This window comes from Pseudomonas sp. MF7453 (assembly GCF_016405455.1).
Lineage (GTDB): Bacteria > Pseudomonadota > Gammaproteobacteria > Pseudomonadales > Pseudomonadaceae > Aquipseudomonas > Aquipseudomonas paralactis.
Genome location: NZ_JAEKCN010000012.1, coordinates 56712 through 114216, shown reverse-complemented (window position 1 = coordinate 114216; position 57505 = coordinate 56712). Strand labels below are relative to the sequence as shown.

54 protein-coding genes and 1 pseudogene (2 of these 55 only partly in view) are annotated in these 57505 nt (G+C 60.6%); 32 read left to right on the top strand and 23 right to left on the bottom strand.

What is annotated here, in order from left to right; all coding sequences use genetic code 11:
- Positions 1–687, top strand: the end of a protein-coding gene (locus tag JFT63_RS19415; RefSeq protein WP_442963718.1) for a penicillin-binding protein 1A. 1785 nt of this gene lie to the left of the window's left edge; 687 of the gene's 2472 nt are visible here — the last part of the coding sequence; its start codon lies off the left edge, out of view; its stop codon occupies positions 685–687.
- Between the two features lie 251 nt (positions 688–938).
- Here the strand turns inward: JFT63_RS19415 and JFT63_RS19410 are convergent, their stop codons facing one another.
- From JFT63_RS19410 to rpmE, 3 genes are all read right to left on the bottom strand, one after another.
- Complete coding sequence (locus JFT63_RS19410; RefSeq protein ID WP_032893956.1) at positions 939–2207, bottom strand: malic enzyme-like NAD(P)-binding protein; 1269 nt, start codon at positions 2205–2207, stop codon at positions 939–941.
- A 182-nt stretch (positions 2208–2389) separates the two neighbouring features.
- On the bottom strand, positions 2390–3196 hold the full coding sequence (locus JFT63_RS19405; protein WP_198844543.1) for a thermonuclease family protein: 807 nt from the start codon (positions 3194–3196) through the stop codon (positions 2390–2392).
- A 14-nt stretch (positions 3197–3210) separates the two neighbouring features.
- A complete protein-coding gene (gene rpmE, locus JFT63_RS19400; RefSeq protein WP_049710411.1) occupies positions 3211–3441 on the bottom strand; it encodes a 50S ribosomal protein L31 in 231 nt (76 codons plus the stop codon).
- Positions 3442–3656: 215 nt separating this feature from the next.
- Here rpmE and JFT63_RS19395 point away from each other — a divergent pair, with 215 nt between their 5' ends.
- From JFT63_RS19395 to JFT63_RS19350, 10 genes are all read left to right on the top strand, one after another.
- Positions 3657–5876, top strand: coding sequence for a primosomal protein N' (locus JFT63_RS19395; RefSeq protein ID WP_198844542.1), 2220 nt, complete (start codon positions 3657–3659; stop codon positions 5874–5876).
- Positions 5877–6080: 204 nt separating this feature from the next.
- Entirely contained in the window at positions 6081–7817 is a 1737-nt protein-coding gene (gene argS / locus JFT63_RS19390) for an arginine--tRNA ligase (RefSeq protein ID WP_198844541.1), read from the top strand.
- Position 7818: 1 nt separating this feature from the next.
- Entirely contained in the window at positions 7819–8520 is a 702-nt protein-coding gene (locus tag JFT63_RS19385) for an SPOR domain-containing protein (RefSeq protein WP_005784023.1), read from the top strand.
- Positions 8521–8775: 255 nt separating this feature from the next.
- On the top strand, positions 8776–9306 hold the full coding sequence (gene hslV / locus JFT63_RS19380; protein ID WP_003171209.1) for an ATP-dependent protease subunit HslV: 531 nt from the start codon (positions 8776–8778) through the stop codon (positions 9304–9306).
- 37 nt (positions 9307–9343) lie between these two features.
- Complete coding sequence (gene hslU, locus JFT63_RS19375; RefSeq protein ID WP_198844540.1) at positions 9344–10681, top strand: ATP-dependent protease ATPase subunit HslU; 1338 nt, start codon at positions 9344–9346, stop codon at positions 10679–10681.
- A 160-nt stretch (positions 10682–10841) separates the two neighbouring features.
- On the top strand, positions 10842–11219 hold the full coding sequence (locus JFT63_RS19370; protein ID WP_019820036.1) for a gamma-butyrobetaine hydroxylase-like domain-containing protein: 378 nt from the start codon (positions 10842–10844) through the stop codon (positions 11217–11219).
- A gap of 249 nt (positions 11220–11468) precedes the next feature.
- The gene (phaC, locus tag JFT63_RS19365) at positions 11469–13148 is read left to right on the top strand and encodes a class II poly(R)-hydroxyalkanoic acid synthase (protein ID WP_057702493.1); all 1680 of its coding nucleotides are present in this window, start codon (positions 11469–11471) and stop codon (positions 13146–13148) included.
- A 104-nt stretch (positions 13149–13252) separates the two neighbouring features.
- Positions 13253–14098: a poly(3-hydroxyalkanoate) depolymerase gene (phaZ, locus tag JFT63_RS19360; RefSeq protein ID WP_019820034.1), complete on the top strand. Its 846-nt coding sequence runs from the start codon at positions 13253–13255 to the stop codon at positions 14096–14098.
- 90 nt (positions 14099–14188) lie between these two features.
- A complete protein-coding gene (gene phaC / locus JFT63_RS19355) occupies positions 14189–15871 on the top strand; it encodes a class II poly(R)-hydroxyalkanoic acid synthase (RefSeq protein ID WP_057702492.1) in 1683 nt (560 codons plus the stop codon).
- Between the two features lie 27 nt (positions 15872–15898).
- Positions 15899–16519: a TetR/AcrR family transcriptional regulator gene (locus JFT63_RS19350; RefSeq protein ID WP_057702491.1), complete on the top strand. Its 621-nt coding sequence runs from the start codon at positions 15899–15901 to the stop codon at positions 16517–16519.
- Positions 16520–16525: 6 nt separating this feature from the next.
- On the opposite strand, the gene JFT63_RS19345 is transcribed toward JFT63_RS19350, so the two are convergent.
- Entirely contained in the window at positions 16526–17221 is a 696-nt protein-coding gene (locus JFT63_RS19345; protein ID WP_232910344.1) for a response regulator transcription factor, read from the bottom strand.
- Between the two features lie 338 nt (positions 17222–17559).
- On the opposite strand from JFT63_RS19345, the gene JFT63_RS19340 reads away from it, so the two are divergent.
- From JFT63_RS19340 to JFT63_RS19315, 6 genes are all read left to right on the top strand, one after another.
- Positions 17560–18138, top strand: coding sequence for a fimbrial protein (locus JFT63_RS19340; protein WP_198844539.1), 579 nt, complete (start codon positions 17560–17562; stop codon positions 18136–18138).
- Positions 18139–18191: 53 nt separating this feature from the next.
- On the top strand, positions 18192–18974 hold the full coding sequence (locus JFT63_RS19335; protein WP_198844538.1) for a fimbria/pilus periplasmic chaperone: 783 nt from the start codon (positions 18192–18194) through the stop codon (positions 18972–18974).
- Positions 18971–19735 (top strand): fimbrial biogenesis chaperone, encoded by a 765-nt coding sequence (locus JFT63_RS19330; protein WP_198844537.1) that lies wholly within the window; start codon positions 18971–18973, stop codon positions 19733–19735. Before JFT63_RS19335 ends, JFT63_RS19330 begins: the two co-directional genes overlap by 4 nt.
- 145 nt (positions 19736–19880) lie before the next feature.
- Positions 19881–22469 carry a fimbria/pilus outer membrane usher protein gene (locus JFT63_RS19325; protein ID WP_233102349.1) on the top strand — a complete coding sequence of 863 codons (2589 nt, stop codon included), beginning with the start codon at positions 19881–19883 and terminating at the stop codon, positions 22467–22469.
- A complete protein-coding gene (locus tag JFT63_RS19320) occupies positions 22469–23425 on the top strand; it encodes a fimbrial protein (protein ID WP_057702486.1) in 957 nt (318 codons plus the stop codon). The genes JFT63_RS19325 and JFT63_RS19320 overlap by 1 nt, the downstream gene beginning before the upstream one ends.
- A gap of 18 nt (positions 23426–23443) precedes the next feature.
- Positions 23444–23959, top strand: a complete 516-nt coding sequence (locus JFT63_RS19315) for a fimbrial protein (protein WP_057702707.1) — start codon at positions 23444–23446, stop codon at positions 23957–23959.
- Between the two features lie 94 nt (positions 23960–24053).
- On the opposite strand, the gene JFT63_RS19310 is transcribed toward JFT63_RS19315, so the two are convergent.
- The 3 genes from JFT63_RS19310 to JFT63_RS19300 all read right to left on the bottom strand — a co-directional run bounded on the left by JFT63_RS19310 (position 24054) and on the right by JFT63_RS19300 (position 25801).
- The gene (locus JFT63_RS19310; protein ID WP_198707428.1) at positions 24054–24989 is read right to left on the bottom strand and encodes a phasin family protein; all 936 of its coding nucleotides are present in this window, start codon (positions 24987–24989) and stop codon (positions 24054–24056) included.
- A gap of 12 nt (positions 24990–25001) precedes the next feature.
- Positions 25002–25424, bottom strand: coding sequence for a phasin family protein (locus JFT63_RS19305; RefSeq protein ID WP_057702484.1), 423 nt, complete (start codon positions 25422–25424; stop codon positions 25002–25004).
- A 101-nt stretch (positions 25425–25525) separates the two neighbouring features.
- Positions 25526–25801 carry a polyhydroxyalkanoic acid system family protein gene (locus JFT63_RS19300; RefSeq protein WP_057702483.1) on the bottom strand — a complete coding sequence of 92 codons (276 nt, stop codon included), beginning with the start codon at positions 25799–25801 and terminating at the stop codon, positions 25526–25528.
- 145 nt (positions 25802–25946) lie between these two features.
- On the opposite strand from JFT63_RS19300, the gene ubiE reads away from it, so the two are divergent.
- From ubiE to JFT63_RS19245, 12 genes and pseudogenes are all read left to right on the top strand, one after another.
- Positions 25947–26717, top strand: a complete 771-nt coding sequence (gene ubiE, locus JFT63_RS19295; RefSeq protein ID WP_003171186.1) for a bifunctional demethylmenaquinone methyltransferase/2-methoxy-6-polyprenyl-1,4-benzoquinol methylase UbiE — start codon at positions 25947–25949, stop codon at positions 26715–26717.
- Positions 26717–27340 carry a ubiquinone biosynthesis accessory factor UbiJ gene (locus tag JFT63_RS19290; RefSeq protein ID WP_005784000.1) on the top strand — a complete coding sequence of 208 codons (624 nt, stop codon included), beginning with the start codon at positions 26717–26719 and terminating at the stop codon, positions 27338–27340. The genes ubiE and JFT63_RS19290 overlap by 1 nt, the downstream gene beginning before the upstream one ends.
- A complete protein-coding gene (ubiB, locus tag JFT63_RS19285) occupies positions 27337–28941 on the top strand; it encodes a ubiquinone biosynthesis regulatory protein kinase UbiB (protein WP_198844536.1) in 1605 nt (534 codons plus the stop codon). The genes JFT63_RS19290 and ubiB overlap by 4 nt, the downstream gene beginning before the upstream one ends.
- Positions 28942–28982: 41 nt before the next feature.
- Positions 28983–29375 carry a phosphoribosyl-AMP cyclohydrolase gene (gene hisI, locus JFT63_RS19280; RefSeq protein ID WP_198707431.1) on the top strand — a complete coding sequence of 131 codons (393 nt, stop codon included), beginning with the start codon at positions 28983–28985 and terminating at the stop codon, positions 29373–29375.
- 2 nt (positions 29376–29377) lie between these two features.
- Positions 29378–29710, top strand: coding sequence for a phosphoribosyl-ATP diphosphatase (locus JFT63_RS19275; protein ID WP_005783994.1), 333 nt, complete (start codon positions 29378–29380; stop codon positions 29708–29710).
- A 26-nt stretch (positions 29711–29736) separates the two neighbouring features.
- Positions 29737–30015 (top strand): twin-arginine translocase TatA/TatE family subunit, encoded by a 279-nt coding sequence (locus JFT63_RS19270; RefSeq protein WP_005783993.1) that lies wholly within the window; start codon positions 29737–29739, stop codon positions 30013–30015.
- 10 nt (positions 30016–30025) lie between these two features.
- A complete protein-coding gene (gene tatB / locus JFT63_RS19265) occupies positions 30026–30424 on the top strand; it encodes a Sec-independent protein translocase protein TatB (RefSeq protein WP_057702480.1) in 399 nt (132 codons plus the stop codon).
- On the top strand, positions 30421–31212 hold the full coding sequence (gene tatC, locus JFT63_RS19260) for a twin-arginine translocase subunit TatC (protein WP_005783990.1): 792 nt from the start codon (positions 30421–30423) through the stop codon (positions 31210–31212). The genes tatB and tatC overlap by 4 nt, the downstream gene beginning before the upstream one ends.
- Positions 31209–31916, top strand: a complete 708-nt coding sequence (locus tag JFT63_RS19255; protein ID WP_057702479.1) for a 16S rRNA (uracil(1498)-N(3))-methyltransferase — start codon at positions 31209–31211, stop codon at positions 31914–31916. Before tatC ends, JFT63_RS19255 begins: the two co-directional genes overlap by 4 nt.
- Positions 31917–32484: 568 nt before the next feature.
- Positions 32485–33543 (top strand): annotated as a pseudogene (locus tag JFT63_RS30125) (methyl-accepting chemotaxis protein); the annotation flags it as partial.
- Positions 33529–34401 (top strand): methyl-accepting chemotaxis protein, encoded by an 873-nt coding sequence (locus JFT63_RS30120; protein ID WP_407071380.1) that lies wholly within the window; start codon positions 33529–33531, stop codon positions 34399–34401. The pseudogene JFT63_RS30125 and the gene JFT63_RS30120, both read left to right, overlap by 15 nt.
- A 136-nt stretch (positions 34402–34537) precedes the next feature.
- On the top strand, positions 34538–36445 hold the full coding sequence (locus JFT63_RS19245; RefSeq protein WP_198844534.1) for a HAMP domain-containing methyl-accepting chemotaxis protein: 1908 nt from the start codon (positions 34538–34540) through the stop codon (positions 36443–36445).
- Positions 36446–36558: 113 nt separating this feature from the next.
- Here the strand turns inward: JFT63_RS19245 and JFT63_RS19240 are convergent, their stop codons facing one another.
- The 8 genes from JFT63_RS19240 to pip all read right to left on the bottom strand — a co-directional run bounded on the left by JFT63_RS19240 (position 36559) and on the right by pip (position 46351).
- A complete protein-coding gene (locus JFT63_RS19240) occupies positions 36559–37293 on the bottom strand; it encodes an amino acid ABC transporter ATP-binding protein (RefSeq protein ID WP_005783982.1) in 735 nt (244 codons plus the stop codon).
- On the bottom strand, positions 37286–38245 hold the full coding sequence (locus JFT63_RS19235) for an amino acid ABC transporter permease (RefSeq protein WP_057702476.1): 960 nt from the start codon (positions 38243–38245) through the stop codon (positions 37286–37288). The genes JFT63_RS19240 and JFT63_RS19235 overlap by 8 nt, the downstream gene beginning before the upstream one ends.
- Positions 38246–38374: 129 nt before the next feature.
- Positions 38375–39172: a transporter substrate-binding domain-containing protein gene (locus JFT63_RS19230; RefSeq protein ID WP_057702475.1), complete on the bottom strand. Its 798-nt coding sequence runs from the start codon at positions 39170–39172 to the stop codon at positions 38375–38377.
- A 219-nt stretch (positions 39173–39391) separates the two neighbouring features.
- The gene (locus tag JFT63_RS19225; RefSeq protein ID WP_057702474.1) at positions 39392–40192 is read right to left on the bottom strand and encodes a transporter substrate-binding domain-containing protein; all 801 of its coding nucleotides are present in this window, start codon (positions 40190–40192) and stop codon (positions 39392–39394) included.
- Positions 40193–40379: 187 nt separating this feature from the next.
- Positions 40380–42950 (bottom strand): glucans biosynthesis glucosyltransferase MdoH, encoded by a 2571-nt coding sequence (mdoH, locus tag JFT63_RS19220; RefSeq protein WP_057702473.1) that lies wholly within the window; start codon positions 42948–42950, stop codon positions 40380–40382.
- On the bottom strand, positions 42943–44679 hold the full coding sequence (locus JFT63_RS19215) for a glucan biosynthesis protein G (RefSeq protein WP_057702706.1): 1737 nt from the start codon (positions 44677–44679) through the stop codon (positions 42943–42945). The genes mdoH and JFT63_RS19215 overlap by 8 nt, the downstream gene beginning before the upstream one ends.
- A 266-nt stretch (positions 44680–44945) precedes the next feature.
- Complete coding sequence (gene dtd / locus JFT63_RS19210; protein ID WP_198844533.1) at positions 44946–45383, bottom strand: D-aminoacyl-tRNA deacylase; 438 nt, start codon at positions 45381–45383, stop codon at positions 44946–44948.
- Positions 45380–46351: a prolyl aminopeptidase gene (pip, locus tag JFT63_RS19205; RefSeq protein ID WP_005783969.1), complete on the bottom strand. Its 972-nt coding sequence runs from the start codon at positions 46349–46351 to the stop codon at positions 45380–45382. The genes dtd and pip overlap by 4 nt, the downstream gene beginning before the upstream one ends.
- Positions 46352–46685: 334 nt before the next feature.
- On the opposite strand from pip, the gene JFT63_RS19200 reads away from it, so the two are divergent.
- The 3 genes from JFT63_RS19200 (at position 46686) to JFT63_RS19190 (ending at position 48391) form a co-directional block, all read left to right on the top strand.
- Positions 46686–47192, top strand: coding sequence for a hypothetical protein (locus JFT63_RS19200; protein WP_186559660.1), 507 nt, complete (start codon positions 46686–46688; stop codon positions 47190–47192).
- Positions 47193–47334: 142 nt separating this feature from the next.
- Positions 47335–47835, top strand: coding sequence for a hypothetical protein (locus tag JFT63_RS19195; RefSeq protein ID WP_198844532.1), 501 nt, complete (start codon positions 47335–47337; stop codon positions 47833–47835).
- A gap of 55 nt (positions 47836–47890) precedes the next feature.
- Positions 47891–48391: a hypothetical protein gene (locus tag JFT63_RS19190; RefSeq protein WP_057702469.1), complete on the top strand. Its 501-nt coding sequence runs from the start codon at positions 47891–47893 to the stop codon at positions 48389–48391.
- Positions 48392–48449: 58 nt separating this feature from the next.
- On the opposite strand, the gene hutG is transcribed toward JFT63_RS19190, so the two are convergent.
- The 8 genes from hutG to JFT63_RS19150 all read right to left on the bottom strand — a co-directional run.
- On the bottom strand, positions 48450–49253 hold the full coding sequence (hutG, locus tag JFT63_RS19185) for an N-formylglutamate deformylase (RefSeq protein ID WP_057702468.1): 804 nt from the start codon (positions 49251–49253) through the stop codon (positions 48450–48452).
- Positions 49254–49264: 11 nt separating this feature from the next.
- Positions 49265–50470 (bottom strand): imidazolonepropionase, encoded by a 1206-nt coding sequence (hutI, locus tag JFT63_RS19180; protein ID WP_186559668.1) that lies wholly within the window; start codon positions 50468–50470, stop codon positions 49265–49267.
- A 15-nt stretch (positions 50471–50485) separates the two neighbouring features.
- Entirely contained in the window at positions 50486–51895 is a 1410-nt protein-coding gene (locus JFT63_RS19175; protein ID WP_005783962.1) for an amino acid permease, read from the bottom strand.
- A gap of 158 nt (positions 51896–52053) precedes the next feature.
- The gene (gene hutH, locus JFT63_RS19170; protein ID WP_057702466.1) at positions 52054–53586 is read right to left on the bottom strand and encodes a histidine ammonia-lyase; all 1533 of its coding nucleotides are present in this window, start codon (positions 53584–53586) and stop codon (positions 52054–52056) included.
- A gap of 32 nt (positions 53587–53618) precedes the next feature.
- Entirely contained in the window at positions 53619–55127 is a 1509-nt protein-coding gene (locus JFT63_RS19165; RefSeq protein ID WP_057702465.1) for an HAL/PAL/TAL family ammonia-lyase, read from the bottom strand.
- A gap of 121 nt (positions 55128–55248) precedes the next feature.
- On the bottom strand, positions 55249–56073 hold the full coding sequence (locus JFT63_RS19160) for a quaternary amine ABC transporter ATP-binding protein (protein WP_186559670.1): 825 nt from the start codon (positions 56071–56073) through the stop codon (positions 55249–55251).
- The gene (locus JFT63_RS19155; RefSeq protein WP_198707873.1) at positions 56070–56921 is read right to left on the bottom strand and encodes an ABC transporter permease; all 852 of its coding nucleotides are present in this window, start codon (positions 56919–56921) and stop codon (positions 56070–56072) included. The genes JFT63_RS19160 and JFT63_RS19155 overlap by 4 nt, the downstream gene beginning before the upstream one ends.
- 71 nt (positions 56922–56992) lie before the next feature.
- A protein-coding gene (locus tag JFT63_RS19150) for an ABC transporter substrate-binding protein (RefSeq protein WP_198844531.1) crosses the window boundary here: on the bottom strand, positions 56993–57505 show its 3' portion. The gene runs 453 nt beyond the window's last position; the window shows 513 of its 966 coding nt (coding positions 454–966); its start codon lies off the right edge, out of view; its stop codon occupies positions 56993–56995.

Here is a 57505-nt window from a genome sequence, read left to right as displayed (position 1 = left end):
GACACCCTGTTCACCGCCAACCCGCCACGGGTGCCCGGTGATGTGGTCAATGGCGTGGCCGCAACCGACGGGCTGGCGGCACCGAGCAACGGCGGTATCACCATCGAGCCGACGCCAGGTGCGCCAGGTACGCCAGCGGCCGCAAACGCCGGCGCACCCGCCGAACCGCAAGCGCCAGCAGTTGCCGAGCGCATCGTGGATGGCCGTACCACCTATATCCTCAACAGCATCCTGCAAGACGTAATCAAGAAGGGTACCGGCCGCCGCGCACTGGCCCTGGGCCGTGCGGACATCGCCGGCAAGACCGGTACCACCAACGAATCCAAGGATGCCTGGTTCTCCGGTTATAACGGCGACTATGTGACCACGGTATGGACGGGCTACGACCAGCCGGAAAGCCTGGGCCGCCGTGAGTTTGGCGGCACCGTCGCGCTGCCGATCTGGATGAGCTACATGGGCGCCGCGCTCAAGGACAAGCCGCTGCACACCCAGCCGGAGCCGGAAGGCATCCTGAGCCTGCGCATTGACCCGATCAGCGGCCGTGCGGCTTCGCCGAGCACGCCGAATGCCTACTTCGAACTGTTCAAGAGCGAAGACACGCCGCCGTCAGTCAACGAACTGGGCAATGGCGTTGCACCGGGCAGCCCGCTACCGGCGGATGAAGGTGCGCCGATCGATTTGTTCTAACCCGATCCAAGACGCGACATAGCTGTAAATGTAAGAGAGGGCTTGCCCTAACGCCTGTAGGAGCGAGCTTGCTCGCGAAAAACTGACAGGCGCCGCGTTCATTCAGACAGCACGCGTTATCGTTGACGTTTTTCGCGAGCAAGCTCGCTCCTACAGAGGGCGAATGTACGTTTAACTCTTGAGATAATTGCCAGCCAACAAAAAGCCCCGACTCGCGAGAGCCGGGGCTTTTTGTTGGTGCGCTAAACGGCTTAGCCGTTGAACACATCATCCACGCTTTGCAGCGGGTAGTTCTTCGGATACGGCAGGGTTGCCACACCGGTCTCGATCGCAGCCTTGGCCACGGCATCGGAGATCAGGGTGATCAGGCGCTTGTCCATTGGTTTTGGAATGATGTACTCACGACCGAACTCCAGCTTGGCACCGCCGTAGGCGTCGCAGACATCCTGAGGCACCGGCAGCTTGGCCAGTTCACGCAGGGCGTTGGCGGCCGCTACTTTCATTTCTTCGTTGATGCGCTTGGCGCGAACGTCCAGAGCACCACGGAAGATGAACGGGAAGCCCAGTACGTTGTTGACCTGGTTCGGGTAGTCCGAACGGCCGGTGGCCATGATCACGTCGCTGCGGGTGGCGTGGGCCAGCTCAGGAGCGATTTCCGGATCCGGGTTGGAGCAGGCGAACACGATAGGGTTCGGCGCCATGGATTTGAGGCCTTCAGCGCTCAGCAGGTTCGGGCCGGACAGGCCAACGAACACGTCGGCACCGTCGAGGGCGTCAGCCAGGGTGCGCTTGGAGGACGGGTGGGCAAACATCGCCTTGTATTGGTTCAGGTCGGTACGCTCGGACTGGATCACGCCCTTGCTGTCGACCATGTAGATGTTTTCCAGCTTGGCGCCCATGCTGATGATCAGCTTCATGCAGGAAATGGCCGCAGCACCGGCGCCCAGGCAGACGATCTTCGCCTCACCCAGGGTTTTGCCGGCGATTTCCAGGGCGTTGATCATGCCGGCTGCGGTAACGATCGCGGTGCCGTGCTGATCATCGTGGAATACCGGAATGTCGCACTGCTCGATCAGGGCCTTTTCGATCTCGAAGCACTCAGGTGCCTTGATGTCTTCCAGGTTGATGCCACCGAAGGTGATGGAAATGCGCTTGACCGTGTCGATGAAAGCCTGCGGGCTCTCGGAATCGACTTCGATGTCGAAAACGTCGATGCCGGCGAAGCGCTTGAACAGCACGCCTTTGCCTTCCATGACTGGCTTGGATGCCAATGGGCCGAGGTTACCCAGGCCAAGGATCGCGGTGCCATCGGAAATCACTGCAACCAGGTTGCCCTTGCCGGTGTACTTGTACGCCAGCTCTGGGTCACGGGCGATTTCACGTACGGGTTCGGCAACACCAGGGCTGTAGGCCAGCGACAGGTCGCGGGCAGTGGCAGTGGCTTTGGTGAGCTCTACACTCAGCTTTCCTGGACGAGGATGGGCATGGTATTCGAGAGCGGCAGTTTTCAAATCAGACATATCGGCATTCCGCTTTTACTGTTGGTCGACGGACCGCCGAGGATACGCGTGTCGTAAAGTCCCTACAAGACTGGGCAGTCACAGGTGTCAAGGGCCCTGGGCTACGACTTTTGGCCAAGAGCCACGGGATACAAGGGCTACAACTGTTCACAATCGAAATAAAAAATGTCTACAATTTTTATTCAAGGCGTCGATTTCAGCATGACGGGGTCGGTCAGTGGCAGCAGCCAGCGCGATTGACCTTTTTTCAAGCCTCCTCGACGAGAGCGATCCTGCACCCAGCCACGTGCCTCGATAGTGTGGCCTTGCAGACCATTGAGCAGGGCTGCATCGAATTGGCTGATCAGATTGGGTGCAATGCGTAATACCAATGAACCGTGCAACTCAATCCAGATTCCGCCGCGATTGCGCTCGATCTTGCTGACCCGGCCCGTGACCAGTGCAAACCCGGAGCGCTTGAGTTGCGCCGCGGTCTGTACCGGCGATTGGCGCCACAGGCCGAGCCGCGCTTGGCGGGCGCTGTTTTCGGCGGCCTGCTGGCAGGCGACCAAGTCTACGTTTGGCGCCACGCCCACCTGAAAACCCAAGCCTTCGGCAAGCAATTGCGCCTCCAAATTCTCGCCATCGGCGCCGTAGAGGTGGGCCAGGGTGCGCCCGTAATGGTCCTTGCCTTCGCGCCCCGGCACCAGGCCGACACGCCCATCACTGGCCTGCACCAACGCCTGTAGACGCTGGCGCGCAGCCACGGCAAACGGCTCGTCAGTACGGCCCTTTTTGCCGGTCTCCGGCGCATTGAGGCCGATCATCCGCACGCTGCGGCCATCCTTGAGGCGTACGGTGTCGCCATCCACCACGCGCTGCACGTCTACCCGCGCCATGGATGCTGGCGCCGGGCAGAATACCGCAGCCTGAGCAGTCGCCAGCCAAATCCCGGGCACAAAAAAGGCGCCCGCAAGGGACGCCTTTTTCAACAGCTGGCAAAAGCCCATAAGGCTTTTGAGCCTTACTCTGCTGGAGTAGCAGGCTTCTTGCCGAAAGCACCAAAGCGATCTGCGAAGCGCTGTACACGGCCGCCGGTGTCCAGAGTTTTCTGCTTACCGGTGTAGAACGGGTGGCACTCGTTGCATACGTCAGTACCCAGTGGCTTGCACAGGTTCGAACGAGTTTCGAACTTGTTGCCGCAGCTGCAGGTCACTTCGATGGTTTCGTACGCTGGATGGATATCGGCTTTCATGGCACTTCCTCGGGCTAGCGTGCCGCCACTCGACACTATTGTCGAATACCGCACGTAATTAGGCCGCGGATTCTACCAGACCTTTTTAAACGCGCAAGCGGCGCTACTGGCCAAAAACCTCCTTTCATCAGAAAACCGTGGCATACCCAAGCCATCCCCGCTCTGCTAGGCTCGCGCCCCTGCACCACTGCCTGCCTTTATATGAGATGCCCCGCGTGCCCGACGCCATTTTGCGCCTAGCCCTGCCCTCCCCCCTGCGCCGCCTGTTCGATTACCGGGCTCCGGCCGGCGTGCTGCGGGCGCAGTTGCAACCGGGAATGCGCGTGCGCGTGCCGTTTGGGCGCAGGGAAATGATCGGCATCCTGGTGGAGGTCACGGACCACAGCGAAGTCCCGGCGGAAAAACTCAAGCCGGCACTGGCCATTCTCGACGCCACGCCGCCGCTTCCGCCGGCCCTGTTCAAGCTGTGCCTGTGGACTGCGCAGTATTACCAGCACAGCCTGGGCGATACCTTGAGCTGGGCGCTGCCGGTGTTGCTGCGTCAGGGCGAACTGGCCGAAGCGCGCCAGGAGCGGTTCTGGTCGATGGTGCCCGGCGCGCGCCTCGACGATCCGCGCATCGCCCGTGCCCCGCGTCAGCGCGAAGCCCTGGCCACCTTGGCCCAGCACCCCCATGGCGTGGCCCATCAGCTGCTGAGCAAGCTGATGCTGAGCAAAGACAGCCTGGACCTGCTGCTGGCCAAGGGCCTGGTAGAGGTAGAAATCCGCAAGCACGCTCCGGACCCACGCCATGAACATTGGCTGGCCCAGCCGGAACTACCGCTGAACCCCGAGCAACGCGCCGCCTATGAGGCGATTCGCACCGGTTTCGACAGTTTTCATGCGTTCCTGCTGGCGGGCGTCACCGGCAGTGGCAAGACCGAAGTGTATTTGCAACTGATCCGCGACACTCTGCAAGCCGGCAAGCAGGCGCTGGTGCTGATCCCTGAGATCAACCTCGGCCCACAGACCCTGGCGCGTTTCGAGCAGCGCTTCAACGCGCGCATCGCTCTGGTGCACTCGGCGGTCAATGACCGTGAGCGCCTGGAGTCGTGGCTGGCGGCGCGGGACGGCGAGGCGGACATTATTATCGGCACCCGTTCGGCGCTGTTCACCCCGATGAAAAATCCCGGGCTGATCATCATCGACGAAGAGCACGACGGCTCCTATAAACAGCAGGAAGGCCTGCGTTACCACGCCCGCGACCTGGCGCTGGTACGCGCTCGCCAGGAAGACATCCCGATTGTGCTGGGCTCGGCCACGCCGTCCCTGGAAAGCCTGCATAACGCCTACACCGGCCGTTATGGCTTGCTACGCATGAACGAGCGCGCCGGCGGCGCCAAGCAACCGCGCTTCCTGCGCCTGGACGTGAAAAGCCGCCCGCTGGACAGCGGCATTTCCGGCCCGATGCAACAGGCCATCGGCCAGACCCTCGCCGCAGGCCAGCAAGTATTGGTGTTCCTCAATCGCCGCGGCTTTGCGCCGACCCTGCTGTGCCATGACTGCGGCTGGATGTCGGAGTGCGAGCGCTGCGATGCGCGCATGACCGTGCACCAGCGCTACGGCGAATTGCGTTGCCATCACTGCGGCCATGTGGAGCGGGTGCCGCGCCATTGCCCGCAGTGCGGCAAAGTCGACTTGCGCCCGGTAGGGGCCGGCACCGAGCGTGCCGAAGAGCGCCTGGGCATTCTGTTCCCCGATTACCCGGTGCTGCGGGTCGACCGCGACAGCACGTCGCGCAAAGATGCAATGAACCAGTTGTTTGCCACCATTCAGAAAGGCCAACCGTGCATTCTGATCGGCACGCAGATGCTCGCCAAAGGGCACCACTTTCCACGGGTGACACTGGTGTCGATCCTGGACGCCGACGGCGGGTTGTTCTCCGGGGATTTCCGCGCCAGCGAACGCATGGCGCAGCTGATCGTGCAGGTGGCGGGGCGCGCCGGACGGGCCGAAGAGCCGGGCAAGGTGATTATCCAGACGCACTTGGCCGATCACCCGCTGCTGATTCAACTGACGGAGCAAGGCTATTTTGCCTTCGCCGAACAGGCATTGAGCGAACGCCGCGCTGCTGGCCTGCCCCCCTTTGCGCACTTGGCGTTACTGCGTGCCGAAGCCCACAAACCCGGGCAGGCCGAAGGCTTTCTTGATGAGGCCTGCAGCGCCGCCGAACGTTTATTGGGCGAACTGGCCCTCAGCGGCATCGAACTACTCGGCCCGGTGCCAGCGCCCATGGAGCGGCGTGCCGGACGTTATCGCGCTCAACTACTCTTGCAGGCAACCTCCCGCGCTCCGCTGCATCGGCTATTAAGTCGCTGGATGCTTGAGCTGGAGCAACTGCCCAGCGGTCGGCAGGTGCGATGGTCGTTGGATGTAGACCCGGTAGATTTGTATTGAGGGTAATTACGTCATCGCAGGCAAGCCAGCTCCCACATTATGAAATGTGAATACCCTTAAATGTGGGAGCGGGCTTGCCCGCGAAGAGGCCCGCAGGTCCGCCATATAGTCTGAACGGTTGGCAAGCCCGCCCTCGCCACGGATAATGCCCAGTTTTTCCACCTGCGCATCGCGCGCCGCCGCTTGCGGTCGAAAGAGAACACCATGAAAGACACCATTCGCCAGCTGATCCAACAAGCCCTCACCCAACTCGTCAACGAAGGTGTGTTGCCTGAAGGCCTGTCGCCGGCGATCCAGGTGGAGAACACCCGCGACAAGACCCACGGCGACTTCGCCAGCAACATCGCGATGATGCTGTCCAAGCCGGCCGGCATGAAACCCCGCGACCTGGCGGAGAAAATCATCGCCGCACTGCCGGCTGACGCCAGTGTCACCAAGGCCGAAATCGCAGGCCCTGGCTTTATCAACTTCTTCCAGAACACCCAGGCCCTGGCTTCGCGCCTGGACGCCGCCCTGGCCGATGCCAGGATCGGCGCGTACAAGTCCGGCGCTACCCAGCGCGTGGTCATCGACCTGTCGGCGCCGAACCTGGCCAAAGAGATGCACGTCGGTCACCTGCGCTCCACCATCATCGGCGACGGCGTGGCACGGGTGCTGGAGTTCCTGGGCGACACCGTGATCCGCCAGAACCACGTGGGCGACTGGGGCACCCAGTTCGGCATGTTGATGGCCTATCTGCAGGAAAACCCGATCACCAGCAACGAGCTGGCCGACCTGGAAAACTTCTACCGCGCCGCCAAGAAGCGCTTCGACGAGTCCGAAGAATTCGCCGACCGCGCCCGTGGCCTGGTGGTCAAACTGCAAGCCGGCGACCCGGAGTGCCTGGCGCTGTGGAACCGCTTCCGTGAGATTTCCCTGTCCCATTGCCAGGAAATCTACGAGTTGCTCAACGTCAAACTGACCATGGCCGACGTGATGGGCGAAAGCGCCTACAACGACGACCTGATCAACGTGGTCAACGACCTCAAGGCCAAGGGCCTGCTGGTCGAGAGCAACGGCGCGCAGTGCGTGTTCCTCGAAGAATTCAAGACCGCCGACGGCGAGCCGCTGCCGGTGATCATCGTCAAGGCCGATGGTGGCTATCTCTACGCCACCACCGACTTGGCTGCCGTGCGCTATCGCAGTGGCGTGCTCAAGGCCGATCGTGCGCTGTACTTCGTCGACCAGCGCCAGGCCCTGCACTTCCAGCAAGTGTTTGAAGTGGCCCGTCGTGCCGGCTTCGTCACCCACCCGATGCACATGGAACACATGGGGTTCGGCACCATGAACGGCGCCGACGGCCGCCCGTTCAAGACCCGCGACGGCGGCACCGTCAAGCTGATAGACCTGCTGACCGAAGCCCAGGAGCGCGCCTACAACCTGGTGAAGGAAAAGAACCCGGAACTGGCCGAGGCCGACCTGCGCAACATCGCCCGCGTGGTGGGCATTGGCGCGGTGAAATACGCCGACCTGTCCAAGCACCGCACCAGCGACTACAGCTTCAACTTCGACCTGATGCTCAACTTCGAAGGCAACACCGCGCCGTACCTGCTGTATGCCTACACCCGCGTGGCCGGCGTGTTCCGCAAGCTGGGCAAGGACTTCAGCGAAGTCGAAGGCCAGATCGTGCTGGACGCCGCCCATGAGCAGGAGCTGGCGGCCAAGCTCGCGCAGTTCGGTGAAGTGCTCAACAGCGTCGGCGACAAAGGCACGCCGCATATCCTGTGCACCTATTTGTACGAAGTGGCCGGGTTGTTCTCCAGCTTCTACGAGAACTGCCCTATCCTGACCGCCGACGACGAAGCCCAGAAACAAAGTCGCCTGCGCCTCGCCGCCCTGGCTGGACGCACCCTCAAGCAAGGCCTGGAACTCTTGGGCCTGGAAACTCTGGAGCGTATGTAAGTTGGCTGCCAAGAAAAAACCTGCACCCAAGCGCGGCGCCAGCCGCTATCAGGCTCCGGCTAAACAACCGATCCCGGGCTGGCTGTGGATGGCCATTGGCCTGACGGTCGGCGCCTTCGTGGTATTTCTGATGAAGCTGGAGCCCGGCCAGGGCGATGACGTCAAGCGCGTCAAACAGGAGCAGCAAAAAGCCACGAAGATTGCCGAGGCCAACAAGACCGCGCCAAGCCCGACTGCACCGGTAAAGCCCAAGTACGACTTCTACACGCTGCTGCCGGAATCGGAAGTGATCGTGCCACCTGACGCCGTGCCGGAGAAAACCCTGCCGACTCCGCAGGTGCCGACCACGCCAGTAACCCCAGCGGAAGCGGCGAAAATCGACACAGCCCGCGCCCAGGCTGCACTGGCCGGGATCACCCCGCCACCCGCGCCGCCGGTTGCCGCCACCAAGGCCGCACCGGTGACCAAGTTCTTCCTGCAGGCTGGCTCGTTCCCGAAACAGGCAGACGCCGATCGCGTGCGCGCGCAGATCATTCTGTTAGGCCAATCGGTATCGGTTGAGTCCGGCACGGTGAAGGACGCGACCTGGTATCGCGTGTTGGTGGGGCCGTTCAGCAACCGTGAACAGCTGACCGTGGCGCAGAAACAATTGGCGGGCGCAGGCTTTAGCAACCTGTTGTTACAACAACGCCAGAGCCGCTGATCCAGCAGCCAACCCGGTTTTAATGTGGGAGATGGCTTGCCTGCGATAGCGGTGTGACAGTCAATGTTTCAGTGACTGACACACCGCTATCGCAGGCAAGCCAGCTCCCACTTTGGTTTGCAGCGTGCTCAAGTAAGTGTTGAACCCATAAACACCACTCGTCCGCCCTGCCTTCCTACGGTTGAAATCCCCCTCGCCACCCCCATATGAGTTTCCATCAGGGCATTTTCGCCCCGCTGCGTGGAGACTCTCCCCTTGACCACCATCGTTTCAGTACGTCGCCACGGCAAAGTTGTCATGGGCGGCGACGGCCAGGTTTCCCTGGGCAACACCGTGATGAAAGGCAACGCCAAGAAAGTGCGCCGCCTGTACCACGGCCAAGTGCTTGCCGGCTTCGCAGGCGCAACCGCCGACGCCTTTACCCTGTTCGAGCGTTTCGAAGGCCAGCTTGAGAAACACCAAGGCCACCTGGTGCGCGCCGCTGTCGAACTTGCCAAAGAATGGCGCACCGACCGCTCCCTCAGCCGCCTGGAAGCCATGCTCGCCGTCGCGAACAAAGACGCTTCCCTGATCATCACCGGTAACGGCGACGTGGTTGAACCCGAGCATGGCCTGATCGCCATGGGTTCCGGTGGTGGCTATGCCCAAGCGGCAGCCAGCGCACTGCTGAAGAAAACCGACCTGTCGGCCCGTGAAATCGTCGAGACCGCCCTGGGTATCGCCGGCGATATCTGCGTGTTTACCAACCACAACCAGACCATTGAGGAGCAGGACCTCGCCGAGTAAGCCGCAGGCTTATTCCCGCTTGAGGCCGCCAGACACTATGTCCATGACCCCCCGCGAAATCGTCCATGAACTCAATCGCCATATCATCGGCCAGGACGATGCCAAGCGCGCCGTTGCCATTGCGCTGCGTAACCGCTGGCGCCGGATGCAACTGCCCGAAGAACTGCGCGTTGAAGTAACGCCCAAGAACATCCTGATGATCGGCCCGACCGGCGTCGGTAAAACCGAAATCGCCCGGCGCCTGGCCAAATTGGCGAACGCCCCGTTCATCAAGGTCGAAGCGACCAAGTTCACCGAAGTCGGCTATGTGGGCCGCGACGTCGAGTCGATCATCCGTGACCTGGCCGATGCCGCCCTCAAGATGCTGCGCGAACAGGAAGTGACCAAGGTCAGCCACCGCGCCGAAGACGCCGCCGAAGAGCGCATCCTCGACGCCCTGCTGCCACCGGCCCGCATGGGTTTCAACGAAGACGCCGCACCGTCGTCCGATTCCAACACCCGTCAGCTGTTCCGCAAGCGCCTGCGTGAAGGCCTGCTCGATGACAAGGAAATCGAAATCGAAGTGGCTGAAGTGTCCGGCGTGGATATTTCTGCCCCGCCTGGCATGGAAGAAATGACCAGCCAGTTGCAGAACCTGTTCGCCAACATGGGCAAGGGCAAGAAGAAAAGCCGCAAGCTCAAGGTGAAAGAAGCGCTGAAGCTGGTGCGCGACGAAGAAGCCGGGCGCCTGGTCAACGAGGAAGAACTCAAGGCCAAGGCCCTGGAAGCGGTCGAGCAGCACGGCATCGTGTTTATCGATGAGATCGACAAAGTGGCCAAGCGCGGCAACTCCGGCGGCGTCGATGTATCCCGCGAGGGTGTACAGCGTGACCTGTTGCCGCTGATCGAAGGCTGCACCGTCAACACCAAGCTGGGCATGGTCAAAACTGACCACATTCTGTTTATCGCCTCCGGCGCGTTCCACCTGAGCAAGCCAAGCGACCTGGTACCCGAGCTGCAAGGCCGCCTGCCGATTCGTGTGGAACTCAAGGCGCTGACCCCCGGCGACTTCGAGCGCATCCTCAGCGAACCCCACGCTTCGCTTACCGAGCAGTACCGTGAGTTGCTGAAAACCGAGGGCCTGGGTATCGAGTTCCAGGCGGACGGTATCAAGCGTTTGGCGGAGATCGCCTGGCAGGTCAACGAGAAGACCGAGAACATCGGTGCCCGTCGCCTGCATACCTTGCTTGAGCGCTTGCTGGAGGAAGTGTCGTTCAGTGCCGGCGACATGGCCGGTGCGCAGAATGGCGAAGCGATCAAGATCGATGCTGACTACGTCAACAGCCACTTGGGCGAATTGGCGCAGAACGAAGACTTGTCTCGTTATATCCTGTAAGCCTCACTCAATGTGAGAGTGGCTTGTGTGGGAGCTGGCTTGCCTGCGATAGCATCACCTCAGTGTTCCTGAAACACCGAGGTGCCTGCATCGCGGGCAAGCCCGGCTCCCACATGGGTCCCTCTCACATTTTGAGCCGGTTCCTACAGGGTTATCTCCAATGTCGAAATTTCCTACCGCAGTAAACCTGCACAAAACCTCCAACACCCTCGGCCTTACCTACGGTCCCGACGAGGTTTACCAACTGCCCGCCGAGTTCCTGCGGGTGCACTCCCCTTCCGCCGAGGTCCAGGGCCACGGCAAACCCATCCTGCAATTCGGCAAGCTCAACGTCAGGTTGATCAAGCTGGAACCGGCTGGTCAGTACGCACTGAAATTGACCTTCGACGACGGCCATGACAGCGGACTGTTCACCTGGGACTACCTCTACCAATTAGCCGTACGTCAGGACGCGCTATGGGCCGACTACCTGGCCGAGCTCAAAGCCGCCGGAAAAACCCGCGACCCGAGTGAGTCGGTCGTGCGGCTGATGCTCTAGCACAGGCCTCTTGGTGTTTAGAGCGCATTTTCTAATTTCATCTGCTTGAATGCCCTGTCGCGTGGCCAATGATCGGCCCGCTTGCGAAAAAAAATAAACTCGGGTAACCAATGGAGCTGGCAAGTTCCCTGCATTTGACGATGCGGTATCAACGGTCACCCGGGTCGCAGTACCAGGCTGGTGTCGTGTATCGAAATTGGGTGCGCAGCAATCGCCGGTACTCGTCTTTCGGACAATGGAGCGTCGTAGATGAGTAACAAGAATAACGATGACTTGAAACGCCAGGCCTCGGAAAACACCCTGGGGTTGAACCCGATCATCGCGTTACGCAAAAAGGATTTACTGGCCTCGGCCAAGATGGTGCTGACCCAAGCCATCAAGCAACCGTTGCACAGCGTCAAGCACGTCGCCCACTTTGGCGTCGAGTTGAAGAATGTGATGTTCGGCAAATCCCAGCTGGCGCCTGAAGGCGATGACCGTCGCTTCAACGACCCGGCCTGGAGCCAGAACCCGCTCTACAAACGTTATTTGCAGACTTACCTGGCGTGGCGCAAGGAACTGCACGACTGGATCGACGACAGCAACCTGTCGGCACAAGATATCAGCCGCGGCCACTTCGTGATCAACCTGATGACCGAAGCCATGGCCCCCACCAACAGCGCGGCCAACCCGGCGGCGGTCAAGCGCTTCTTTGAAACCGGCGGCAAAAGCCTGCTCGACGGTTTGTCCCACCTGGCCAAAGACATGGTGCACAACGGCGGTATGCCGAGCCAAGTCAACATGGGTGCCTTTGAGGTCGGCAAGACCCTGGGCACCAGCGAAGGCGCGGTGGTGTTTCGCAACGATGTGCTGGAGCTGATCCAGTACAAGCCCATTACCGAGCAGGTGCATGAGCGCCCGCTGCTGGTGGTACCGCCGCAGATCAACAAATTCTACGTATTCGACCTGTGCCCGGATAAGAGCCTGGCGCGCTTTTGCCTGCGCAATGGCCAGCAGACCTTTATCGTCAGTTGGCGCAACCCTACCAAGGCCCAGCGCGAATGGGGCCTGTCGACTTATATCGAGGCGCTCAAGGAAGCAGTGGACGTGGTCACGGCGATCACGGGCAGCAAGGATGTGAATATGCTGGGTGCCTGCTCCGGCGGCATCACCTGCACCGCACTGTTGGGCCACTACGCGGCGCTGGGCGAGAAGAAGGTCAACGCCCTGACGCTGTTGGTGAGCGTGCTGGATACCACCCTGGACACCCAGGTGGCGCTGTTTGTGGATGAACAGACCCTGGAAGCGGCCAAGCGCCATTCCTACCAGGCCGGTGTGCTGGAAGGCCGCGACATGGCCAAGGTATTTGCCTGGATGCGTCCCAACGATCTGATCTGGAACTACTGGGTCAACAATTACCTGCTGGGCAACGAACCGCCGGTGTTCGACATCCTGTTCTGGAACAACGACACCACCCGCTTGCCGGCCGCGTTCCATGGCGACCTGATCGAACTGTTCAAGAACAACCCATTGGTACGCGCCAACGCCCTGGAAGTGTGCGGCACGCCCATCGACCTCAAGCAGGTCACTGCTGACATCTACTCCCTGGCCGGCACCAACGACCACATCACGCCGTGGCAGTCCTGCTACAAATCGGCGCAGTTGTTTGGCGGCAAGGTCGAGTTCGTGCTGTCCAGCAGTGGGCACATTCAAAGCATCCTTAACCCGCCGGGCAACCCCAAGGCGCGCTACCAGACCAGCGAGGGCTTGTCGGGCAGTGCGTTGGAGTGGCAGGAGAACGCCACCAAGCACACCGATTCGTGGTGGCTGCACTGGCAGGTTTGGCAGGCGGAGCGGGCGGGAAAACTGAAAAAAGCCCCGACTATATTAGGCAATAAAACCTATACCGCCGCCGAAGCGGCGCCGGGTACCTATGTACATGAACGCTAGGCACTTTTGGTAATTGAAATGAGATCAATGTGGGAGCTGGCTTGCCAGCTCCCACATTGACCGAGTTCCTACAGACGAACAGCACCACTTCACAGGGCTTGAGCATGGCGCAACCGTTCATCTTCCGTACCATCGACCTGGATGGCCAGACCATCCGCACGGCGGTGCGTCCGGGCAAGCCGCACTTGACCCCGCTGCTGATCTTCAACGGCATCGGCGCCAACCTAGAGCTGGTGTTCCCGTTCGTCCAGGCCCTGGACCCGGACCTGGAAGTGATCGCCTTCGATGTGCCCGGCGTTGGCGGTTCCTCGACGCCGAACCGGCCCTATCGCTTCCCCGGCCTGGCCAAACTCACCGCACGTATGCTTGATTACCTCGACTACGGCCAGGTGAACGCCGTGGGTGTGTCCTGGGGCGGGGCCCTGGCGCAGCAGTTCGCCTATGACTACCCGGAACGCTGCAAGAAGCTGATCCTGGCGGCCACGGCTGCCGGGGCGTTTATGGTGCCGGGCAAGCCTAAAGTGCTGTGGCTGATGGCAAGCCCCAGGCGTTATATCCAACCGTCCCACGTGGTGCGCATTGCACCGATGATTTATGGCGGCTCGTTCCGCCGCGATTCGAAACTGGCCGCCGAACACGCCAGCAAGGTGCGCTCGGCCGGCAAGCTGGGCTACTACTGGCAGCTGTTCGCGGGCCTGGGCTGGACCAGCATTCATTGGCTGCACAAGATCCGCCAGCCCACCCTGGTATTGGCCGGCGACGATGACCCGCTGATCCCGCTGGTCAACATGCGCATGCTCGCCTGGCGCATCCCCAATGCGCAGTTGCACATCATCGATGACGGCCATCTGTTCCTGATCACCCGGGCCGAGGCCGTGGCGCCGATCATCATGAAGTTTCTCGAAGAGGAGCGCCTGCGCGCCGTGATACATCCGCGACCGGCGGTGTGAAGGACCACACCACCGCGCAACTTGCCAGGAACCGACTATGGTTCTGGATTGGCGTGCCTGCTTGATGTCTTGACGAAGGAGTGTTGGCTCATGCGAGAAAGACCCGTGACGAACCCGGCGCCCACCCCCGCTGCGTTCATCAACGCGCAAAATGCGATCACCGGCCTGCGCGGCCGGGACTTGCTGTCAACCCTGCGCACCGTCGCCGCACACGGCCTGCGCAACCCGGTGCACACTGCCCGCCACGCCCTGGCGCTGGGCGGACAACTAGGCCGGGTGCTGCTGGGTGAAACCGTGCACGAGCCCAACCCCAGAGACAATCGCTTCAGCGACCCCACCTGGAAGCTCAACCCGCTGTACCGACGCAGCTTGCAAGCGTATCTGAGCTGGCAGAAACAGACGCGCCACTGGATCGATGACAGCACCCTCAGTGACGATGATCGCGCCCGCGCGCAGTTCGCCTTCGCCCTGCTCAACGATGCCGTGTCCCCTTCCAACACGCTGCTCAACCCGCTGGCGATCAAGGAGTTGCTCAACTCCGGCGGCAACAGCGTGGTGCGCGGTGTGAGTAACCTGTTCGAAGACCTGCTGCACAACAACGGTTTGCCGCGCCAGGTCAGCAAGCACGCCTTTGAAGTGGGCAAGACCGTGGCGACCACGCCCGGCTCGGTGGTGTTTCGCAACGAACTGCTGGAGCTGATCCAGTACAAGCCCATGAGCGAAAAACAGTACGCCAAGCCGCTGCTGGTGGTGCCGCCGCAGATCAACAAGTACTACATCTTCGACCTGAGCCCGGCCAACAGCTTTGTGCAATACGCCCTTAAAAACGGCCTGCAAACCTTCATGGTCAGTTGGCGCAACCCGGACGTGCGGCATCGTGAATGGGGCTTGTCCACCTATGTGGCGGCCTTGGAGGAAGCCCTGAATGTCTGCCGGGCCATCACCGGTGCCCGCGAGGTCAACCTGATGGGCGCCTGCGCCGGGGGCCTGACCATCGCCGCGCTGCAAGGCCACCTGCAAGCCAAGCGCCAGTTGCGGCGCATCTCCAGCGCCAGTTACCTGGTGAGCCTGCTCGACAGCCAGATCGACAGCCCGGCCACGCTGTTCGCCGATGAGCAAACCCTGGAAGCCGCCAAGCGCCGCTCCTACCAGCAAGGGGTACTGGAAGGCCGTGACATGGCCAAGGTGTTTGCCTGGATGCGTCCCAACGACTTGATCTGGAACTATTGGATCAACAATTACCTGCTGGGCAAGGAGCCGCCCGCCTTCGACATCCTGTACTGGAACAACGACAACACGCGCCTGCCCGCCGCCTTGCACGGCGACCTGCTGGACTTCTTCAAGCACAACCCCCTGAGCCATCCCGGTGGCCTGGAGGTATGCGGCACGCCCATCGACTTGCGCAAGGTCACGGTGGACAGCTTCAGCGTGGCCGGGATCAACGACCACATCACGCCGTGGGACGCGGTGTATCGCTCCACCCAACTGCTGGGCGGCGAGCGGCGCTTTGTGCTGTCCAACAGCGGGCATGTCCAGAGCATCCTCAACCCGCCGGGCAACCCCAAGGCCAATTACGTCGAAAACCTAAAGCTGAGCAGCGACCCGCGTGCCTGGTACTACGACGCCCGGCATGTCGAAGGCAGCTGGTGGCCGCAGTGGCTGGAATGGGTACAACAACGTTCCGGAGTACAACGCGAAACGCTTACCGCCCTGGGCAACCAGAACTACCCACCGATGGAAGCAGCGCCAGGCACTTACGTGCGCGTGCGTTGAGCTCAACGATCACATTAAGAAGACTGGATGAAGACCCGCGACCGTATCCTTGAATGCGCCCTGCTGCTGTTCAACCACAAGGGCGAACCGAACGTATCGACCATGGAGGTGGCCAATGAAATGGGGATCAGCCCCGGCAACCTCTACTACCACTTCCATGGCAAGGAGCCGTTGGTGCTGGGGCTGTTCGAGCGCTTTCAAAGCGAGTTGGCGCCACTGCTCGATCCCCCCGCCGATGCGCAACTGGAGGCCGAGGATTACTGGCTGTTCCTGCACCTGATAGTGGAGCGCATGGCCCACTATCGGTTTCTGTTCCAGGACCTGTCGAACCTGGCCGGGCGCTTGCCCAAGCTGGCCAAGGGGGTTCGCCACCTGCTCACGGCGCTCAAGCGCACCCTGGCCTCACTGCTGGCACGCTTGAAAGCCGCAGGGCAACTGGTCAGTGGCACCCAGGCACTGGGGCAATTGGTGGAACAGATCACCATGACCCTGCTGTTTTCTCTGGATTACCAACGCGTACTGGACCGTGAAGGCGAGGTCCGGGTGGTGGTGTACCAGGTCATGATGCTGGTGGCGCCACACCTGGTGTCACCCGCACGTCAGGCCACCGAGCGCTGGGCCTTGGGCTATCTGGATGATCCGCATTGACGGTATTCACTCAGGCCCACCGAAGTGCTGAATAAACTTGAACAGTTCACTGTCGTTACGCACGCCCAACTTTCTATATGCCGACTGTTTTTGCGTACTGATGGTACTTGCACTGCGGGAGAACTTTGCTGCAATCGAACTTACCGACATACCATCGAGAAAACAGCGCAATACTTCCCGCTCTTTAGGCGTCAGTCCCGAGTTCAATGACAGCGGCATGGAAACATCCACTGTCGACTTCAGGGTGACGTTATCGAACGCCGACTGCCTGCCTTGTAATGTCGGCACCATACAAGGCGGTAGATAAAGCCGCCCCTGAGCGACAGTTCGAATAGCCGTGATCAGTTCGGTCAGATTCTGAGTCTTGCCCAAAATCCCCCAACACCCCGCCTTCAGGGCCAGCGACACCGTGGCGGGCGAACAGTCCGAAGATACGATCACGGCCCGGCACTGGCTGAAACGCCTGCCCAGTGACTGAAGCAGGCTGAGGCCATCGATGTCGGCAGGCGCCAGGACAAAGTCCATGACTATCACGTGCGCAGGCTGCTGGGCCAGCGCCTCAAGCAATTGCCGCCCCGTGCCGTAGGAGCCGATGACCTGGATGTCGGCTTCGGCATTCAATCCCAGCTCGATACCCTGGCGCACCATTTCATGGTCGTCGAGCAGCATGACGGTACAGACAGTAACTGATGAAGTTGGCATAACAACTCCCGCCTGAATCAATGCAGTACTGCACGCTATAGACCAGCCTTATGCAGGATTCAATAAGCGGACATAACAGTACTACACTTACTTACAGCCACTTCTTACAGAAAAACCTGAAGGAAGTTTCCGAACTTCAACCCCCGCCAAAAAACCTTAAACAAAACAATACGCTTTCGAACAATCACGAACTAAAACTCGTGACTTCACTATAGAGCGCATTCATTTTTAGATACAAATTATGCACACCCGCCCCGTGAACAAATTCGACACGGGTTCACAGGTGCTGCGTATCAACCTGCGACGGGAAACTTCAATCAATCAAGATCAGGAACATAATGAAAGCCAACGTTTTTTCTTCCGTTGCCACCGCGCTGGCCTTGACCGCCGCTGTGCCGCCCTCGGCGCACGCCGCCGATGGCGTGATCAATTTCAGTGGCCTGGTGACCGATGTGACCTGCACCGTCGAAGGCGCGACGCCGGGCACGGGCGCCGTGGTCAAGGACGTAAACCTGGGTGGCGTCTCCGCTGCACGCTTGGCTACGGCGGGCAGTCGCGCCAATTTGACTGGTTTCTCCATTCGCATCGGCGCACCGGGTGAGGGCAGTTGCACCAACGGACGTACCGCCATGGTTGCCTTCGACCCGACCAGCCCGGCTATCGACGTGGCCACGGGCCGCTTGAACATCGATGGCTATGACGATCCGTCCGACACCACCAATGCCAAGAATGTACAGGTAGAAATCACTAGCCGTAGCGGCACGCCAATCAATGTGTACACGGAGAAATCCGAAGGCGTGGTGATCGCCGATAACCAGGCAACCATTCCACTGGCAGCACAGCTGTACGCCAGCGGCCCGGCTGCCGAAGGCAAGGTCAATACCCGAGTCGGGTTCATGATCGAGTACGCCGAATAAAGCGCGAGCGGGCCTGCGCAAGCAGGCTCCTCCCTGGGTGAAGAGACCAGATGATGAATATCAAGACACGTCTTACCGTTGCCGCCTGTGTGTCTGCTGCGATGCTGCTGTGCCCGCTTACCGCTGACGCAGGCGTCATTATCCACGGCACCCGGGTGATCTACCCTGCCGAACGGCAAGAGGTGATCGTGCGCCTTGAAAACAAGGGCACCCGCCCGGCATTGGTACAGACCTGGCTGGACGACGGCGACCGGTACTCGACCGCGGCCACTGCAAAAGCGCCGTTGAGTGCGTCCCCTCCGATCTTTCGTATCGAGCCGCACCAGCAACAGGCGCTACGCCTGCGCTACTCGGGCGAGCCTCTGCCTGCCGATCGCGAAAGCCTGTTCTGGCTGAATGTGCTGGAAGTGCCGCCGAGCGCCGCAAAAGGTGAAGACAACAACCAGATCGAATTGGCGTTCCGCACGCGGTTGCGCGTGCTCGTGCGCCCGCAAGCGTTGCCCTACCCGGTGGCAAGCGCGGCATCCAGGTTGCAATGGAAACTGGTCGCCCACGAGCGCGGCTACGCTCTGCAAGCCACTAACCCGACGCCTTATCACGTCTCGCTCGCCTCCGTCGAATTGCTCAGCGCCGCCAAGCGCTTTGCCAAAGCGCCGAACCAGAGCGCCAACGACAGCCTGCTGCTGCCGGCCGGCGACGTGAAACGCTTTGCGCTGCCGCTGCTGCGTGAGTGCCCGCCAGCGCCGACCAGGGTTGAGTTCACCAGCGTCAGCGACTTCGGTGCCCGCGTGCGGCATTCGGCAGCACTGCCCGCGTGCACGGGGCAACCATCATGAATGCACTTTCGACTCTGGCGCAGACCACCTTGCTGACCTTCACGCTGCTGGGCGCAACGACGCTGCAGGCGAGCGTGATCATCAACAGCACCCGTGTGGTTTACCCGCAAAACGACAAAGAGGTTACCGTCAGGCTGGAAAGCAAAAACCAGGCACCGGTGCTGGTACAAACCTGGCTGGACAAGGGCGACGAGCACTCGACGCCGGAGCAGGGCGACATTCCGTTTGTGGTGACCCCGCCGATCTTTCGCATGGAGCCAGGCAAGCAACAAGTGGTGCGCGTGGCCTATACCGGCGAACCCTTGCCAGCGTCACAGGAAAGCCTGTTCTGGTTCAACCTGTTGGAAGTGCCTGCCCAGCCCCCAGGCGCGCAAACCGGTAATCAACTGCAGCTGGCGTTCCGCTCGCGGATCAAGCTGTTTTTCCGCCCGCACAATCTTGCGTACGGGGTGCAAGCCGCACCTGGAAAACTGCAATGGCGACGCGTATCGAACGCCCAGGGCCAGGGCCAGGGCCTGGAAGTATTCAACCCAACGCCCTATCACGTGACCTTCGAAGCCGTCGAGGTGCTGGACTCGGGGCAACGGCACGCACGTAAAACCGCGTCGCCCAGCAGCGCAAACATGTTAGTGCCCGGTGGCCGCCTTCGTTTTGAGCTGCCCACGCTCAACTCTGCGCCCAGTGCCACGGCCACCGTGCAATTCCAGACGCTCGACGACTATGGCGTGAAAATCGCCCACAGCGCCAAGGTCCCGCCATGACGCCCCAGGTACCTGACTTTCCCGCGTAGCGCGCCCTGAACGGCGCCTCCCACGCTTCCATCTCTTTATGTCGATGCCCATTGGTTCGGGTAGGGAATCCCTATGCCAAGCGTTGGCTGACACCTGCTTTTCGAGAACGCTGAACATGAGTTTCAACACGCCAGCCGGCGTTAACTATCCATCCCCGGCACGTCATCGATTCAAGCTGACCGTGCATAGCCTGCTGCTGATCAGCGGCGCCTGCAGCCTCTACGCCCACAGTGCCGAACAGGTCGAATTCAACCCAGCCTTTTTTCCGGGCGGCAAGGCGGGCGCGCAAGTCGATATTGCAAAATTCAACCAAGGCAACGTCATCCTGCCCGGCAACTACCGCGCCGACGTGCACCTCAACGGCCAGTGGATCGGGCGTGAAACCCTGTCCTTCTCCAACGTCGCCGGCCAGGACACCGCGCAACTGTGCCTGAAACGCCAGGCGTTGCTCAGGTTTGGCGTCACGGTCGATAGCGTTCAACCGGCTGCCCTTTCCGACTGTGCCGACATCGCCAGCTACCTGCCCGGCGCAAGCAGCCGGTTCGACTCGGGCGAAAGTCGCCTGGACCTGCAGGTTCCGCAGATTTACCTGGCCCGTCAGCCACGCGGCTATGTCGACCCGCAACATTGGGATGGCGGCGTGGATGCCGCGTTTGTACGTTACAACGCCAGCACCTTCACCACGCGCACCGACGGGCGCACCCTGGGCTCCAGCTACCTGGGCTTGAATACCGGGCTAAACCTGGGCGACTGGCACTGGCGCCACAATGGCAATTACAGCCGTACCCATACCGCCTCGGGCTATCAAAGCAGCGCCACGTATGTACAGCGGGAATTGGGCACCTTGAAGTCCCAGTTGGTGCTCGGCGAAATCTATACCCCCGGCGAGCTGTTCGACAGCGTGCGCCTGCGCGGCGCCAGCCTGTCCAGCGATGACCGGATGCTCCCCGACTCGCTGACCGGCTTTGCGCCGGTGGTGCGCGGTGTCGCCGAAACCAGCGCACGGGTCACTGTGCGCCAGCGTGGCGTACTGCTCGATGAAGTCTCCGTGGCGCCCGGCCCGTTCGTGCTCAAGGATCTGTTCCCCACCGGTTATGGCGGCGATCTGAACGTCACTGTGACCGAAGCCGATGGCCGTACCCGCGAGTTCATCGTCCCCTTTGCCGCCAACGCCCACCTGCTGCGCCCCGGCTACAGCCGTTACTCGTTGAGTGCCGGGCTGCTCGATGAAATCGGCCTGCACCATCCGCCCAGAGTGATGCAGGCCACCTACCAACACGGCCTGAGCAACTTGCTGACCGGTTATACCGGCGCCGTGATAGGCGAGGACTACCGCTCACAGTTACTGGGTGCTGCGTTCAACACGCCGTTCGGTGCACTGTCGCTGGACATGACCCAGTCCAACGCCCACCTGCCGGGGCATGGCTCACGCGACGGGCAAAGCGTGCAGCTACGCTATAGCAAAAACTTCGCCCACACCGGTACTCACTTCGCCCTGGGCGCCTACCGCTACTCCACCGAAGGTTTCTTGAGCGTGAGCGATGCGGCGCACATCCGCGACCTCGCCCTGGACGGGCTCAAGCTTGACCGTGTGTCGCGCCTGCGCGACCGGATGGACATCAGCCTCAATCAACGCGTGGGCGACGGATCGGTGTACCTCACCGGCTCCTCGCAAAACTATTGGAACCGTAACAATGGCAACCTGACATTCACCGCCGGCTACAGCGGCACATGGAACGGGCTGCACTACACGGTCAGCGCGCAGCGTACCCGTGATTTGCTGACTGAGCATGTCGACAAGCAGCTGGACTTTACCGTGAGTCTGCCGCTGGGCAGCGGTGCCCGCACGCCCACCCTGACGACCACTGTTTACCGAGGCGGCCAAAGCTCAGGTGAGCGCCTGGGCCTGGGTGGCACCCTTGGCGAACGCAATGAATTGAGCTACGGCTTGAGCAGCAGCCGCGCCCAGGGCAGCGGCTATGCCACCAGCGCCGACCTGAAATACCAGACGTCCCAGGGCGCGCTATCGGCAAGCTACGGCCAGAGCAACGCGTACCAGTCGACCTCCCTGGGCATGACTGGCGGCATCGTCGCCCACCGTGGCGGCGTGACCTTTGCACCGGAGCTGGGCGACACCATCGGCCTCGTCCAGGCCCCCGACGCTCTGGGCGCAAGGATCAACGGTAACCACAGCGCCCAGATCGGCAAAAGCGGTTATGCCGTGGTGCCGCATCTCACCCCTTACCGCCAGAACGTGGTCGAGTTGGACCCCAAGGACCTGTCCGTCGATGTAGAGCTCAAGACCGCCGCGCAGAACGTCGCCCCTCGGGCCGGCTCGGTGGTGCAGTTGCAGTTCGAAACGGTCAGTGGGCAAGCCATATTGATCACGGCTCAGCGTGAGGATGGCAACCCGCTGCCATTCGGTGCGGATGTATTCGATGAAGACGGCGCAAGCGTCGGCATCGTTGGCCAGGGCGGTAAAGCCTTTGTTCGCGTGGCGCGCACACAAGGGCAACTGACCGTCAAATGGGGCCCGCAAGCTGATGCTTCATGCAAGCTGCATTACGCGCTAAGTGCGCGCCCCCACTCTGACGCGGCCCACCGCGTACGCCATCTGAACGCAGGCACCTGCCGAAGCGAAACACCCGTTGCCGCACATGCAGCGCCTGTCGACAAATACCTCGTGACTGCTCGGAATGCATGATGAAGACATTGATCAGACTCATCTCAACATTGCTGGTGCTTGGCCTGCCGATCGCTGCGCAAGCGGAGTGCGACAGCTATATGAACTCCACCCACGGCCTCTCCCTTCCGACGACTATCACCGTACCGCCCGACCTGCCGGTGGGCAGCGTGATCACCGAGCAACCGTTCAGCGGCGTGGCTGCGGGCCGCTTCATGAATTGCAACAGCGTGACGCTGATACAAGTTGCATCGCGCAATTACCTGCATCACCAGGCCACCACGATCTATCAAACCGAGGCTCCGGGCATCGGCATGCGTATAAGGATTACCGATGCCCGTCCCTCGAGCAGCTTCTACGCGTTTGACAATTCCGTGGGTTACCTGCCCAGCGGAAGCCACCCCATCTTCACCAATGCCGAGGCAATCTTCTACAAGATCGGGCCGGTGACCAGAGGGGAGGTGCCTGCGGGAAGGGTCTACCATTACACGATGTTGACCCGCATCGGCCAGATTCTGGGCCGCTTTGAGCTCAAGCTCGACAACTCGGTTACTTTCGTCAGCCCCGTCGCCACTTGCGACCTCGCCACCGGTGATGTCAACCGCACCATCACGCTCGACCCCGTGCAGGTCAGTGCGTTCAACAGCAGCCCCTACGCCGGCGCACGCAATTTTGAGCTGACGGCCAATTGCAGCGACGCCGCCAACGTCACCTTTCGTTTTTCCGGCCAGCCATCGACTGACAACAACCTGCTCTTTGCCAACACCGGCACGGCCGACGGCGTGGCGCTTTGGCTGTACTCGCGGATCGACGGCACTCACCGAACCATTGCTGCCAATGGCAGCGACAACGAACGCACGCTGGTTGTGACCGGCAATCGCGCGGTATTGCCACTCGGCGCGGCGTACCACAAGAGCGGCACGGTCGGCCAAGGCACGCTGACCAGTACCGCCACCGTCAACATCACCTACAACTGAACCCCCTGAGGACTCATGATGCGTCTACCTACACTGCCCCTGCTACTGGCGATCACCGCAAGCCTGGACATTCCCGCCGCGCTCGCTGCCACTACTGGCACCCTGACATTTCAAGGCGTGGTCAATGCTGGCACCTGCAACCTTAACGCCGGCGATGTAAACCGCACGATTACCTTGCCTGCGGTCAAAGTATCGGACTTCGACACTACCGACTCTGCGGGAGAGCACGACTTTGAACTTGCCGCCGACTGCGACTCGGACGTCAAGAACGTGATCTTCCAGTTCGCCGGCACCCCCTCTGCCGGCAACGCCGAGCTCTTTGCCAACACGGGAACATCGGGCGGCACCGCACTGTGGCTGGCCAGCACCGGCATCATCCCCGCCAATGGCACCGAGGTACAACGCAGCCGTACGGTTGCGACAAGCGCCAGCAAGGCGGTACTGCCACTCAAAGCGGCTTACCATAAAACCGGAGAAGCAATTACCCACGGTACCCTGGCCAGTGCCGTGACTGTTTCGATCACTTACAACTGATGGGCTTGGGATAAAGCCCCGCGATAGCTGATTTTTGCCAAGCATAAAAAATGCCCGGCCTCTACAGGCCGGGCATTTTTCTGTCCCGCAAAAATCAGGACTGACTGGATGGCGTCGGGTTGACCGGCGTTGCAGTCGCAGTAGCGGCCGCGTGCGTCGGTGCGGACACCGAATTGGCGGTAGAAGCGGCCGGTGCTGGCGCCGCTGCTGGCTTGGCCGCCGCAGCAGGCTTGGCGGCTGCCGGTTTTTTCGCTACCGCAGGCTTTTTGGCCGCTGCAGGTTTAGCTGCAGGTTTGGCAGCGGCGGGCTTGGCGGCAGGTTTGGCAGCCGCTGTTTTAGCCGCAGGCTTGGCAGCCGGTTTAGCCGCAGGTTTCGCGGCGGTTTTAGCGGCCACTGGCTTAGCGGCAGGCTTGGTGGCCGGTTTAGCGGCAGCAGTTTTAGCCGCTGGCTTGGCCGCAGGTTTCGCAGCGGTTTTGGCTGGCGCTTTGGCAGCGGCTTTTGCAGCCGGCTTGGCGGCGGCTTTAACCAGAGGCTTGGCGGCAGTTTTAACGGCGGGTTTTGCCGCAGCTGTTTTAGCCGCAGGTTTGGCAGCCGGTTTTGCTGCAGGCTTGGCCGCGGCAGTCTTGGCGGGAGCCGCTTTGGCGCCGGTCAGTTTCTCAATTTGCTTGGTCAGGGTATCGACCTTGCTGTGCAGCGCCTTTAACTCAGCCTTGCTGGGTACGCCCAGTCGCGAAATGGCACTATTGAGGCGTTTGTCGAAGGTTTCTTCCAACTTGCCCCAGGTGTCAGAAATGCTCGACTTGGCGGAACCGGCAGTTGCCTTGGCCGCTTCTACTTTTTTACCGACTGTGCTCTTGGTCAACTTCTCGGCCTTCTCGCCGTCCTTGACCAGAGTCTCGAAGTATTTACCGCCGTCACTGCTAACCTTCGAGTACACGCCTAAACCAGCAAGCCAGATTTTGCGGGAATATTTTTCAACTTCCCCAACCCACGAGCTGCCTTCTTTCTGAGTAGTCTTTTTAACAGCCATCCCGATGTCTCCTTAGTGTTTACGCGCGACACGTTCGAGCAATGCCGTCAGCTCTTCGAGCTTAGCAGAGAGTGTCTCCACGTCATGTTTAGACGCAATGCCGATTCGATTCAAGGCACTTGCAACACGCGTGTCAAAAGCTTTTTCAACTTTATCCAGCTGAACTTCAACCAAGCCTCTGACGCCGGAGACATTACTCTTTACTTGATCAATCTGACTGTTGGCGGCATCAAGTTGTTCAACTACAACTTTTTTACCTTTGCTTTCAACATGTTGGCCGCTCTTGACCAGCTCTTTGAAGTATTCGCCGCCCTCGCTGCCGACCTTTGCATAGGCACCAAGGCCCGCCAGCCAGATCTTGCGGGCATAGCTTTTAACCTCACTCAGGGGGGTGGTTTGAACGTCGATTTTTTTCTTCAAAATAACTTTGGCCATGGTGCACCTCACGCAAAAAGGGTGGAGGACGGCCCGCAGGAGTTGAGGGCTTGGGCACAAAGTAGGGTTTAAAATTAGAATCGGCACCCTAAGAAGCCAGGTCAGGCCAACGCCTTATCCAGGGCTTTTTCGATTTCGGACTTGATCGTGCCACTCATGGCCGACATCAACAGGCCGAGTTCGACATCGATGCGCAGCGAGTCTTCGCCTACCGCGACCGTGCCCTTAACCCCGGAACGTTTGAGCTTCAGGGTATCGCCGGCCCACGAAGATTCCACACCATATTTATCTTCGAGTTTGCGCGCCAATTGCTCGGCCTTGGCCCGCGCCTGTTCTTTTCCCAGGGTATGTTCACGCTCAACGGTAATACGGGCCATTGCAATGACTCCTCTTTATAACGACTCGAAACACCCGCCATGCGGCAAAAGGCCTCGGTGAGCATCTATCTTACCTGCAGCCTTGCCAAGACAAAGCAGGCCTTGGGGATTATCATGTCCCGCATTCTCTTTTGGTGACAGCGATATGACTGATCAGCGCAAAGGCAGCGATGCCGAACCCACCACTCACTTCGGCTTCAAGAACGTCCCGGAAAGCCAAAAGGCGGAAAAAGTCGCTGAGGTGTTTCACTCCGTGGCGGCCAAGTACGACCTGATGAACGACGTGCTTTCCGGCGGTATGCACCGCCTGTGGAAGCGCTTCACCATCGAGCTGTCGGGCGTACGCACCGGCAACCGCGTGCTGGACATCGCCGGCGGCACGGGCGACCTGGCCGCCAAGTTCTCCAAACTGGTTGGCCCCACCGGCCAAGTGGTGTTGGCCGATATCAACGGTTCGATGCTCAAGGTGGGCCGTGATCGCCTGCTCGACAAAGGCGTGGCCGGCAACATCGAGTTCGTTCAGGCCGATGCCGAGAAGCTGCCGTTCCCCGACAACCATTTCGACTGCGTGACCATCGCCTTCGGCCTGCGCAACGTCACCCACAAGGAAGACGCGATCCGCTCGATGCTGCGCGTCCTCAAACCGGGTGGCCGCCTGTTGGTGCTGGAATTCTCCAAGCCGACCAACGCGCTGATGTCCAAGGTCTACGACACTTACTCGTTCGCCTTTATGCCGCTGATGGGCAAGCTGATCACCAATGACGCCGAGAGCTACCGCTACCTGGCCGAATCGATCCGTATGCACCCCGACCAGGAAACCCTGAAGTCAATGATGGTGGAGGCCGGTTTCGACCGCGTGACCTACCACAACATGACCTCCGGCATCGTTGCCTTGCACCGAGGTATCAAGCCCTGATGCTGCTCGCAGGTCTTCTCGCCAGTGTCGAACATGGCCTCAACCGTGTTCTGCGCCTGGACAGCACCGCCCTGGCGCGGCTGGCGCACTTGAACGGCAAAGTCATTGCCGTCGACTGCCGCAGCCCCGCCGTGCAGCTGTTTATTCTGCCCAGCGATGAAGGCTTGCTGCTCGCCACTCAATGGGCCGCCGACGCCGACTGCACCTTGCGTGCGCCGGCCTCCAGCCTGTTGCACCTGGCGCTGAGCCGCAACAAGACCGCCATCCTCCACAGCCCCGAGGTGGAGCTGGAAGGCGACAGTGCGGTGCTGATGGACCTGGCCGCCGTACTGCAAGACCTGGAGCTGGACTGGGAATACGAACTGTCGCGCTGGATCGGCCCCGTCGCCACCCAGTTGCTCAGCGGGCACCTGCGCAGCCGCTCGCGCTGGTACCAGCAAGGGTTCGCCAGCCTCAACCAGAACCTCGCCGAATACCTGAGCGAAGAATCGCGCACCCTGGTCGGGCAACGGGAAGCGCAAGCGCGCTTTCGTGAGCTCGACAAGGCCAAAATCGACCTGGAACGCCTTGAGGCCCGCTTCGAGCGCCTGAGCCGTTCCCTTGATCCAAGCGATAACGCATGAAGCTGCTCGCCGTCCGCCGTTTGTTTCGTATCCAGCGCGTCGTAATCCGCTACCGCCTTGATGACCTGCTGTTTGCCCTGCCCCTGCCGTGGTTTCTGTTGGCGGTGCGTTATGTGTTGCCGTGGCGCTGGTTCCCGCGCAAACAACTGGAGCTGAGCCGAGGCGCGTGCCTGCGCCTGGCGTTGCAGGATTTGGGGCCGATCTTTATCAAGTTCGGGCAGATCCTCTCGACCCGTCGCGACCTGCTGCCCGAAGACATCGCCGACGAGCTGATGCTGCTGCAGGACCGTGTGCCGCCTTTCGATTCGCAGCAGTCGATGGCACTGATCGAAGAACAACTGGGCCAGAAGATCAGCGAGGTGTTCAGCCGCTTCGATGTCGAGCCCCTGGCCTCGGCCTCGGTCGCGCAGGTCCACGCCGCGCAGCTCAAGACCGGCGAAGAGGTGGTGGTGAAGGTGATTCGGCCGGGCCTCAAGCCGATCATCGGCCAGGACCTGGCGTGGCTGTTTGTTCTCGCCCGGGCTGCCGAACGCTTCTCCGCCGACGCGCGCCTGCTGCATCCGGTGGATGTGGTCGCCGACTACGAAAAAACCATCTACGACGAACTCGACCTGCTGCGCGAAGCAGCCAACGCCAGCCAGTTGCGACGCAACTTTGAAGGCTCGCAACTGCTGTACGTGCCCCAAGTGTATTGGGATTGGTGCCGCCCGAAAGTGCTGGTGATGGAGCGCATCTATGGGGTACAGGTCACCGACCTGGCGACCCTGGCCGACCAGCGCACCGATATGAAAATGCTTGCCGAGCGTGGCGTGGAGATCTTCTTCACCCAGGTGTTCCGCGACAGTTTCTTTCACGCCGACATGCACCCGGGCAACATCTTCGTCAGCACCGTCAACCCGTGGAGCCCGCAGTACATCGCCATCGACTGCGGCATCGTCGGCAGCCTGACCCCGGAAGACCAGGACTACCTGGCGCGCAACCTGTTTGCTTTCTTCAAGCGCGACTACCGCCGCGTGGCGCAGTTGCACATTGATTCAGGCTGGGTGCCGGCGGAAACCAAGCTCAACGAATTCGAAGCGGCGATCCGCACCGTGTGCGAGCCGATCTTCGAAAAACCGTTAAAAGATATTTCCTTCGGCCAGGTGCTGATGCGCCTGTTCCAGACGGCGCAGCGCTTCAATATGGAAGTACAGCCGCAGTTGGTGCTGCTGCAAAAAACCTTGCTCAACATCGAAGGCCTGGGCCGCCAGCTGTACCCGGACCTGGATCTGTGGAACACCGCGCAGCCGTTCCTGGAGCGCTGGATGCGCGAGCGCATGAGCCCAAAAACCATGCTGGGCAACCTGCACAGCCAGTTCGAACAGCTGCCGCACCTGGCCAACATGACCCGCGACCTGCTGGAGCGCATGTCCCAGCCCCACGCCAAAGACCCCGAGCCGCCGTGGCGCAAGCGCAAGGACGATTGGTTCCTGCGCCTGCTCGGCGCCGCGCATCTGGCAGGCGGTGTGATGCTGGTGATCGGCGGGCCGCTGAATCAACTGGGTTACTGGCCAGCCGGCATCATGGCGGCCGTGGGTGTTTATCTGATCGTGCGTCGATAGCCAATCCGGTTATACACTGTCGCAAATTGCCGGAGCCGAACATGAAAAACTGGCTGGACGAGATCAAGTGGGACAGTGACGGCCTGGTGCCGGCCATTGCCCAGGACTACAAGACCGGGCGCGTATTGATGATGGCCTGGATGAACCGCGAGGCGCTGAGCCTCACCGCCACTGAGCAGCGCGCCATCTACTGGTCACGTTCGCGTGGCAGACTGTGGCGCAAGGGCGAAGAGTCCGGGCATGTGCAGGTGCTGCATGAGATGCGCCTGGACTGCGACGCCGACGTGGTGATCCTGATGGTCGACCAGATCGGCGACATCGCTTGCCATACCGGGCGCCACAGCTGTTTCTATCGCGTGTTCGAAGACGGCGAATGGAAGGTAGTGGAGCCGGTGCTCAAAGACCCCCACGCCATTTATTCGCCAGGACACTGAACATGAGCGATACCCTGAACCGTGTGGCCCAGGTGCTGGAAGACCGCAAAGGCGCGGATGCCGACAGCTCCTACGTCGCCAGCCTGTACCACAAGGGTCTGAACAAGATTCTGGAAAAACTCGGCGAAGAATCCGTCGAGACCATCATTGCGGCCAAGGACGCGCAAATCAGCGGTGATTACAGCGATGTAATCTATGAGACCGCAGACTTGTGGTTCCATAGCCTGGTGATGCTCGCCCAACTGGGGCAGCATCCACAGGCCGTGCTGGATGAACTGGACCGTCGCTTCGGCTTGTCCGGGCATGTCGAAAAGGCTTCGCGCCCGTCCGCCTGATTAACCAAGACTTGAGGATTTGCAGCATGGGCATTTTTGACTGGAAACACTGGATCGTCATTCTGGTGGTGGTTGTTCTGGTGTTCGGCACCAAGAAACTGAAAAACCTCGGCACCGACGTCGGCGAGTCGATCAAGGGCTTTCGTAAAGCCATGAACGACGACGAGAAGCCCGCCGAGCCAAGCGCAAACCCGGTGCCACCGGCCCAGCCTGTGCACCCGCAGGCCGCGCAGCCGATCACCGAGCGTCGTACCTTCGACGTGCAGGCTGAAAAAGTCCAAGAGCCGACCCGCAAAGACTCGTGAGCACTGACTAATGTTTGGTATCAGCTTCTCTGAACTGCTGCTCGTCGGCCTGGTGGCCCTGCTGGTACTGGGGCCGGAACGCCTGCCCGGTGCCGCGCGCACCGCCGGCCTGTGGATCGGGCGCCTGAAACGCAGTTTCAACGCGATCAAACAGGAAGTTGAACGGGAAATCGGTGCCGACGAGATCCGCAGGCAGTTGCACAACGAACATATCCTGTCGTTGGAGCAAGAGACTCGCAAGATTCTCTCCCCGGTGCAGGAGCCGGCCAAGCCGGCCCCTCCGGTAGCCGAGCAGAGCATCGCGCCGGCACCTGCTGCCCAAACCGAGCCCGCCCCGACAGAGCCTGCGCCGACGCCCGTTGCGTCGCCTGCCCCCCATGACCCTACACTGCCGCCGCGAGCCCCATGAGCGCTGATAAACCGGAAAACGACCAGCATATGCCGCTGGTCTCGCACCTCACCGAGTTGCGTACCCGCCTGCTGCGTTGCGTAGCGGCCATCTTCATCATCTTTGCCGGGCTGTTCGCCTTTACCCAGCAGATCTACACCTTCGTTTCCACGCCCTTGCGCCAGTACCTGCCGGTCGGCGCGACGATGATTGCCACCGATGTGTCGTCGCCGTTCCTGACGCCGTTGAAGCTGACCATGATGGTTTCGCTGTTCCTGGCGATCCCGGTGATCCTGCATCAGATCTGGGGCTTTATTGCGCCGGGCCTGTACAAGCACGAGAAGCGCATCGCGGTGCCGTTGCTGGTGTCGAGCATCCTGCTGTTCTACACCGGCATGGCCTTCGCCTACTTCCTGGTGTTCCCGCTGATCTTCAAATTCTTCGCCGCCGCTACCCCGGCCGGCGTGGAAATGATGACCGATATCACCAGCTACCTCGACTTCGTGATGACGCTGTTCTTCGCCTTTGGCGTGGCCTTCGAAATCCCGGTGGCGGTGGTGTTGCTGGTGTGGATCGGGGTGGTCGACGTCAAGTACCTGAAGAAGATCCGCCCGTACGTGATCATCGGCTGCTTTGTGGTCGGCATGATCCTCACACCGCCGGACATTTTCTCCCAGACCTTGCTGGCCGTGCCGATGTGGATGCTGTTTGAAGTGGGCATCCTGTTCAGCGGCTTGATCAGCAAGCGCGGCGAACACCCGGACGACCAGCCTGCCGACGACGACCAGCCGCCAGCGACCCAGCCGTGAACCTGCTACTGCTGGAAGACGCCGATTTTATTGCGGCAGACCGCGTGGTGCTGCGTGATCGGCGCCTGGTGCATATGCAGGAAGTCCACCGCGCCGTAGTGGGTGACAACCTGCGTGTGGGCCGCATTGGCGGGCTGATGGGCAATGCCCAACTGCTGCGGCTGGAAGCCAGTGAAGCCGAGCTGCAAGTCAGCTTCGACCAGCCACCGCCGAGCAAACTGCCGCTGACCCTGCTGCTGGCCCTGCCCCGCCCGAAGATGCTGCGTCGAGTGCTGCAAACGGTAGCGGCCATGGGTGTGCCCAAGGTGGTGCTGGTCAACAGCTACCGCGTGGAAAAAAGCTTCTGGCAAACCCCATTCCTGGAGCCAGAAGCGGTTCGCGAGCAACTGATCCTTGGCCTGGAACAGGCGCGGGACACGGTACTGCCCGAGATCATTATCGAAAAGCGCTTCAAACCCTTTGTCGAAGACCGCCTGCCGGCCATGGCTGCCGGCACCCTGGGCCTGATCGGTCATCCGGGCGATTACCCGGCCTGCCCCCGTGGGCTGGATGAGCCGGTAACGCTGGCAATTGGCCCGGAAGGCGGCTGGATTCCCTATGAAGTCGAGCTGCTGACCAGGGCCGGTTTGCAACCGGTGCAGCTTGGTGCGCGCATCCTACGGGTTGAAACCGCCGTGACGGCCCTGCTCGCCCGACTGTTCTGATATCAAATCCAAAAACACCGTAGCCTAAATGTGGGAGGGGGCTTGCCCCCGATAGCCATGGGTATCTACACAACTTTTGTAGCCACTGCCAACCGTAACCACGATGCGAAGCGAGCCGCTCTTGCTCTTGCTCTGCTTTTGATCTGCTTTTGATTTTAGGCGCCCCGTTAAACCACGCTGGCCGGAATTCGACAGGGATTTGGGGGGTAAACCGGCAGGGATGCCGGTTTAGCCGCCCCGCGCCATGGATGGCGCGTGGCGGCGGCCCCCCAAATCCATGGCGGATTACGGGCACACCGAGCCTAAGCGAGGTGCCGAGTGGTGGGGCAAGAGCGCTTTGGTTACTTTCGCGCTTTTCGAAAGTGACCCGCTGTAAAAGCGGAACCAATATCAGCCGTTACCTAAATAACGGATATGCACTCGATCAAAGTCCAGCATCCTGGTCGGCCCTGAGGCCGCCATCGGGGGCAAGCCCCCTCCCACATTGAATCTGTGGCGCTACAGAATCCTATGCCCATGCCGATAGCCTTTGAATAAGTCCAAGCCTTGTTCCAGGGGAGTTCGCAGCATGTATCGTTGGTTAGCCGAGAAACTGGGGAATGTAAGCGTCAACCGCAAGCTGAGCGTCGGCTTTGGCCTGGTGTTGATCCTGACGCTGTTGATCACCTTTACCGGCTGGACCGGCCTGGGCGATGTGATCAGTCGCGGCGATAAGCTGGGTTTTATCTCCAGCCTCAATGGCCTGACCAAAGACCTGCGCCTGGCGCGCCTGGACTTTGATATGCGCCGCGGCGAACAAGGCACCGACGCAGTTACCGGCCTGATCACTCAGCTGGACGAGGGCCTTAAAACTGCCGCGCAGTTAATCGAACAACCCAATGACAAGGCTCTCGTCGAACAACAACAGGAAGCCTTGAGCCAATACAAAAAAGCCTTCGCCACCATGGTCCAGGCAGGCCTCAAGCGTGAGGGTGCGCGCAGCAAGCTCGGCGACACGGCCGATAATGCCGTGGCCAAAACCAACGAGATTGAAAAAAACCTGCTGCAAGGCGACAGCGTCACCCAGTTCAACAGCGTGGTTGACCTGAGCAAGCTGATCCAGCAAGCGCGCTTCCAGGTACGCGGCTACACCTACAGCGGCAAGGTCGAGGCCGAGCAACCCGCCCTCGACGCTATCGACAACGCCCTGAAGAAAATCACCGAACTGCAAGGCCAGCTGCCGACGCAATATCAGGCCAACCTGCAAGAGGCCGGTGCCTCACTGCAAGCCTATCGGGCCGCCGTCAGCCAATACCGCGACTCCCAGGTGGCCAGTGCCGCAGCCCTTAAGATCCTAAGTGCCCAGGGCGATATTCTGTTGGGTCATAGCGAGAAACTCACCACCTCGCAAACGGCAGTGCGCGACCATGATGTGGCCCAGGCCAAGTACTTGTTGCTGCTCGCCACCGTACTGGCGGTAGCCTTCGGCCTGTTCGCTGCCTGGGCCATCACCCGCCAGATCGTCATACCGCTGAACCAGACCCTCAAAGTCGCCGAGCGCGTGGCCTCCGGCGACCTGAGCCACAACCTGGACTCTGGCCGCCAGGACGAGCTGGGCCAGTTGCAACGCGCCATGCAGAGCATGACCGTGGGCCTGCGCGCATTGATCGGCGGTATCAGCGACGGCGTCACCCAGATCGCCAGTGCAGCCGAGCAGTTATCGGCCGTGACTGAACAGACCAGCGCCGGGGTCAACAGCCAAAAGGTGGAGACCGATCAGGTCGCCACCGCCATGAACGAAATGGCCGCCACCGTGCAAGAAGTCGCACGCAATGCCGAGCAAGCCTCAGAAGCTGCGGTGGCCGCCGATCAACAGGCCCGTGAAGGTGACAAGGTGGTCGGTGAGGCCATCGCCCAGATCGAGCGCCTGGCGACGGAAGTCGGCAATTCCACCCTCGCCATGGGTGACCTCAAGCGCGAAAGCGACAAGATCGGCAGCGTGCTCGACGTGATCAAATCCGTCGCCCAGCAAACCAACCTGCTGGCGCTGAACGCGGCCATTGAAGCGGCGCGTGCCGGTGAGGCCGGGCGTGGCTTCGCGGTGGTGGCCGATGAAGTGCGCAGCCTGGCCCAGCGCACTCAGAAGTCCACCGAAGAGATTGAAGAGCTGATCGTCGGCCTGCAAAACGGTACCCAGCAGGTGGCCTCCATCATGGACAACAGCCGCGGGCTGACCGACAGCAGCGTCGAACTGACCCGTCGCGCGGGCAGCGCATTGGCGAATATCACCCGCACGGTTTCAACCATCCAGGCAATGAACTCACAGATTGCCACCGCCGCCGAGCAACAGAGCGCCGTGGCCGAAGAGATCAACCGCAGCGTGTTGAATGTGCGTGATGTCTCCGAACAAACGTCCTCGGCCAGCGAAGAAACCGCCGCATCGAGTGCAGAACTGGCGCGCCTGGGGATCTACTTGCAGACCCTGGTCGGGCGTTTCCGCATCTGACAGGGTCTTGCGCGGCGGCCGATTAAGACCGCCGCCTCTTGTGAAACTTCCTACACAGTTATCAGCCCCGCCTCACCCCGATCCGATTTAGCGTTGCATCTGTAGCGATACGCTTTCTCTGATTGGGAGGTGCATTATGTTTCCTCGGCTGACCCGTATGCTGGTCAATGCCAGCGTCCGCCTGAAGCTTGCCCTGGGCTTTGGCCTGGTGCTGATCCTCAGCTTCGTCATTGCCGCGACAGGCTGGCAAGCCTTGAGCGCCGTCCTGTACCGATCCGACAGCCTGACGACCCTGGGCCATCTGGCTGTCGAAGCCGAGGCCATGCGCGCCGACCGCATCGTGTACCGCACCCTGATGGACAGCAACAGCCTGGCCAAGATGAATCAAAGGGTCGAACAGATCGACCAGTACCTGGCCGACCTTTCGAGCCGCTTGCGGGACCCGACCGACCGGCAACGGCTGGAAGACGCGGCCCTTCTGGTGTCGGGCTCCAAGGCCGCGCTCACGCAATTGCCGCCGTTGCTGGCCGCGCGCGAGCAGGTCCGCCCGGCGCTTAAAAAGTCCGCCCTGCAAGCCAGCGATACCCTCGCTCAATTGGCCAGTGATTTGCCCGACCAAAATGACGAGAAGGCCCTCGATGCCATCGAGAACCTGCGCCAGGCCATGGAGCAAGCCGAGGATCGAGCGCAGAGCCCCGCCTGGGCAGCCGACACCTTACAGGCCTATGCCGATGCGTTCGGCCAGGCGCTTGACGGCATGCAGATCGCGCTGGCTTCCGTCACCGCCCTCCCGGTGGACTCGACACTGCTCAAGACCGATCTGGCCAACTACCGTGAGCAACTGATAACGCTCAAGCAAGCCCAGCTCGATACCGAAACCGTGCAGAACCGCTTCGAACAGCGACTCAACGAGCTGCGTGACAAGAGCAACTTGTTGAGCCAGAGCCAGAACACCAAGCGCAACAACGAGGCGGATCAAACCCGCACCTTGCTGATCAGCGTGACCATGGCCGCACTGGTCCTCGGCGCGCTGGCTGCCTGGTGGATCGCCCGGCAAATTGCCGTGCCGCTGCGAGCGATCCTCAGCGCCGCCCACCGTGTCGCCGAGGGCGACTTGAGCCACGACACGGCGGTAGACCGCCGCGACGAACTGGGCCAGTTGCAGCAAAGCATCGGGCAAATGACCCGCAACCTGCGCAACCTGATCAGCAGCATCGGTGACAGCGCCCGGCAGATTGCCGGTGCGGCCACGCAGCTATCCACCGTGACCGAACAGACCCGTAACGGGCTCAATGACCAGAAAGATGAAACCGACCAGGTGGCCACGGCGATGAATGAAATGCTCGCCACCGCTCAGGAAGTCGCGCGTCACGCCGAACGCGCTTCCGTGGCAGCCAATGAGGCCGACCAAAAGGCCGGTGCCGGCGAGCAGGTGGTCTCCCAGGCAGTTGAGCAAATCGGCAACCTGGCCAGCGAGATGGCGTTGTCCGGCCGAGCCATGCTGACCCTGCAACAGGAAAGCCAGAAGATCGCCAGCGTGCTGGACGTGATCAAGTCCGTGTCCCAACAAACCAACCTGCTGGCTCTCAACGCCGCCATCGAAGCGGCGCGCGCGGGTACCGCCGGCCAAGGCTTCGCAGTGGTCGCCGATGAAGTACGCAGCCTGGCCCAACGCACCCAGGCGTCTGCCGAGGAAATCGAAGGGCTGATCCTCGGCCTGCATAACGGTACCCAGCAAGTGGCGGACATCATGGACAGCAGCCGCAACCTGACCGACAACAGCGTCGCCCTGACCCGCGACGCTGGTGAGGCTTTGGCGGCGATTGCGCGCACGGTGTCGGTCATCCAGGAAATGAATCCGCAGATTGCCGCCGCCGCCGAGCAGCAAAGCGCAGTGGTCGAGGAGATCAATCGCAGTGTGTTGAAGGTGCGGGACGTGTCGGAACAGACCGCCGCCGCCAGTGAGGAAACGGCGGCCGCGAGCGTTCAGTTGACGCGGTTGAGCCTGGATTTACAGAAGCTGGTCGACAGATTCAAGCTCTGAAACACCACCACTGCAGGAGCGAGCTTGCTCGCGAAAAACCCAGAGCCGCCGCGTTCATTCAGGGTGCGCGGCGTTATCGTTGACGCTTTTCGCGAGCAAGCTCGCTCCTACAGTCATAGGACCTGGCGCAGGAACGCCTGGGCCCGTGGGTCTTTCGGCGCAGCGAAGAATTCGGCGGGCGCTGCGTCCTCCAACAGTTTGCCGTGGTCGAAGAACAGCACCCGGTCCGCCACTTCGCGGGCAAAGCCCATCTCGTGGGTCACGCAGACCATGGTCATGCCTTCCAGGGCCAGGGTTTTCATGACGTCGAGAACTTCGCCGACCATTTCCGGGTCGAGGGCCGAGGTGGGCTCGTCAAACAGCATCACCTTGGGCTCCATGGCCAGCGCCCGGGCAATCGCGACCCGCTGCTGCTGGCCGCCAGACAGGCGCGATGGAAACTCATGGGCCTTCTGCGCGATACCGACCTTTTCCAACAAGGCCAGGGCCTTGGCCTCGCGCTCTTGCTTGCCGCGCTTGCGCACGACCTTTTGCGCCAGGCACAGGTTTTCCAGCACGGTCATATGGGGGAACAGGTTGAAATGCTGGAACACCATGCCGACTTCACGACGGTAGGCGTTCACGTCGGTCTTCGGATCGGCCAGTTGCAAACCATCGATGCTCACCGAACCCGAGTCGAACGCCTCCAACCCATTGAGGCAGCGCAGGAAGGTGGACTTGCCGGAGCCGGACGGGCCGATCACCACCAGCACTTCACCCTTGGCCACCTGGGTGGTGACGTGGTCTACCGCACGCACCACATGCCCACGGGTGTCGAAGACTTTTACCAGATCGCGCACTTCAATCACTTTGGGCGAGCCTCCGCTCAAGCCGGCTGGCCATTTTCGACAGCGGCAGGTTGATCAGCAGGTACAGGCCTGCCACACAGAACAGGATCTCGAATGGCGAAAACGAGGTGGTGATCACTTCACGTCCACTCTTGAGCAACTCGGTAATCGCGATCACCGACACCAGGGACGTGTCTTTGACCAGGCTGATAAATTGCCCGGCCAGGGGTGGCAGTACGCGCTTGAAGGCTTGCGGCAGCACCACATGGCGCATCGACTGGCCGGCGCTCAAGCCCAGGGAACGCGCCGCTTCATCCTGGCCACGGGTGATGGACTGCACGCCCGCGCGCACGATTTCGGCCACGTAGGCACCGGTGAACAACGACAGCGCAGCGATCCCGGCAAATTCCCGGGACAGGTTGAGCACCGTGCCGATAAAGAAATAGAAAATGAAAATCTGCACCAGCAGCGGGGTACCGCGCACCAGTTCGACGTAGATCGTCGACAGATCCCGCAGGGTCGGGTTTTTGGAGAGCCGGCACAAACCAGTCGCCAAACCTATCGCCAAGCCCAGGATGCCGGACACCACCGACAGCCACAGCGTGGTCCACAAGCCCCACATCAACGGCCCCAGCGCCCACTGTCGGGTCACGCCGACCACGTCGCCTTCAGCCACATCGTCACCGCGCGCCACTTGCAGGCTGTTGTCGGCAACCGTGAGTTTTTGCTCGACCCCCGCGTCGTTGCGCAGGGTGACTTCGGCCATATCGCCTTTGCGCACCAGCTCGACCACGGTGGAAATATCCGCGGCGCGCTGGGAGGTCTCGGCTTGATAGGCGAAGTATTGCGGCACGCGGTTCCAGCGCCACTCGTAGGACATCAACGAGGTGGCGTAGTACAAGGCGCCCGCCAGGCCGACCAGCACGACCACGGTCAGCAGGTGCCAGGGCCATTGGGCTTTTTTCTGTTTCATTTCACTTTCCGGATATGTGTTGCCTGATAGGCCGCCATCGGCGGCAAGCCAGCTCCCACATTTGATGTGTAAATACAGTCAAATGTGGGAGCTGGCTTGCCTGCGATGCAGGCAACTCGGTGTCAGGCCTTATTCCATGTCCTTGAGCCACTCGGAGCTCTTGAACCACTTGTCATGGATGCGATCGTAAGTGCCGTCGTTACGGATCTGGTGCAGGAAGTTGTTGATGAAGTTGATGCTGTCGTAATCGCCTTTCTTCAAACCGAACGCCAGAGGTTCAAAGGTGAAGGGTTCTTCCAGGAACACCAGCTTGCCGTTGCCGACTTTCTTCTCGGCCACCACGTTGTAAGGCGCGTCATACACAAAGGCGTCAGCCTTGCCGTTGACCACATCCAGCACGCCTTCCTGCTCGTTGTCGTAGCCGTGGTACTTGGCCTTGGAAATCAGCTTCTTGGCGACCATTTCACCGGTGGTGCCGAGCTTGGAGGTCAGGCGGTATTTCTCATCGTTCAGGTCTTTGTAGGACTTGATGGTGCCTTCCAGCTCCTTGCGGATCAGCAGGGTCTGGCCGACCACGATGAAGGGTTCGCTGAAGTTCAGGCGCAGGTTGCGCTCCTGGGTCAGGGTCATGCCGCTGCCGATCATGTCGAACTTGCCGGTCAGGAAGGCCGGGATGATGCCGTCATAACCAGTGGACACCAGTTCCAGCTTGACCCCCATGGACTTGGCCATGGCCTTGAGGATGTCGACTTCGAAACCGATGATTTCGCCGCGTTTGTCAGTCATTTCGAACGGCATGTAGGTCGGGTCCATGCCGACTTTCAACGTGCCGCGCTTGACCGCATCGTCGATGGCTCCGGCCTGAGCCGCAGTGGCAGCGACCATCGCGGTGACGCCGAGCATCAGCATCGAAAGATACTTTTTCATCATCAAGACCCCTGAACGATTCTTATAAGGTCGGCGCACAAAAGGGCTGCGCCATTTCGGGATGCGATCCTAACCCACTCGTTAGCCGTCACAAAGGTTTCACCGGTAAATGTTATCGGCGTATGTCGTAAAAGCCCTTAGCCGGTGCAGTCAAGCGCAGGGGTAGACGCGTCTACGTGGCCCCTTGGTAATGGGTTGATGTGTAAGTAGTTATGACGATCACTCAATTTCTGCGATCCAGGCCGTATCCCTGAACCACTTGTCATGCAGGCGATCGTAGGAGCCATCCTGAGCGATCTGGTTGAGAAAGTGATTGATCCAGTTGAGGCTGTCGTAATCACCTTTTTTCAAACCAAACGCCAGGGGCTCAAAGGTGAAGGGTTGTTCCAGGCTCAACAAAGCGCTGTTCTGCGGCCGGCTCATCGCGATCAGGTTGTAGGGCGCATCATGGATAAACGCATCGGCCTTGCCTTCCACGACCTGCTGCACACCGTCTTCGGGGGTCGTCACCGTACTCAGTTGCGCAGCCCCCAGGAAACGCTTGGCTGCTGCCTCTCCGGTCGTGCCCCGGGTAGTCACCACCCGGTAACTGGCGTCGTCCAGCTCTTCGACGCTGGAAATGATGCCGGCCAGGCGGGGGTGCATCAGCACTGTCTGCCCCACCACGATGAAAGAGTCGCTGAAGTTGAGCTTCAGGTTGCGCTCCTGGGTGACGGTCATGCCGCTGCCAATCAGGTCAAATTTTCTTGCCATCAACCCCGACACCAAATCCGTATACGGCACCGCAATCAGCTCAAGTTCCACGCCCAGCGCACGGCTCATGGCGCGGAGCAAGTCAATTTCAAAACCGACGATGCGCCCCTGCTTATCGAGCATCTCGAAGGGCACGTAATCGGGCGTGGTCCCCACTTTCAATACGCCGCGACGCACAGCATCGTCCAGGGCGCCCGCACTCAGCAGACCCGCATAGGCCCATAGCAAAACGCTAACCAGCAATACCGAACAATACCTTTTGATCATGAATGCCCCCGTGGCGAGTGAAATTTTGGGGGGCGATGCTAACCCAGCGACAGGCACGACAATACGCCTCGATCAAAGGTCTTTTGTTTCGAAATAACAAGGGGTTAGGGATAAATGGAAGCGGCTGTAAACGCTGTAGGACCAGCGTCTGCAGCGCCCCCGAGGCGAGCCCTCGGGGGCGTCTGAATCAGGCCGGTTGGGCCTGCGGCGACTGCGGTTGCAGAGGCAGCAATGGTGCGTGCGGATCAGCCTTGATCGAAGCACGCCAGGCACCAAGCCACTCGGCATGACCTTCGCTCCAGACCTGCTCATGCAGACGAGCCAGGGCTACCGGGTCACTGAGCAGGGCCAGGCGCTCGCTGTTGTTGAGGCCGGCAGGGCCGACTTTCAACGCGTGGCGAACGCGCTCCATGCGCAGGTATTCAATCGGCTCGGCCTCGCGGTGACGCGAGGTCGCCAAGGCACAGGCCAGGGCGTTCTGCTGCGGGTCGACCACCGAACGCACGAACCCGTCATTGAGGGCGTGCCAACGGTTTTCGTGGGTGTACTTCTCGGTCGACAGCAGCGCTTGCGGCGGATTGTATTCCTCGGGGATCAGGAACAGGCTCTCGTCACGGGACTTGAGGCCCAGCTTGACCCGGCTGGAAATCACCGACACCGGAATCGACAGCATCAGCGAGCCGACAATCGGCACCAGCCACCACAGGAAGCTTGGGTTCAACCACACCACCAACAGCGCCCACAGGAAGCCGAGGATCGTTTGCGGGCCGTGACGCTTGACCGCTTCGCTCCAGGGCGTGGAGTCGTCGTCACGCTGCGGCGAGTTCCAGGTGGCAGCCCAACCGAGGAAGGCGGCGAGGACGAAACGGGTGTGGAAAATCATCCGCACCGGCGCCAGCAGCATGGAGAACAACATCTCCAGCAGCATCGACAAGGTCACCTTGAACTTGCCGCCGAACTCCTTGGCACCCTTGGCCCAGATCAGAATGATGCTGAGCAGCTTGGGCAGGAACAACAGCACGATGGTGGTGGAGAACAACGCCACCGCCTTGTCCGGATGCCATTGTGGCCACAGCGGGTACAACTGGCGCGGCGCCATGAAGTACTGCGGCTCCATCAGCGTGTTCACCGCCAGCAACGCGGTGGACAACACCAGGAAGAAGAACCACAACGGCGCCGACAGGTAGGACATCACACCGGTCAGGAACACCGCGCGGTGCACCGGGTGCATGCCTTTGACCAGGAACAGGCGGAAGTTCATCAGGTTACCGTGGCACCAGCGACGGTCACGCTTGAGTTCGTCCAGCAGGTTCGGCGGCAGTTCTTCGTAGCTGCCCGGCAAGTCGTAGGCAATCCACACGCCCCAGCCGGCACGGCGCATCAGCGCGGCTTCAACGAAGTCGTGGGAAAGGATCGCACCGGCGAATGCACCTTTACCCGGCAACGGCGCCAGGGCGCAATGCTCGATAAACGGCTTCATGCGGATAATGGCGTTGTGGCCCCAGTAGTGGGATTCACCCAACTGCCAGAAGTGCAGGCCGGCGGTAAACAGTGGGCCGTATACGCGGGTAGCGAACTGCTGCATACGCGCATACAGAGTGTCCATGCCCGACGCGCGCGGCGCGGTCTGGATAATCCCCGCATCCGGCGTGGCTTCCATCAGGCGTACCAGACTGGTCAGGCATTCGCCGCTCATTACCGAGTCAGCGTCCAGCACGACCATGTACTTGTAGTCACCCCCCCAGCGACGGCAAAAGTCGTCGAGGTTGCCGCTCTTGCGCTTTACGCGACGGCGGCGGCGGCGATAGAAGATCTTGCCGAAGCCGCCAGCTTCGCGGCACACGTCGAGCCAGGCTTGCTGTTCGGCGATGCAGATGTCGGCGTCGTTACTGTCGCTGAGCACGAAGAAATCGAAGCGATCCAGGTCACCGGTGGCGGCTACCGATTCGAACGTTGCGCGCAGACCTGCGAATACCCGCGGCACGTCTTCGTTGCAGATCGGCATCACCAGCGCGGTGCGCGCATCCTTGGGAATCGGCTCGTTACCGGCACTTTTACCGGAGATGCGGTATTTATCGTGCCCGGTCAGCAGCTCCAGGAAGCCCATGAGCGCGGTCCAGAAACCGGCCGACACCCAGCAGAACAGAATCCCGAACATGATCAGGATGCTGGTTTGCAGCGCGTAGGGCATTACCTGGGTGGCGGTTTGCAGCAGGGTCTGGTTGCGGATTTCATCGAAGTCGACCAGCGACCAACCCTGGTACGGCATGATGCCTTTCATGTACCAGCCGGCGACGATGGTCTGACCCAGCATCAACACCAACAGAATATAGCGACGGATCGAACCCACGGTACGCCAGCGGGCAGCCGGCAATACGCGCTCATCCTTGGGTGGCTTGGGCGGGTTGGTGCGACCGGTCATCCGGCGCCAGCCGCGCACCAGGATGTTGGTGCGCCAGGGCTCTGGCACCACTTTGGTCCGGCGGATCGGCGGGGTGGCTTTGAGACACACGCGACCGCCGGCGTCGAGCGCCAGCATCTCGGCGTCTTGCAGCTCTTCGGCGCTGTTGAGGGTCAAGCGACGGCCGACCGAGGCCTGGGCGGCGTCGGTCGGTGCGTCGAAAGTCGACGACGACAAGCGTTCGTGCAATTCGCTGAACGAGTTGCAGCCCGCCAACTCGGCGCGCTGCTCAGCGGTCAACGGGAGGTGCGCCAGATACTCGCTCAGAGTCTCTGGCCGGACGTTTGAATTACTCATCGGCAGGCAACTGATAGCTCCAGGTTTCGGTCAGGACTTGTTCGGTCTTGGCCGGCTCCGGTGTGGCTGGGGCAGCTTCTGGCTGCGGGTCTTGCTTGTCTTTTGCGTCTTTCCTGGCTTGTTTCTCGTGCTGCTTGGCCACGACTTTGTCGGCCTTCAACACGTGAGTCGAAACCGGCTCAGGCGTGGGCTGCACGACATCTTGCACCAGTGCTGCACGCATTTCGGTCGGCTTGCCTGCGTCCTTGATCTTCATACGCAGGGTCAGGCGCCAGCCTTTGGTGTGTTCGTTGTAACGCACGCTGTTTTCAACCAGCTCGGCGTTGTCGCCCACACTCACCTGGCTGCGTACCGGTGCGTCCGGCAGCAGTTTCTTCAGGGCCGGGCCCTCGAAGTCCACCAGGTAAGCCACGGTGCCGTCGGGCTGACGGATCAGGTTGGATTGCTTCACGTCACCGGTAGAACGCAGGGTCTGCTTGACCCAGGCGCTATCCGGCGAATGGAATGCGGCATCATCCAGGGTCCAGTGCAGGCGGTAGGCCACGTCCAGAGGCTGGCCGACTTCCGGCAGTTTTTCCGGGCTCCAGAAGGCCACGATGTTGTCGTTGGTCTCGTCGGCGGTTGGGATCTCGACCAGGTCGACGGAGCCCTTGCCCCAATCACCTTCCGGTTCGATCCACGCGCTTGGGCGCTTGTCGTAGTTGTCGTCCAGGTCTTCGTAGTGGCTGAAGTTGCGACCACGTTGCAGCAGGCCGAACCCACGCGGGTTCTCGACGCTGAAGTTGCTGACCGACAGGTGTTTAGGGTTGTTCAGCGGGCGCCAGATCCACTCGCCATTGCCGGCGTGAATCGACAGGCCGCTGGAATCGTGGAGCTCGCGACGGTAGTTGAGGACCTTGGACGGCTGGTTGGCGCCGAACAGGAACATCGAAGTCAACGGCGCAACGCCCAGCTTGCTGACCTTGTCACGCAGGAACATCTGGGATTTGACGTCCACTACGGTGTCAGTGCCGGGGCGCAGGATCAGACGATAAGCGCCAGTGGCGCGTGGCGAATCCAGCAGGGCGAAGATCACCAGGTGCTTGTCACCCGGCTTTGGACGCTCGATCCAGAACTCGGTAAACCGTGGGAATTCTTCACCGGACGGCAGCGCGGTGTCGATCGCCATGCCGCGGGCAGACAGGCCATACACCTGGTCCTTGCCGACGACGCGGAAATAGCTCGCGCCGAGCATGGTCATGATTTCGTCTTGCTTGTCGGCCTTGTTGATCGGGTAAAGCACACGGAAACCGGCATAGCCGAGCTGCTCGGTGGCTTTGGGATCAAATTTCACGTCGCCGAAATCGAAGCGAGTCGGGTCGTACTTGATTTCATGCACGCTGTCGGCGGTGACTTCGTTGATTTTCACCGGGGTGTCGAAATGCATACCCTGGTGATAGAAGGACAGCTTGAACGGGGTGTTCTGATCGGCCCACTCGGCTTTTTCGTTGCGGAAACGAATCTTTTGGTAGTCCGCGAACTTCATTTCGCGGAATTCGTTCGGCAGATTGCTGCGCGGAGCTTCGTATTTCTGCCCGGCCAGCTCTTTTGCCTTGGCCGACACATCATCCAGACTGAATGCCCACAGTTGACCGGCGCCGAACAGGCAAAACAGGGCAGAGCCCGTTACCAGTGCGTTTCGTAACCGTTTGGCAGACAATTTTGGTGCATTACAGGGACTAACAATCACGAGCAACCCTCGCCGAAAACAGATCAAAAAACCAACGGCCAGCTATCTATATGCCAGGTTGGCGAGCAATGTTCCGACTCCCCAAGGGCAAAATGATTCCCCAAAGGCCATCGGACAAGTCTCTACCTAAATCAAAAATGGACCAAACAACGCTGATCCCCGTAGCGCGCGATTATCTAGTAGCCCGCGAGACAACGCATCAGGGTCAGCGAAGTATTTGTAGCGAAAACCTGCGTTTTTAGGCATTAAAGTCGTTTTTCATACATTCATGTCTGTAAGAGGAAGGTCACAGGGCCATCATTGACCAAATGCACCTGCATATCGGCGCCAAAACGCCCTGACGCCACCGTGCCATGCAATTGTTGCGCTTGTAACAACAAGTGATCAAAAAGCGCCGCTCCCAGGGCCGGAGGCGCCGCTGTAGAGAAGCTGGGCCGTAGCCCGCTTTTGGTATCCGCCGCCAGGGTGAACTGCGACACCAGCAGCAAACCGCCACCGATGTCCTTGAGGGACAGGTTCATCTTGCCCTCCTCGTCACTGAACAACCGATAGTTAAGCAGCTTGTGCAGCAGTTTGTCGGCGCTTTCGGGCGTATCTGAAGGCTCGACGGCGACCAGCACCAGCAACCCCTGGTCGATCGCCCCCACAATCTCACCGGCTACTTCGACGCGGGCGCCACGCACCCGCTGCAACAAGCCCTTCATGCTTCTTCAGGCGGCAGATCAAGCAGGCGCCGTGCCATCTCGCCGGTAGCGCGCACCAGCGCATCGGTGATGCCTGGCTCGGACGCGGCATGGCCGGCCTCGCGAATCACCTGCAACTCACTGTTGGGCCAGGCCTGATGCAGCTCCCAGGCGTTATCCAGCGGGCAGATCATATCGTAGCGGCCATGGATGATGATGCCCGGCAGATGGGCAATCTTGTGCATGTCGCGAATCAGCTGGTTCGGCTCCAGGAAGGAGTTATTCGTGAAGTAATGGCACTCGATACGCGCGATGGACAGTGCGCGTTGCGGCTCGGAAAAACGCTCCACATGCTGCGGGCTCGGGCACAGGCCCAACATGCGCCCTTCCCAACCCGACCAGGCTTTGGCCGCATGCATCTGGGCGATCTGGTCGTTGCCGGTGAGGCGCTTGTGGTAGGCGGCAATCATGTCGTGGCGTTCTTCCACCGGGATGGGCGCCAGGTAGTCCTGCCAGTAGTCCGGGAACAGGCGGCTCGCGCCCTCCTGGTAGAACCAGTGAATATCCTGCGGGCGAGCCAGGAAGATGCCGCGCACGATCAGGCCAAGCACACGCTCGGGATGGGTTTGCGCGTAGGCCAGGGCCAGAGTCGAGCCCCAGGAACCGCCGAACAACACCCATTTGTCGATACCCAGGTGCTCGCGGATACGCTCAAGGTCGGCGACCAGGTCCCAGGTGGTGTTGTTCTCAAGGTTGGCGCGGGGCGTGGAGCGCCCGCAGCCACGCTGGTCGAAGGTGACGATATGGTAAAGGTTCGGATCGAAATAGCAGCGGCTCTGGGCGTCGCAACCGGCACCTGGCCCCCCGTGGATGAACACGACGGGCAAGCCTTCGGGGGAGCCACTTTCATCGACATACAGCGTGTGGGTGTCATCGACTGCCAGATCATGCCGGGCGTAGGGTTTGATCTGCGGGTACCAAGTCTGCATTGCGCGCTCCGTAGGGTGTCGGGTTCATCCCTGGGGGGACGTCTATTATTTTGCCGTTTGGCATCATAAACCCGAATTGTGCAATGAGCATGTCCTTGAGCACTTAGAGCTGCATAAGTACAACGCCAACCTTACGTAGGCCCCCGGATCGACCCTGGTGCTCAGGCCGCCGCCGTGAATGGGAGTGCGGGCGAAGCGGGGCCGGGCGAGCAACGCGACGGAAAAACAGATAACCCTGTTAGATCTGACAGTAGGCAAAGCGAGCCGCAGCGCGCTTAATTCATGGAACGTCAGCAGTAAAAACCACACTCGTAACCTCTCTCCGGAGACCATGATGAGCATTTCGACCACGCAAGCAGGTGAAAACGCATCGTTTGTCGCAACCCTGTATTTCAGCGATGCCCAAGAAATATTCACAGCCAATAGAATCGTTATTCTCTCGTCCGTCAGTGTCAACGCAGTGGACTGTTGGACAATAAAAGCAGTGATGGATAGCAAGGATCCCAAGACCAACACCCCCAAGAGCCAGACCATTCTGATCCACATCAGACAGGACCAAGTCAGCGGCAACGTGACCCTGGGAGCCGCACGGACATTCCCGGATATTGCAGAAAACACAGCCGGCTACTACGTGTTGACAGACAGCCCGGACGATGACGACGACGATCTGGACGCTGTTTTTGGGTTTCCCAGCGTCAGGGGGAACCTTGTTTACCAACGGCCTGAAGATAACGCGCACATCGTCGGCCACTTTAATTTCGATCTCGAAACTGAAGAGAAAACCTCATTTTCCATAAAGGGCACCTTCAATGTCGCGCCGAGCCTCTTTAAAACAGCATGACCCCCAATGGCAGTGCCGCGCCGCGTAAAGATGCATTGGATAAGGCTCACCTGAAGCGAGGCCGTTACGCTAGAGACCGCGGCACGGCCTCATCGGGGCGAATATTTCTGGAAGCGCTAAAACCCTGTGGAGGAAAAACCTCATGAACACATCAGCAAGCCAAAAAGCTCCCTTGGAAGAGTTCAAAGCTATTGTAAGTGATGGCACTCAGAAGGAATTATTCGTCGCCAACACAGTAACTATTAAAAAGATGACGGATAAAGATAATGCTGAGTGCTGGTCAATCATCGCATTTCAAGACGTGATCAATAAAACAACCGGCAGCCCGGAGATATTCGGCATCCACCTCTATATATCAGCAGCGCCATCATTGAAGCCCCGCAGATTGGTGGCGGCTTTACCGCCCCCCACAGCGGTGAAGGACAGCGCCATCTACTTCAAGGTGCTGGACAAAATACCCGACCCCGATAGAGACCTGGACACCCAAGAGCTGTACCAAAGCCTGGACGGATCCGTTGTCGAGCTAGAGGATGCCGATCGTATTCAGGGCCATTTCAGTTTTTCAGCACTCGCCCCTGATCGCACCCCAACCCATGTAATGGGGCACTTCGACATTCTCAACAAAGGAAGTCACTCCATTTAGCAACCGGCAGCATCAGGAAGGAATCAACGCCTGCCTCTAAAAGGGAGATCCGATTATGAGCTCGCCATCATTGCAACACGACACGCCCGAAGAATTCGTGGCAACGGTCAAATACCAAGATAAGACAGAACACTTCAAGGCCAACAAAGTGAACATTCTAAAGAGTGTGGATAACTACGGCGTTAAGTGCTGGACGCTAATGGGCTTTCACGATACCCAGGATAAAAACACCGGTCGCGCGCTGGCCAATGGCATTCACCTTTACATTGAGAGAGCCCCCCAGAAGGGTAGCCACACGCTGGTTCGCGCCTTAAGGCTGCCAGACTTTAAAAAAAACAGCGCACGCTATATAAAATATCTGGACGATATTCCAGACGAGAAGAATGAACTGGATACACTCGAGGAGTTTATAGGACGCGATGGACGCATAGCCTATGAATGGGATGCAGGCAAAAAGAGCATCATCGGCACCTTTACATTCAAAGCTATCGACTTCGATGACCTTCCATTCCAGGTAGAGGGCCACTTTAAACTGTTCAATCCTGGCGGCGAATGATTCAACACACACGAAACACAAGGGGGCGATCATCTACAAGCCGATGATCGCCGCTCTTTTACTTCCCGTACCGTTGGCCGCCCCATGCCAAAAGAGCGTCCAGCAACTGCCTTAACACCACTCGCGTCGGCGCGGCCAAATCCTCGCGATAACGGAACGGCTCAAACTCTTCCATATAGGTGCTCTGGCACAACTCCAGTTGCACGGCATGGATATCTTGCGCCGGGTCACCGTAGTGCCGGGTGATATGGCCGCCCTTGAAGCGCCCGTTCAGCACATGGGTGTACTGGGGATGCTGGGCGCAGATGGCTTCCAACTGACTGGCCAATTCTGGATCGCAGGCGGCGCCATTGAAGGTGCCGAGGTTGAAATCCGGTAATTTGCCGTCGAACAGGTGTGGGATCACCGAGCGGATCGAGTGCGCGTCGAACAGCAGCGCGTAGCCGAACTCGGCCTTGAGGCGTGCCAGTTCTTCTTGCAGTTGGCGGTGGTACGGCCCCCAGATTTTTTGCAGGTAACTGGCCCGTTCTTCTTCGGAGGGCGTTTGCCCTTCACGGAACAACGGCACGCCATCGAACAGCGTCTGCGGATACAGGCCAGTAGTGGCGCCGGCATACAGCGGCTTGTTATCGGAAGGGCGGTTCAAGTCGATGACAAACCGCGAGTACTCTGCCGCCAGGGTGCTGGCGCCCAGTTCTTGGGCAAAGTCATACAACAGCGGTATATGCCAGTCGGTGTCCGGCAGGCTTTGCGCCTGGGGGATCAACCCGGACTCGACCGCAGGGGTGAGCCGCAGGCCGGCGTGGGGCATGCTGATCAGCAGCGGTACGCGGCCTTGTTTGAATGTCAGAACCTTATCCACAACACCACTCCTTATGCAGTGACGTCGACGCCGTGGCGCACAACGCGTTTATCCAACTCGCCGCCCAGCCAGTAGGCAAGGTCGGCGGGGCGATCAATCTGCCAGGCAACAAAGTCGGCAACCTTGCCCGCTTCCAGGGAACCATGGGTATCGCCCATGCCCAACGCGGTGGCCGCGTGTTGCGTGGCGCCGGCCAGGGCTTCTTCCGGGGTCATGCGAAACAGGGTGCAGGCCATGTTCAGCATCAAACGCACCGACAACGCCGGGGAAGTGCCGGGGTTGAGATCGCTGGCGATGGCGATCTTCACGCCGTGCTTGCGCAGGGCCTCCATGGGCGGCAACTGGGTTTCACGCAGAAAGTAAAATGCACCCGGCAGCAACACCGCAACGGTGCCGGCAGCGGCCATGGCGATGGCGTCCTCTTCGGTCATGAACTCAAGGTGGTCGGCCGACAGCGCGTGATAGCGCGCCGCCAGGCTGGAACCGTGCAGCGACGAAAGCTGCTCGGCGTGCAGCTTCACCGGCAAGCCAAGCTGTTGGGCAACCTTGAACACGCGCTCGACCTGTTCGGGGGAGAACGCCAGGTATTCACAGAACGCATCCACCGCATCCACCAGGCCTTCTGCGGCCAGCGCCGGCAGCATCTCATTGCAGATGTGCTCAATGTAATCATCGGCGCGGTCTTTATACTCCGGCGGCAGCGCGTGAGCGGCCAGGCACGTGGCGCGCACGCTGACCGGCAGCGCGTCACCCAGACGCCGGGCCACGCGCAACATCTTGCGCTCGTTGGCCAAGTCCAGGCCGTAGCCGGACTTGATCTCCACCGTGGTCACGCCGTCACGCAGCAAACTGCGCAGGCGCTTTTCAGCACTGGCAAACAGTTCATCTTCCGTGGCGGCGCGGGTGGCACGCACGGTGCTGGCAATACCGCCGCCCTTGGCCGCGATGTCGGCGTAGCTGACGCCTTCGAGGCGCTGCTCGAATTCGCCGCTGCGGTTACCACCAAACACGGTGTGGGTGTGGCAGTCGATCAGCCCGGGGGTGACCCACGCGCCTTGCAGGTCATGCACCTGGGCGTAATCGCCTGTCGGTGCCTGGCTGCGCGGGCCGATCCACTCGATCAGCGAGCCCGCAGTCACCATGGCGGCATCCTCGATAATCGAGTATCTGCCCTGAGCCATGGTTGCGACGTGGCAGTGTTGCCAAAGGGTTTTCATCAACGCCTCCCTAAGTTATCGATGAGACAAAGCCTGTTCGTAATGGACCTTGGCCGCTTGCCCGGCGGCGGGTTTGACCCACAGCAGGTACGCGACGATCAGCAGCACAATCCATACGGCGCCGACCATCAAGGCGGCCTGGGTGTCCGGGAAGTAACCGAGCACACCAAACACGAACAGCATGAATACAATGGCCGCTGCCGGCGCATAGGGCCAGAACGGCACCGGGAATTTCAGTTCGGCGACCTGCTCTTTGGTCATTGAGCGACGCATGGCGACCTGGGTAAACAGGATCATCAGCCATACCCACACAGTGGCGAACGTGGCAATCGAAGCGATCAGCAGGAATACGTTTTCCGGGATCAGGTAGTTGAGCACCACGCCGCCGAGCAACGCGGCGCCCATCACCACCACGGTCATCCACGGCACGCCCTGTTTGGACAATTGCGCGAAGCCCTTGGGCGCCTGGCCTTGCTGGGCCAGGCCGTACATCATGCGACCGGCACCGAAGATGTCGCTGTTGATGGCCGACACCGCAGCCGAAATCACCACGATATTGAGGATGGTCGCCGCCGAGCCTATCCCCAGGTTACTGAAGATCTGCACAAACGGGCTGCCCTGGCTGCCGATCTGCGGCCACGGGTAGATCGCCATCAACACGAACAGGGTCAGCACGTAGAACAACAGGATACGCAGCGGCACCGCATTGATTGCCTTGGGGATCACACGCTGTGGGTCTTTGGCTTCACCGGCAGTGATACCGATGATTTCGATACCGCCGAACGCAAACATCACCACCGCAAACGAGGCGATCAACCCGCCAATGCCGTTGGGCATAAAGCCGCCGTGGGCCCACAGGTTACTCAGGCCGCTAGCCTGGGTTTCACCGGCAGAGTGAATGCCGAACAGCATGATGCCGAAGCCGCCGAGGATCATCGCCACGATGGCACCGACCTTGAGCAACGACAGCCAGAATTCCATTTCGCCAAAGACTTTGACGTTGCACAGGTTCAGGCCACCGATCAAAAACACAATGCCCAGCACCCAGACCCAACGGGCTACCTCGGGAAACCAGAAGCCCATGTAGATGCCGAACGCGGTGACGTCGGCCAGGCAGACGATGATCATTTCAAAGGCGTAGGTCCAGCCGAGGATAAACCCGGCCATAGGCCCTAGGTAGGTGCTGGCGTAGTGGCCGAAGGAGCCGGATACCGGGTTGTGCACGGCCATTTCGCCGAGGGCGCGCATCACCATGAACACGGCGGCGCCGCCAATCAGGTAAGCCAGCAGTACGGCAGGGCCAGCCATCTGGATGGCGGAGGCAGACCCATAGAACAGCCCGGTGCCAATCGCGGAACCGAGTGCCATAAAGCGAATATGTCGGGCGTTGAGCCCGCGTTTCAAACCTTTTTCTGGCTGGTGCATTTCTCTTCCCTATTATTCTTATCCCGAGAAAATCTGAATCTGGCGAAAATCAATGTGGGAGCTGGCTTGCCTGCGATGGCGGACTTCCAGCCAGCCCATCTGGCGCAGACACACCGCTATCGCAGGCAAGCCAGCTCCCACATTGGGTACCGGTGAGCTTAAAGGCTCGGCAGCAACTTGGCCGGTACCAGCTCATTCAGGCAGCGGGTGGCTAGCAGTTCGCTGGCGGCGTTGATGTCTGGGGCGAAGAAGCGGTCCTTGTCATAGAACGCCACTTTGTCGCGCAGGATGCCGCGGGCTTTTTCCAGTTTTGGCGAGGTTTTCAGGCCATCGCGCAGGTCCAGGCCCTGGCAGGCTGCAAGCCACTCAACGGCCAGAATGCCACGGGTGTTCTCGGCCATTTCCCACAGGCGCTTGCCGGCAGCCGGGGCCATGGACACGTGGTCTTCCTGGTTGGCCGAAGTCGGCAGGCTGTCGACGCTATGGGGATGGGCCAACGCCTTGTTCTCGCTGGCGAGCGCGGCAGCGGTCACCTGGGCAATCATGAAACCGGAGTTCACCCCGCCATTGCCCACCAAAAACGGCGGCAGTTGCGACATGTGTTTGTCCATCATCAACGAGATACGACGCTCGCTCAGCGAGCCGATTTCGGCAATCGCCAGGGCCATGTTATCGGCGGCCATGGCCACCGGTTCGGCGTGGAAGTTGCCGCCGGAAATCACATCGCCTTCGGCGGCAAATACCAGCGGGTTATCCGACACGGCGTTGGCTTCCACGACCAGCACTTCGGCGGCCTGGCGGAACTGGGTCAGGCAGGCGCCCATGACCTGTGGTTGGCAACGCAGGGAGTACGGGTCTTGCACCTTGTCGCAGTTCTGGTGGGACTGGGATACCTGGCTGCTTTCGCCCAACAGATCGCGATAGGCCGCAGCCGAATCGATTTGCCCGCGCTGGCCACGAGCGGCATGAATGCGCGCATCGAACGGCGAGCGCGAACCCAATACCGCTTCCACGGTCAGGCCGCCACACGCAAGCGCACCGGCGAACAGGTCTTCACCTTCGAACAGGCCGCGCAATGCATAAGCGGTGGACACCTGGGTGCCGTTGAGGAGGGCCAGGCCCTCTTTGGCGGCCAGGGTCAGCGGCGTCAGGCCAGCCACTTTCAGCGCTTCGGTCGCCTCCAGCCACTCGCCCTTGTAGCGTGCCTTGCCTTCGCCAAGCAGTACCAGAGACATATGCGCCAAGGGCGCCAAGTCACCGGAGGCGCCGACCGAACCCTTGAGCGGAATGTGCGGGTACACCTGGGCATTGATCAGCGCGATCAGCGCGTCGATCACCTGGCGACGAATCCCGGAGAAGCCGCGGCTCAGGCTGTTGACCTTGAGCACCATCACCAGCCGCACCAGCGCATCGCTGATCGGCTCACCGACACCGGCAGCGTGGGACAGCACCAGGGAACGCTGGAGGTTTTCCAGGTCTTCACTGGCAATGCGGGTCGAGGCCAGCAGGCCAAAACCGGTGTTGATGCCATAGGCAGTGCGGTTCTCGGCGAGGATCTGCTCCACGCAGGCAACACTGGCTTCGATCTGGGCCGAGGCACTGTCATCCAGGCTGAGGGTTACCGGCTGCTGGTAGATGGCACGCAGTTGGGCGAGGCTCAGTTGGCCTGGAATCAGGTTTAGCGCAGTCACATTCGTTCTCCTTGTGAATTATTCTTAAGTGTTCAGTGCAAATTCGGTAACGCAGTGTCTTTAAGCAAGCGGGCAGCGGCGGCAATATCCGGCGCCAGCCAGCGGTCCTGTTCGTAAGCGGGGACCACTTCGCGCAGCAAGCGCCAGGCATGGTCGGTGCCGGCGCCGAAGCGCTGGCTCTTGAGGAACTCGAACGCCTGAGCCGCCAGCAGGTATTCGATGGCAAGAATCTGGGTAAGGTTGGCCAGTACCTGGTGCAGCTTGAGCGCGGCGTTGGTGCCCATGCTCAAGTGGTCTTCCTGCAGGCCCGAGGTGACGAAGTTGTCGAGCACCGCCGGTTGCGCCAGCTGACGGTTTTGCCCGCACAGGGACGCGGCGACGTACTGCACGATCATCATTCCGGAGTTGACCCCGGGGTTGCTGACCAGAAAGGCCGGCAAGCCGCTGACGTGCGGATTGATCAGGCGGTCCAGGCGGCGCTCGGCCACCGAGCCGATTTCGGCCATGGCGATGGCGAGCATGTCGGCCGCCAGCGCCACGGACTGGCCGTGGGGGTTGGCCTGGGACACTACGCGGTAGCTGACCGGTGTGCCGAGCACCAAAGGGTTGTCGGTGGCGCTGTTGAGTTCGGTCTCGATCTGGCGCGTGGCGTGCTCCACCTGATCGCGGGCCGCGCCGTGAATCTGCGGGATCGAGCGAAGGCTCAAGGCGTCCTGGGTGCGGATGCCTTTGCTGCCGGCGATCACTTCACTGCCGTCGAGCAGAGCACGCAGGTTACTGCCCACTTGCTGCATACCCGGGTGCGGCTTGAGGGCGATGATTTCTGCGTCAAAGGCGTCGATCTGGCCGCGTTGGGCTTCGAAACTCATGGCACCGACCACGTCGGCCCATTGCAACAGGTGGTGCGCGTCGGCCAGGGCCAGGCAACTCAGCCCGGTCATGCACGGCGTGCCGTTGACCAGGCAAAGGCCGTCCTTGGCACCGAGCACCACCGGCTGCAAGCCTTCAGCCTGCAACGCGTATTGCGCCGTGACGATCCGGCCGCGGTAGCTCACATTGCCGATACCGAGCAACGCCACGCCAATATGGGCCATGTGGGTCAGATACCCCACCGAGCCCTGGGACGGCACCTGCGGCGTGATGCCGTGATTGAGCAGCGCCAGCAGCGAGTGCACCACCTGCGGGTGCAGCCCGGATTTACCGTGGCTGTAGTTGATGATTGCCGCGCAGATTATTGCCCGGGTCTGCTCGTCACTGAGCACCGGGCCCACGCCGCAGGCATGGCTGAGCAGCGTATTGCGCGACAGTTGGCTCAGTTGCTCGCCCTCAAGCGACACATTGCACAACGCGCCCAGGCCGGTGTTCACGCCATAGGCGCGTTCGCCGCTGGCGACGATGCGCTGCACGATGGCCTGGGCATTGTCGATGCGCGCCCAGGCGTGGCCCGAGAGTTCGAGCACGGCGCCGTGGCGGGCGACGGCGGCCACGTCCTGCCAGCGCATGGGGGCATCGGCGATGATGATTTTGGTTGCCTGGGACATCGTTGACCTCTTCATATTCTCTAAACCTTTGGCGGCCTCATCGCGGGCAAGCCCGGCTCCCACATTTGAACTGTGTGAACCCAATCAAATGTGGGAGCTGGCTTGCCTGCGATGGCGTCCGTCAGACCACCGCCGCCCGGCGCTGAACAAAGCGGTCCACATACTCATCCGCCGGCGAATGCAGGATCTCCCGCGGCGTGCCGACCTGGATCAGCTTGCCGTCCTTGAGGATCGCAATGCGGTTACCAATGCGCACGGCTTCGTCGAGGTCATGGGTGATAAACACGATGGTTTTGTGCAGGGTCTTTTGCAGCTCAAGCAACTGGTCCTGCATTTCGGCGCGGATCAGCGGGTCGAGGGCGCTGAAGGCTTCGTCCATCAGGATGATGTCGGTGTCTGCAGCCAAGGCGCGGGCCAGGCCGACACGCTGGCGCATACCGCCGGACAGCTGATGCGGGTACTTGTTTTCATAGCCCTTGAGGCCCACGGTTTCGATCCAGTGCAGGGCGCGCTCGGCACACACTTGCCTGGTTTCGCCGCGCACCTTGAGGCCGTAGGCGACGTTGTCGAGCACGCTCTTGTGGGGCAGCAGGCCGAAGCTCTGGAACACCATGCTGATCTTGTGGCGACGGAATTGGCGCAGGGCTTCCATGTCCAGTTGCAGGATGTCTTCGCCGTCCACCAGGATCGCGCCACTGGTGGGATCGATCAGGCGGTTGAAATGGCGCACCAGGGTGGACTTGCCGGAACCCGACAGGCCCATGATCACGAAGATCTCACCGGTGGCGATGCTCAGGGACAGATCGTTCACGCCGACCACGCAACCGGTCTCGGCCAGTACCTGGTCCTTGGTCTTGCCCTGGCCAACCAGCGCCAGCGCTTCGCTGGAACGGTTGCCGAAGATCTTGAAGACGTTTTTGACTTCGATTTTGCTGACAGTCGTCATTTGCTCGCCTCATGCCGTGGGCGGCCATAAGCCTGGGTAATGCGGTCGATGACCACTGCAAGAATCACGATCGCCAGCCCGGCTTCAAGGCCGCGGCCAACGTTGAGGGTCTGGATGCCGACAAGCACGTCTTCACCCAAGCCACGGGCGCCGATCATTGAGGCGATCACCACCATCGACAGCGCCATCATGGTGGTCTGGTTGATCCCGGCCATGATGCTTGGCAGCGCCAGCGGCAATTGCACGCCGAACAGTTGCTGCCAGCGGTTGGCGCCGAAGGCGTTGATGGCTTCCATGACTTCGCCATCGACCTGGCGAATGCCCAGGTCGGTCAGGCGAATCAGTGGCGGCGCGGCGTAGATCACCGTGGCGAAAATCGCCGGCACCTTGCCCAGGCCGAACAACATCAGCACCGGGATCAGGTACACGAAGCTGGGCATGGTTTGCATGATGTCCAGCAGCGGCATCAACACCGAACGCAGGCGATTACTGCGCGCCGACAGGATGCCCAGGGGGATGCCGATCAACACCGAAATCACCGTGGCCACCATCATCAGTGCCAGGGTTTGCATCAGCTTGTCCCACAGGCCAACGGCGCCCACCAGGAACAGCAGACCGACGATCACCGTCGTGGTCACCAGCTTGCGCGTGGCGTGCCAGGCGATGCCCCCGACAATGGCCAGCATCAGCCACCAGGGCGCCATGCGCAGCAGGCCTTCCAGGTTAACGATGGCCCATAGCAGGGTGTCGGAGATGTGCCGGAACACATCGCCGTAGTTGGTGACCAGTGAATCCACCCAACCGTTGACCCAGTCGGCGATGGAAAAGGTAAAACTCTCAGGAAACATATCGTGCTCTCGATCCAGTGGGTTGTGGCCAGCCGCCCGGCCACCCTTGAGGGTAGCCGCGCACACTTGACCTACAAGGCCGCGTCGATTTTCTTGGCTGCGTCGTCGCTCACCCAGGCGTGCCAGACTTCAGGATGTTCCTTGAGGAAAATTTTCGCCAGTTTCGGCGACTCGATACGCTCCTTGGCCATGCGGCCCAGGTTCTGGTTCAGCAGGTCGATGGGCAGGTTGACCTTTTCCAGCACGGCCACCAGTTCGGGGGCTTGCTCGTAGAAAGTCTTGGAGAGGCCGACCTTGATGCTCACGCTTTTATCCACGCCGGGCTTTTCTTCCAGTTTGACCAGGTCGACCTGGCCCATCAGCGGCGTCGGCGACCAGTAGTAAAACAGGATCGGCTCGCCACGCTTGTAGCTCGACAGCACCGCCGCATCCAGCGCCGGGCCTGTGCCCGGGCGGAAGTTGGTATAGGTGCTTTCCAGGCCGTAGCTCTTGAGCATTTCGCTGTTGTCCAGCTCACAGGTCCAGCCGGCCGGGCAATTGTAGAAACGGCCCTTGGACGGTTCTTCCTGATCCTTGAATACCGA

What these genes read in the sequence shown, in the direction of transcription:
- argS (WP_198844541.1), top strand. Translation starts at nt 6,081, where the DNA reads ATGAAAGACACCATTCGCCAGCTGATCCAACAAGCCCTCACCCAACTC.
- JFT63_RS19175 (WP_005783962.1), bottom strand. Translation starts at nt 51,895, where the DNA reads ATGCACCAGCCAGAAAAAGGTTTGAAACGCGGGCTCAACGCCCGACAT.
- JFT63_RS19405 (WP_198844543.1), bottom strand. Translation starts at nt 3,196, where the DNA reads ATGGGCTTTTGCCAGCTGTTGAAAAAGGCGTCCCTTGCGGGCGCCTTT.
- JFT63_RS19155 (WP_198707873.1), bottom strand. Translation starts at nt 56,921, where the DNA reads ATGTTTCCTGAGAGTTTTACCTTTTCCATCGCCGACTGGGTCAACGGT.
- rpmE (WP_049710411.1), bottom strand. Translation starts at nt 3,441, where the DNA reads ATGAAAGCCGATATCCATCCAGCGTACGAAACCATCGAAGTGACCTGC.
- JFT63_RS19225 (WP_057702474.1), bottom strand. Translation starts at nt 40,192, where the DNA reads ATGATCAAAAGGTATTGTTCGGTATTGCTGGTTAGCGTTTTGCTATGG.
- hslU (WP_198844540.1), top strand. Translation starts at nt 9,344, where the DNA reads ATGTCCATGACCCCCCGCGAAATCGTCCATGAACTCAATCGCCATATC.
- JFT63_RS19345 (WP_232910344.1), bottom strand. Translation starts at nt 17,221, where the DNA reads ATGCCAACTTCATCAGTTACTGTCTGTACCGTCATGCTGCTCGACGAC.
- JFT63_RS19410 (WP_032893956.1), bottom strand. Translation starts at nt 2,207, where the DNA reads ATGTCTGATTTGAAAACTGCCGCTCTCGAATACCATGCCCATCCTCGT.
- JFT63_RS19290 (WP_005784000.1), top strand. Translation starts at nt 26,717, where the DNA reads ATGCTGCTCGCAGGTCTTCTCGCCAGTGTCGAACATGGCCTCAACCGT.
- JFT63_RS19335 (WP_198844538.1), top strand. Translation starts at nt 18,192, where the DNA reads ATGAATATCAAGACACGTCTTACCGTTGCCGCCTGTGTGTCTGCTGCG.
- pip (WP_005783969.1), bottom strand. Translation starts at nt 46,351, where the DNA reads ATGCAGACTTGGTACCCGCAGATCAAACCCTACGCCCGGCATGATCTG.
- ubiE (WP_003171186.1), top strand. Translation starts at nt 25,947, where the DNA reads ATGACTGATCAGCGCAAAGGCAGCGATGCCGAACCCACCACTCACTTC.
- JFT63_RS19310 (WP_198707428.1), bottom strand. Translation starts at nt 24,989, where the DNA reads ATGGCTGTTAAAAAGACTACTCAGAAAGAAGGCAGCTCGTGGGTTGGG.
- JFT63_RS19370 (WP_019820036.1), top strand. Translation starts at nt 10,842, where the DNA reads ATGTCGAAATTTCCTACCGCAGTAAACCTGCACAAAACCTCCAACACC.
- JFT63_RS19160 (WP_186559670.1), bottom strand. Translation starts at nt 56,073, where the DNA reads ATGACGACTGTCAGCAAAATCGAAGTCAAAAACGTCTTCAAGATCTTC.
- JFT63_RS19230 (WP_057702475.1), bottom strand. Translation starts at nt 39,172, where the DNA reads ATGAAAAAGTATCTTTCGATGCTGATGCTCGGCGTCACCGCGATGGTC.
- phaC (WP_057702492.1), top strand. Translation starts at nt 14,189, where the DNA reads ATGCGAGAAAGACCCGTGACGAACCCGGCGCCCACCCCCGCTGCGTTC.
- JFT63_RS19350 (WP_057702491.1), top strand. Translation starts at nt 15,899, where the DNA reads ATGAAGACCCGCGACCGTATCCTTGAATGCGCCCTGCTGCTGTTCAAC.
- hutI (WP_186559668.1), bottom strand. Translation starts at nt 50,470, where the DNA reads ATGAAAACCCTTTGGCAACACTGCCACGTCGCAACCATGGCTCAGGGC.
- JFT63_RS19235 (WP_057702476.1), bottom strand. Translation starts at nt 38,245, where the DNA reads ATGAAACAGAAAAAAGCCCAATGGCCCTGGCACCTGCTGACCGTGGTC.
- phaC (WP_057702493.1), top strand. Translation starts at nt 11,469, where the DNA reads ATGAGTAACAAGAATAACGATGACTTGAAACGCCAGGCCTCGGAAAAC.
- ubiB (WP_198844536.1), top strand. Translation starts at nt 27,337, where the DNA reads ATGAAGCTGCTCGCCGTCCGCCGTTTGTTTCGTATCCAGCGCGTCGTA.
- tatC (WP_005783990.1), top strand. Translation starts at nt 30,421, where the DNA reads ATGAGCGCTGATAAACCGGAAAACGACCAGCATATGCCGCTGGTCTCG.
- mdoH (WP_057702473.1), bottom strand. Translation starts at nt 42,950, where the DNA reads ATGAGTAATTCAAACGTCCGGCCAGAGACTCTGAGCGAGTATCTGGCG.
- JFT63_RS19330 (WP_198844537.1), top strand. Translation starts at nt 18,971, where the DNA reads ATGAATGCACTTTCGACTCTGGCGCAGACCACCTTGCTGACCTTCACG.
- JFT63_RS19320 (WP_057702486.1), top strand. Translation starts at nt 22,469, where the DNA reads ATGAAGACATTGATCAGACTCATCTCAACATTGCTGGTGCTTGGCCTG.
- JFT63_RS19315 (WP_057702707.1), top strand. Translation starts at nt 23,444, where the DNA reads ATGCGTCTACCTACACTGCCCCTGCTACTGGCGATCACCGCAAGCCTG.
- dtd (WP_198844533.1), bottom strand. Translation starts at nt 45,383, where the DNA reads ATGAAGGGCTTGTTGCAGCGGGTGCGTGGCGCCCGCGTCGAAGTAGCC.
- JFT63_RS19270 (WP_005783993.1), top strand. Translation starts at nt 29,737, where the DNA reads ATGGGCATTTTTGACTGGAAACACTGGATCGTCATTCTGGTGGTGGTT.
- JFT63_RS19340 (WP_198844539.1), top strand. Translation starts at nt 17,560, where the DNA reads ATGAAAGCCAACGTTTTTTCTTCCGTTGCCACCGCGCTGGCCTTGACC.
- JFT63_RS19195 (WP_198844532.1), top strand. Translation starts at nt 47,335, where the DNA reads ATGAACACATCAGCAAGCCAAAAAGCTCCCTTGGAAGAGTTCAAAGCT.
- JFT63_RS19325 (WP_233102349.1), top strand. Translation starts at nt 19,881, where the DNA reads ATGAGTTTCAACACGCCAGCCGGCGTTAACTATCCATCCCCGGCACGT.
- JFT63_RS19190 (WP_057702469.1), top strand. Translation starts at nt 47,891, where the DNA reads ATGAGCTCGCCATCATTGCAACACGACACGCCCGAAGAATTCGTGGCA.
- JFT63_RS19275 (WP_005783994.1), top strand. Translation starts at nt 29,378, where the DNA reads ATGAGCGATACCCTGAACCGTGTGGCCCAGGTGCTGGAAGACCGCAAA.
- JFT63_RS19300 (WP_057702483.1), bottom strand. Translation starts at nt 25,801, where the DNA reads ATGGCCCGTATTACCGTTGAGCGTGAACATACCCTGGGAAAAGAACAG.
- phaZ (WP_019820034.1), top strand. Translation starts at nt 13,253, where the DNA reads ATGGCGCAACCGTTCATCTTCCGTACCATCGACCTGGATGGCCAGACC.
- hisI (WP_198707431.1), top strand. Translation starts at nt 28,983, where the DNA reads ATGAAAAACTGGCTGGACGAGATCAAGTGGGACAGTGACGGCCTGGTG.
- JFT63_RS30120 (WP_407071380.1), top strand. Translation starts at nt 33,529, where the DNA reads ATGCAGAGCATGACCGTGGGCCTGCGCGCATTGATCGGCGGTATCAGC.
- JFT63_RS19200 (WP_186559660.1), top strand. Translation starts at nt 46,686, where the DNA reads ATGAGCATTTCGACCACGCAAGCAGGTGAAAACGCATCGTTTGTCGCA.
- JFT63_RS19245 (WP_198844534.1), top strand. Translation starts at nt 34,538, where the DNA reads ATGTTTCCTCGGCTGACCCGTATGCTGGTCAATGCCAGCGTCCGCCTG.
- JFT63_RS19165 (WP_057702465.1), bottom strand. Translation starts at nt 55,127, where the DNA reads ATGTCCCAGGCAACCAAAATCATCATCGCCGATGCCCCCATGCGCTGG.
- JFT63_RS19305 (WP_057702484.1), bottom strand. Translation starts at nt 25,424, where the DNA reads ATGGCCAAAGTTATTTTGAAGAAAAAAATCGACGTTCAAACCACCCCC.
- tatB (WP_057702480.1), top strand. Translation starts at nt 30,026, where the DNA reads ATGTTTGGTATCAGCTTCTCTGAACTGCTGCTCGTCGGCCTGGTGGCC.